The organism is Aquabacterium sp. NJ1, from assembly GCF_000768065.1.
GTDB lineage: Bacteria > Pseudomonadota > Gammaproteobacteria > Burkholderiales > Burkholderiaceae_C > Aquabacterium.
On record NZ_JRKM01000001.1, the window covers coordinates 3769731 to 3827401 of the forward strand.

Here is a 57671-nt window from a genome sequence, read left to right on the forward strand (position 1 = left end):
CAGCGTCCGGCGGCGCATGTCACGGTCCATCCATCGGAGGACGGGTTTGGTCAGAAATCGAAGAGGATTTTTGATGCCTGACTGGCTTTGTTTGGCCAGGTGTGGGCTGTAGTCCTGCGGGTAATAGTCAGCGATTTGATCTGCGTGGGGTCTCGGGGACTGGAAGACTACGTCGCAATTCAGGCAATGCTGGTATTCAAAACTGTGTTCGCTTACGTGGTGAAGTCGATCGCGACCAGTTGTCCAGTGCTCTATTTTGGTCGACTGGCAGAGAGGGCAGCGATCGAGTCGCTCCAGTTTTGATTGATCTTGTTTCATGTCGTCAATGTGGGATATTCGCTGCCGCCAGTACAGTAGAAAGCATGCTTGAAAAGGTCAGATTGTTGCGTTGCTCATTGCTTAGCGAAACAGTCCAGTTATTTTGGTGGAGTGTGTTCATGAACAGCGGGATGACCAGAGACATGGATTCTCCAATGTAAAAATGGACTCCCCTTGAGATTGCAATGCGCGCATCCAGATGCGGACATGTTTGTTCAATGAAGTCACCGCGAGGGCGAGTGCCTCGCTTCTCTGGAGCTGGGTGAGAAATGATAATAGGTTGCAGCCCTGCCTGTATGAGTTTTTCTGCGGTTCGGGCGATGTCAAGGCCTGGAGACTCAATGAGGACGTGCGCGTTGATCGGAAATGGCTCGACTTCGGAGGTCGCCTGCGTGAGAGCCAGCAAGTGTCCGACTTGACAAGTGTCTAGGCGGTCCAGCCATGTGGGTAGAGCGCTGTATTCCTTGAACGTGTAGTAGCGGGTGCGGGCAGGGATTTGATCGGAAATGAGATTTCTGGGGTTATGCCTCAGGGTGTCTAGTCCGTCGTCAATGAAGGCAACGCTGCGAGCTCGCGCAACAGCCTTGGTAAGCCTGCTCGAGTGAAGGCGCGTATGAGGCACGAATGCCCGTTGAACAAGTCGCATGGCGCCTAATGCGTAAGCAATCTGACTACTTCGCTTTGCGAGCGGCAAGTGCCACGCTTTGAAGGTCGGGCTGCGGTGGCAGCGGACAGGATCATAGATCACCAGAACGTGTTGTAACCGCTCTTTGACTGCGACACGCTCGGCTATGTGATAACTGATCGGATTAAGGCAGACAAAGAGGTGCAGCATGTCTGGCGTATTGGCTCATGCGCCCATGCCGGATTGGCTGCGTGCGTGATATTCATACCAAAGGGGCGATGAATCGGCGTTCTGGTAGTCCCTGAAGCAGGGTGTTCCCAGTGTGTAATGCAATAACTTGGCGTGCTGGTTTTCGGGATACTCGGTCACAAGCCAGTTCCACTCCAGAGGTAGATCTCCAATTTGGTGGTCTTCGAGCCATGAAAACCGATGTAGAAACGCGCCCGTCTGTTCCATCAAAAAGCCTGGCGTGAGGATTCTGTGACTTGGGTGCTCGCAGTTCCATAGCACCAGACTTGACCAGTTCTTGCGCGGGTAGTTTTGATTCTTGTTGCCCAAATATTTTTGCGTGGCTTTGGTCTGGTAATCGTGTTTTGCTACCAAGACTGCTTTTTCAGGGTCACGCAGGGCCCAGAGTTTGGCGATGTCCTCGCGACAGATCATGTCACCATCAGCAAAGATGGCCCAACCTTGAAAGCCACACAGATATGGCGTGAGGAAGCGAGAATAGATGAAAGCATTGCTGCCATCAGAATGTGTCTCGATGTACTCGGGCAGCGTCTTCAAGGCGAGTGGGGAGAAGCTCACTGGCTGGCTGGCGTTTTCCAGAACGCTCTGACAGAACGTGTGATAGGCGACGGATTCTCGACTGTCATAGCCTACAAAAATTCGAACGTGTTCCATGCCTTAACCTCAATTTGGAAGCAAAAAATCATGCCATTGGCGCGCGATGACGCCGACGGCACAGCGTTGTTCAATAATCCTCTTGGCTGCCGAGATCGTCTTCTGTCGTAGGGCAACATCATGCATCATGCGCGCCAGTCCGTGATGCCAGTCTGTTTCGATGTTTTCTGCGAAGAGTTCTGAGTAGGACGGGATCGGCGATGCGGTCACGGCCAGGTCGTTCAAGAACGACGTGACGGCGCGATTCGGGGATTTGCAGGAAGTGAATGGATTCAGTCCAACTGGGATGACCGAGATGTCATGCAGACGCGCCAATTCGGCCGTGATGCCGGGGGACCATGCGACATAGATGGATGGGAATCTCCATGCCTTTTGCAGTCGCTTGAATTTGTCTTTGTTATTGCTGACGACCGTCAGGCTCAGGGCCCGTTGTGAGTGGTGTTGTCCAAGCGCCTCGGCGATGAGGTTGATGTCAGACATGCCCCCTTCGACACCGTCCGATCCGTGGTTGCCAAACCAAATCAACCGTCGACCCGGTGGAACCTGATGGCGTATTTGGAGGTGAACCTGGACTTTGAGTAAATCGATGGCGCTTCGCCATGTTCTTGGCTCTGCACGGATGGCGTCCTCGTCTACGGCATCTCCGATCACCACAATTTTGTTTGCTTCTGCTGGCATCTTGTCGCAAAGATAGCTAGCCAAAGTGGGCGTTGACGCAACTATGGCATCTGCGTATCGCATCGCTTCGGAAAGATCCCTGCAACGTTGGAGCAACTTAGGGTCGTGTCCAATCACATGAAAGTGGTTGTCGCACAGGTCCAGTATCAGTCGGGTCCCACTCTTGTCGCGTAGGGTGCGTGCATGGGCAATTGAGGTCGCGTCATAGCGTTTTGAGAGTACTAGACAATCCGGCGGCGATTCGGATACGTTATATAAGGTTGCATTGATGCCCAGTGCTTGTAATGCAGGAAGGAGTTGCAGGCATCGAATGCGTGTACTTGCGACTCGTCTGTCAGGCATATGGGGCCAGAAGGCGACTTTCATACGTTCATGGCTCAGGCTGGCTGACTGCTTGTGGTAATCACAAGTGCTCGATGCGTTTGCATTATTTGTTTGCACCGATCACTGGTAGTTTGTGGGGTGCAGTTCGCTCGTCCAGCCATAGCTTGAGGTAACGATAGTAGGAATTTTGTGCGTCCATGGTGGCTAAAACAAATCCCAGCTTTCCATCCATGAATCCACACTTGAAAAAGTACGATCGAAAGAAGCTCCATAAGCCATGGCCGATGGCCTTGCCCAATCCGCCCTGCTTACCTTGTCGGCGCTGGTCTTTTGCTCTGCCGGTGGTGTAGCGGTTCATCTTGTCCACACCGTCATGGATGCTGATGATACTGTTGTGAAGTAGTTGACCTTGCAGTCGACCGGGTTGACTATCGAATATCAGCCGCTCGTGCACCAAGTCCTCTGAGAAATGAGCGGAACCTCTGCGGAAGAGCCGTACCCCGATGTCTGGAGACCAGCTTCCATGGCGCATCCATTGCCCGCAAAAGGCGGATAGGCGATGGATTTCGTATACGAAGGGCGCCTTGATGTTATCCGGACTGCGAAGCAGTTGCTTGATGGCGTCGGTCAACTCAGCGTCAAGCCATTCATCGGCGTCGATGCACAGGATCCATTGGCCTGTGGCTGCGTCCAGGCCGCGCTGCTTTTGTGGCCCAAAGCCTGGCCAGTCCTTCGTTTCGATGACTTTGGCGCCCGCGTGGCGAGCTAGATCCACCGTGCCGTCTGTGCTGCCGGAGTCAACCACGATCAGTTCGTCAGCAAAGGCGACTGATGCGAGGCAAGTAGGCAGGCGTTGAGCTTCGTTCTTGGTGATGATCACCACCGATAGGCGCACTGTTGTCATGTGGGTCAATTCTCTGTCAGCACGGCCTCAATCAATGCGCGCGCGGAATGCTCGGCGCGTACGTCGGCTGCGGCGGCGCATGCGCGTTGCGCGAAACCGGCGTGGTCGTCCATGATGGTTTGAATGGCCTGCAGCAGCCCGCTGGGTGACAGGTCGGACGTGGCTATGCCAGCTTTGTATTTTCCTGCAAGCCGAGCCATCCAGGTGCCATCCGTCACCACGACCGGTGAGCCCGCCTGTAGGGCATCCAGGGTGACGCCACTGACGCGGTCCTGAAAGCTGGCAGCACGATAGGGTTGGATAACAATGGCGCCTTGGAACTGGGCGCGATAGGTTTCCCGGTCCATCGCCTTATCGTTCAGTTGCAGGCCTTTGTAGTTGCAGCTTTGAAGCTTCGCCAGAGCCTCGGTCAACTCGAGGTCCTTGTCGTGACCGTGTTCCAGCGAGGTTTGAACGATGATGGGCCAGGACAAACGGCGCTTTGCCATTTCTTCGACCAGATCGACAATGTGGCCGAATCCTTTGTCCATCCTGGCTGAGCCGGGCACCAGTAGGTGTCGAAACTCACTGGCGCAGGCTTCATGCCGGGCGTCGTGGTCGGCCGAGTCGAGTGGGTAGGGCACCACTTGGGTCTTGAAGCCGCATGCCGAGAAGAAGTCGGCCACACTGGCTGTCGGGGCGAGAATCCTGAGCTCCGGTTGGCGTCGGGCGATGGTGGAGTACAGCCGTGCCTTACCTGGTTTGATATTGAGCCAGTGGACAAACAGGCACACCTTGTGGGCTGGAATGCGCCCGATGCCGCAACTGCGGGCAGCCCAGTCCAGGCTGACCAAATCGGCGCTGCCTGCGGTTGAAACGAGAATCCGGCCGGGCTCGCGCAGCAGACGCCTGTATAAGCCCAGGGCCTGCAAACGGCGCCAACGACGCACAAAATGGGCTTGCACTTGACCTGGCGCGGCCCAGGCAATCTCGGCCATTTTGCGACCGCCCCATATTCGGATGTCCTGGCAGCCAGTATGTAGCGCGGCCTCACTCAAGGCTCGGACCAAGCTCATGCAGTGACCCGCGTCGCTGTTGAGCGTGGGCTCCACGATGTGCAAGGGGGTTGAGACTACGCGTGTCATATCGCACGTCCTGATCGCTGTGCGCGTAACTGGTCTACGTGGCCAAGGAGTGCTTGCAGGTGCGCATCAACAGTCGGGTCATAGCGCAAGCCTTTGAGTGGGTCGGCAACTTGCAGTGTGCCGGTGCGCCAGCGTGACAACACTTGCTGGATGGCGTCTTGCAAGCTGGCTTGCTGTGAGTCGGATGCATCAATCTTGAACGGTATGACCGCATCGCCTTGCAGTACCTCCATGCAACCCATGCCTTCGGCACCTACGAGTGGGGTGCCACACAACACGGTCTCCACGCCGACGAGCCCGAACGGTTCGTAACGAGAGGCCATCACCGTGCAATCCACCGCGCGATATACGCCTTCAATGTCATTGCGGTAGCCGAGGTAGCGAAGGTTGGGGGCTTGCATGTCAACAGGTCTGCCAGCGACAACTAGCAAGACGGGCAGGTCGCTGTGCCCCAGCGCCTTGACCAGCAGATCCAGGCCTTTGCGGGCATGCCCGGTTGAGGCTAGCAGGAAGACGCATCGATCCGGCGGCAGCCCAAGTTGCTCCCGCAGGGCTTGCTTACGTTGCTGAGATACCGGATGAAAGCGTTGCGTGTCCACGGGTGGGTACAGCACGTTCACTTTGTCGGGGGCAATGCCGTAGAACTGCTTGACTTGTCTGGCCATCAGTTCGGAGTGGGCAATCACGATGGATGCTTGGCCGAGGTGTTTGGCTTCCAGTGAAATGGCCAGCTTGTCTTTCCAGGATGGGGCTTGATCAATCGCAGCAAGGTAGCCGGGATGTGTGCCGCCACAGATGGCAATGTCAGCTGCAGACGTTTGGCTCAGTGCGATCAAGGGAAACCATTGGTGGCGGGCCTTAAGGCGCCGCAAGCGAAGGTCGAACCAACGGTCGCGCAAAGCGCCGCCGAGCCCCCAGGTGTGGATATGGATGGGGTTCACCCAGGCATACTCGGGAATGGTTTTGTCGAACTTGTGGGCGATCACCGTCGGTCGCGTGCCGCGAGCGTGAAGGCTGTCCACCAGCGTCAGAAGGTAGCGCTCGATGCCGCCTGAGTGGCGCAGCCCGTGGTTTGACAGAACCAGAGAGGTGTCACTCATGATCCGCGTGCCTCGCGGGTGCTCGACTTGGCCATTGGGGCAGGGGAAAGGGCCATCTGTGCGTCATTCTTGTCGCATGATGTAGGCCGTTGTTGAATGGACCCGAGATTGTGCTTGAATTTTCTTCGCAAAACGCGTTGCTGCCTCAGCGAGGCCAGGGAGAGGGTGCCGGGACGCAGGTTAGGCGCTTGCGGGTCATTCACTTTGTCACGGGCGGGTTTTCCGGCGCGACACAGGTCGCGGTTGATCTGGTGCGCGCATGCGGTGCCGATCCCGAATGGGAGGCGGTGTTGGTGTTGCGGCGCAAGTCGCAGACAGAGATGGCTCGTGTCCAGCAACTGCGCGATGAGGGGTTGACCGTTGAGTTGGTGCCTGGGTGGGCCCATGTCGCAACGATTCAGGGATTGATCAGGGTTTGCGAAGCGTTTCGGCCCGATGTGTTGGTGGCCCACGGTTTCAGTGAGCACCTGTGGGGGCGTTACGCTGGCTTGTTGGCCAAGGTTCCGGTGTTGGTTCATGTTGAACATAATTCGCGTGAGCGCTATTCGGCCTGGCGGCTTGCTCAGGCGCGCTGGCTGGCCAAGCGCACTGCTTTGATCGTGGGGTGCTCTGAGGGCGTCAGGTCCAGTTTGCTGGCGCTGGGCTTTGATCAGCAGCGCACGGTGGCGATTCCCAATGGCATCCGCTTGGCGCCTTTTGCTGACGCTGTGCAGCGCCCTTTTGCGGCTCGCGTACCTGGCATCGTGATGTCTGCGCGGTTTGCGCGCCAGAAAGATCACGCCACCTTGATCAGGGCTGTCGCCTTACTCAAGGAGCGGGGGCTTGCGCCGCCTGTGAGCCTTGCGGGTGGTGGCAAGCAGCGTGATCGCGATGCCGCAGAACGTTTGGCCTCGTCGCTGGGGCTTGGTGATCAGGTGCGCTTTCTGGGACATTGTCCTACCGTGCCTGATCTGCTGATGAGTCATCAGATTTACGTGCTGGCCACGCATTTCGAGGGCATGCCGCTAGCCTTGGTCGAGGCTATGGCGGCGGGGTGTGCGGTGGTTGGGAGTGCCGTGGTGGGGGTGCGGGAGTTGCTGCGCGATGGCGTGGATGGTCGCCTGGTGCCTGAGGCTGACCCAGTGGCCTTGGCCAACGTGCTGGAGGATTTGCTGAGGCATCCAGAGCGGGCTGCGCAATTGGCTCAGAGTGCGCGAGAGCGGGCGAATGTTGAGTTTGGCGTTGACGTCATGGCTCGGCGCTATGCCGAGCACATTCGCTCAGCTTGGAAGCAGGCGCAAGGCGGTGTTGTGCACCGTTGATGCGGATGGCCATTGAGGCCACTCACGTACAACGGTGACGTTCGTTCCCCAAGGTGCCCAATGTTCAGGGTCCGTCGGGCCGAGGATACTGATCAAGGGCGTGCCGACAGCGGCTGCCAGATGGCCGGGGCCCGTGTCGTTGGCTAGAGTCAGGCTGGTGCGTGCCAGGATGGCGGCGTATACATCCAGGGGAACGCCGGGCAGGATGGTGGCTTGCTGGCCGAATTGTTCTGCCTCTGCCTCTTCTCCGGGACCGGGGCAGATAACGATTGGCAGTTCTTTGCTCAAGCTTTGGGTGAGCTCCTTGAAGTAGGGCCACTTCTTGTCGAACTTGTACATCATGCCGGTGGCAAAAGGCACCACGCATGCAAATGGCTTCCCGTCAAGCTGATGCTGAGCAAGTAGCGCTAGGGCTTTGTCTTGTGCACTCTGGCTGAGCTTGAAGCCGATGTTTGCAGGTGGCGGAACCTCATGTCGTCCCGTCAGTTCACAGGCGAGGTGCCAGAAGGTTATCAGGACATGCTTGTCCTGCAGGCGCTCTAGCCTTTTGCTGAGCAGCAGGCTTCGGCCATCCTTGCTGTAGCCGCAGACCTTATGGCCTGACAAGCGCAATTCCAATGCGCTGGAAAACGAATTTGGGAAGCTCAATGCATTGATGCGGCGATCGAAGGTCGGATCAAGGTGCAGGCTTTGCAGACGGATGGCGCGCAAATCCTTGAGTCGATCGCGCAGTGCATTGTCCTGGCGTCTGGTGAAGTGCCAGTTATACCCTGAGAGCAGGATTCGCGCCCAGCCTTTGCCGTACAGGTTCAGATTGAAACCATGTTGCTCAAGCAATTCAAGGGCGGGCAACGCCATCACGACATCGCCAATCCAATTGCATAGGCGAACCGTCAGAGGGTGCGGCGCTGAGTGCAGAGGAGCTTGGGGGGGATTGCTTGGCATGAGTTCGTGCTCGGTGCTGCCGGCTTAGATGTGGAAAGGCCCCGCGAGCCAGAAGCTTGCGGGGCCTTTGAATTTTTGGTGGCCTGGGGCGGAATCGAACCACCGACACGCGGATTTTCAATCCGCTGCTCTACCAACTGAGCTACCAGGCCATCTCTTCTGCGTCAAACTGCGTTGCAGTCATCAGCGAAGACTCTCAGTATACATCAATTTACGGCCGCTTTTTTGCTGCGACCCAAATCAACACCCAGTTGTTTGAGTTTGCGATACAGATGGGTGCGCTCCAGGCCGGTCTTCTCGGCCACGCGGGTCATGCTGCCGCCTTCACGAGCCAGGTGGAACTCGAAGTAGGCGCGTTCGAAGTCATCGCGGGCTTCACGCAGGGGGCGGTCCAGCTCGAAGCTTTGTTCGTGCGAGGGGCCGCTGGGCACATGGCCGTTCAGGGCCGGTGCCGTCTGCACAGCGCTGTAGGCCACCGGGCTGGTGTGGTGGTGGGCATCGCCGCCAACGAGTTCGCTGCGAACGGGCGAGACCACGTTGTTGATACCGGCGTACGACGAGGCCGCCGTGATGGGCGTGACCGTGGCCAGATGCACTTGAGGTGCGGGCGTGGCGGCACGAGGGGCAGGCTTGGTCAGGCCCTGTTCAACCGCACGCAGCAGCTTCTGCATGGTGATGGGCTTTTCCAGGAAGGACTGTGCGCCGAACTTGGTGGCCTCAACGGCCGTGTCGATGGTGCCGTGCCCCGACATCATGATCACGGGCATGGTCAGTTGCCCGCTGGCAGACCACTCTTTGAGCAAGGTGACGCCATCCACATCGGGCATCCAGATGTCGAGCAAGACCAGATCGGGCTTGCACTGTTCACGCAGGATGCGCGCTTTGGCGGCGCTTTCAGCGACTTCGACGGAGTGTCCTTCGTCGCTCAGGATTTCTGACAGCAGGGCACGGATGCCCAGTTCGTCGTCAACAACAAGAATGGTGGCCATGAATTTGTTTGACCCCTTAGATGGGAACTATGCCTAGTGTGACCCAGCTTGGGTGGTTTTAGATGACAGCTTTGAAAATGATAACGAAACTTGAGCCCCTCTCACAGTATGGCCCTGTGAGGGATACCCTAGTTCCGAGCCGTTTTTGGGTATCGAATCGTTGCTGTCACCGAGATTGCGCAGCCTGACCAGTGCGCCGTGTTCTTCGGCGATCTTCTTGACGACCGCCAAACCAAGCCCGGTGCCTTTGGCTTTGGTGGTCAGATAAGGCTCGAATGCGCGCTTGAGGATCTTGTCCGGGAAGCCTGGCCCGTTGTCTCGCACGAGCAGACGCACCGCGCGGATGCTGCCGTCTTCCTTGCGCGGTGCATCGGTGCGGATCAGCACGCGCGGGGGCTCGTCAGGCGAGGGGTGTTCGTTGATGGCATCGAGCGCGTTTTGCACCAGGTTGTGCACGACCTGCCGCAGCAAGGTGGCGTCGCCCAGGATCTCGGGCAGGCCTTCGCCGAGCTCAACCTGCAGCGTGCCGTGTTCCAGTGCGTGGCCATACAGGGCCATCACGTCGTGCACCAGCTCGTTGAGGTCGATGGGCACCAGCTTGGCCGTGGGCAGGCGCGCGAAGTCGCGGAACTCGTTGATCAGGGTCTTGAGCGCCTGCACCTGCGTGACGATGGTGTTGACCGATCTCACGAGCAGTTGGCGCGCGCTGGGGTCCTCGAGCTTGTCTTCCAGCTTCATCTGCATGCGCTCGGCCGACAGCTGGATGGGGGTGAGCGGGTTCTTGATTTCGTGCGCAACGCGTCGGGCCACTTCGCTCCAGGCTTCGGCGCGCTGTGCGGACACGATCTCGGTGAGGTCATCGAACACGATGAGGCGTTCGTTGGGGGGCAGCTCGGCGCCGCGCACCAGCAGGGTCAGCGGTTCGGGGATGGAGGGCAGGCTGAGCTCGTAGGACTCCTGCCATTGCTGGCGCTCACCGGGTGTCGGGTCGGTGGCATACAGCTCGAAGCGCTGGCGGATGTTTTCAGCAAAGGGCTCCAGGCCGGCGACGTCGGACAGGTAGCGGCCTTTGTAGACGGACAGGGGCAGGCGCAGGATGCGGGTGGCGCCGGGGTTGACCATGTCGATGCGGCCCGTCGAGTCGAACACGATCACGCCGGCCGTGAGGTTGTCCAGGATGGTCTGCAAGTGGGCGCGGGCACTGTCGAGTTCCTGCACGCTGCGGTCAACCAGGGTGCGGGCGTCGGCCAGTTGCTGCGTCATGGCGGCGAATGAGCGCGTCAGGCCGCCGAGTTCATCGGTGGAGGTGAAGATGGCTTTGGGGCGCAGGTCGCCACGGGCCACTTCGCCCACGCCTTCAGCCAGCAGCAGCAGTGGGCGCGCGAGTTGCTGGCCGAGGATGGCGGCCAGCAGGAAGGCGCCGAACACCGCGAGGATGAGTGCCAGCGTGAGCGTGCCGATGTACATGCGCTTGAGCCCCACGCGGCCCAGCGAGCGTTGCTGGTATTCGCGGTAGGCGGTCTGCACGTCCAGCGCATTGCGCACCAGCTCGGGCTGCAGCTTCTGCGTGACCATCAGGTAGCGCCCGCGGGCCAGCAGGCTGAAGCTGTGGTCGGGCATCCAGGCCAGGGCCACGACACGGGCCACGCTGGGCGGTGGGCCCTCGCGGGGGCGCTCGGCCTTGTCCTCGGTGCGGTCATCCAGGCCTTCGACGAGGGCCATCACGCCTTTGCTGCGGGCTTCCTGGCGCCAGCTGGCGGGCAGGCGCTCGGCAGCCAGGATGCGGGTGCCGTCACCGCCCGCGGTCATCTCGACCTGGCCGCTATCGCTCAGTACCGTGACCATCTGGGCGCCCAGTTGTTCGCGCAGGCGCTCCAGTTCCAGCACGCCCGTGGCCGGTGCCGGGCCCACCAGGCCGGCGGTGGGCTGCGGCGCACTCATGCGCTCTGCGGCCAGCCGGGTCTTGTTGGCCAGGTCGGTGGTGAGGTTATCCAGCGTGCTGCGGCCGAGGTTGAGGCCGGCCTCCAGCGCGCCTTCAACCCGCACGTCGAACCAGGTCTCGATGCTGCGCGAGACGAACTGGTAGGACACGGTGTAGATCAGCAAGCCCGGCAGCAGGCCGACCAGGCCGAAGATGCCCGCGAGCTTGAGCAGCAGCTTGCTGCCGAACTTGCGGGCGCGCAGGCGCAGGGCCAGCCGCGCCACCGCGATCAGGATGACGAGGATGAGGATGGCGGCCAGCGCCACGTTGGCCCACAGGAGCCATTGGTAGTGGGGTTCGTAGCGCTCGCTGTTCTGCGTGGCGAAGACCAGCAGGAAGGACATGATCAGGCCGGCCCCGCCAATGGCGGCCGTGGCCACGATCCAGGCCCAGCGGTTGGCTTTGATGGTGCTCATGCCGGTGCCGTGGCCGTGGGCTTAACGCGCAGGGCCGACGGCCACGCGGCGGCGCACGTCCATGTTCCAGGTCGACAGCCCCCCCAGGCCGATCTGCAGCGGGCGTGGCAATTCATCGGTGTCCAGTCGGAAGCGGAAGTCCACGTAGTGGTCCTGGTCGCTGGAGGCGGGAATGGGGTCGGCGATGCGCCAGCTGTCGGTGCTGCGCAGGGCGTTGAGCGCATCCGGCAGCGTGGTGTAGTGGCGGCTGAGGCCTTCGAGGCTGAGGCGCCAGCGGCGGGTCAGGGGCTGGTAGGCCAGGCGCCAGCGCCGCGTGGCGGAGCCCAGCAGTTCGTCCGTCCAGTACCAGCGCGTACGAAAGACCTCGGCTTCGGCCACGAAGACCACGCCCACGCCCTTGATCATGGCTTGTTCGAGGTCGCGGGGCAGATCAAAGCGGGCGCTGTAGCTCAGCAGCAGGCCTTCGTCACTGCGCTGGACCGTGAGTTTGTCCAGTTCAAGGCTGCGGTGCCCAGGGGTGTCGGCGTGCGCGAGCCGCCCTGCCGGCGCCAGTGTGGCAGCGAGCAAGGCTGAGGCACTGCGGGTGAGCAGTTCTCGGCGGCGCATCAAGGACATCACGCACCTTGGGTTGTTTTGGACAGCAGGGCGTAGAAAAAGCCATCGCCACGGTTGTGCCGGGCGGGGTCAAGGTATTCGACCACAGGGAGCAGGTGGCCGGGCGAGGGCAGGGCCCGGGCGTCCGGGTTGCGTTGCAAAAACGCGTCGATGCGGTCCTGCCCCTCTGTTTTGAAGACGGAACAGGTGCAGTACAGCAGGTGGCCGCCTGGTTTGAGCAAGGGCCACAGCGCCTGGAGGATGGCGTCCTGGGTTTTGGCCAGGGCGGTGATGTCGGATTCGCGGCGCAGCCAGCGCACGTCCGGGTGGCGGCGCACGATGCCGGAGGCGCTGCAGGGCGCGTCCAGCAAGATGGCGTCGAAGGGCTTGCCGTCCCACCAGGCGGCGGGCTGGCTGGCGTCGGCGGCCAGCGTGGTGGCTTTCAGGCCCAGGCGTTGCAGGGTCTCGTTGACGCGGCTCAGGCGCTGCGGGTCGGCATCCAGCGCGGTGACGTCCAGGTCGGCCAGCTCGAGCAGGTGGGCGGTCTTGCCGCCGGGGGCGGCGCAGGCATCCAGCACGCGGGCGCCGGCGGGCAGGGGCTGGCCACTGGCGTGGATCAGCAGCGGGGCGGCGATCTGGGCGGCGCTGTCCTGCACGGAAACGTCGCCTTGCTCGAAGCCGGGCAGTTTGCCGACGGGCACGCCGTGCGGCAGGGCGATGGGGGCGGGTTGGTTGGTGGGGGGCTGCTCGGCAGGCAAGGCGGATTCAGGCAGCAGGCCGGCCTCGACCAGGCGTTGGCGGTAGGCGGCCACCGTGCCATGGCGCTGGTTGGCGCGCAGGGTCATCGGGGGCTGTTCCTGGTTGGCCATGAGGATGGCCTGCCAGTGTTCGGGCCAGTCTTTCTTGAGCCGGGTGATCCACCAGGCGGGGTGGTTGAAGCTGGCGACCGGGTCTTGTTCGATGGCGGCCAGCAGCTCGGCGCGCTCACGCAGGAAGCGGCGCAGCACGGCGTTGACCAGGCCGCTGGCGGGCTTGGCGCGGCGCTTGGCGGCCTCCACCGCCTGGTCGACCAGGGTGTGTTCGTTGTATTCGCTGCCGCAGGCCAGGGCCAGGGCGCTCAGCAGCAGGGCGTCTACCCAGGGCTGGGGTGCTTTGGGCACCAGTTTGTGGCGCAGGGCTTGGGCCATGCCCAGGCGCCGCAACACGGCGAAGGACAGGGCCTGCACCCCCGGGCGCTCTTGCGGGCGGCGCTCGGCCAGGACGTCGGTCAGGGAGTGGCCCTGGCGCACGGCGGCCACGGCATCGGCACAGCCGGACAGCAGTTGCCACAGGGGCAGGCTGCCGGGCGGGCTGTTCGATGCGGGATCTGAAGGCGATGAAGAAGGGCGGGCTGGACGACTCATGGCGCGCAGTCTATGCGTTGCCGTGGTCGCCAGCCCGCCCTTGAGCGTTCGGGACGCTGGAAAAACGTGAAATCAAGCGCCCGATACAGCCTGGGCTCAGGCCCCGAGGAAGTGGCGGCGGTAGCGCGCCGGCAGGTCTTCAATGCGCATGAGCATGGGCAGGTCGGCCGTGTTGAAGTCGGGGTCCCAGGCGGGGGCGCCCAGGATCTTGGCGCCGCAGCGCAGGTAGCCCTTGATCAGCGCGGGCGGCTCGACTTGCAGGTGGCGGTCCAGCTCTTCGACCGGCAGGGGCAGGCGCGGGCGCACTTGCAGGTCGATCGGGGCCAGGTGGGTCTGGCGCAGCTGTTCCCACAGGCTGGCGGCCACGTGGCCACCATCGCGCATGCTGATGCTGGCGCAGCCGATCATGGTGTCCAGCTCATTGCGGACCATGAACTCGGCCAGGGCACCCCACAACGCCATGATGGCGCCGCCGTTGCGGTGATCCGGGTGCACGCAGGAGCGGCCCAGTTCCACCATCTTGCCGCGCAGGGGGCGCAGGCGGGTCAGGTCGAACTCGGTTTCGCTGTAGAGGCCGCCCACGCGCTTGGCGGCGTCGGGCGTCATCACGCGGTAGGTGCCGATGACCTCGCCGGGCTCGCCGTTGTCGGAACTCAGGCGTACCAGCAGGTGCTCGCAGTAGCTGTCGAACAGGTCGATGTCGTGGCCTTCGGGGCTGCCGGGTGGCACGCTCAGGCGGGCGCCCATTTCGCCGGCGAAGATGTCGTACCTCAGGCGTTGCGCTGCGCGAACATCTTCTTCAGTGCGAGCCCAAACGATTTCCAGGGCTTGCCGCTGCTTGGGGTGGCTGACTTGTTGAGGCTCTGAGCTCGGGTGAAGTGACCTCCGGGCGGCACGGGACTCGGCCGAAAGCGAGGACAGGTCTGCCATGGGCAGGGTGGGCAGGGGCAGGTCACGCATTGTCATCTCCAGTCGTTTCACTCCGTGGACATGAGTTCGCAGTGTTGGCTGGTGCGGTGACGCTGCCGTGAACTTGTCATGACAGTTGCATGACGCGCGGTTTGGGTGCAGTGCACCATTTGATCCGCGTTAATCCTCATGACAAATCCTGAAACACGGCTCATGCCTGCGCTGCTAGGATTGGGTGTATGAGCATCCAGATTTTCGGCTTGCCGGTCTCCCGGGGCGTGGCCATTGGCCGCGCTGTGCTGGTGGCATCCAGCCGGGTGGACGTGCCCCACGTTTTCATCGATCAATCCCTGATCGACGAGGAGGTGGCGCGCCTGATGAAAGCGCGCGACGTGGTGGCCGACGAGTTCGACAACCTCAAGCGCGACCTGCCTGCCGATGCGCCAGCCGAACTGGCTGCGCTGCTGGATGTGCACCAGATGCTGCTGCAGGACGAGGCCCTGATGGGCGCGGCGGCAGACTGGATCCGCCAGCGGCACTACAACGCCGAATGGGCGGTGTCAGCCCAGCTGGAGGTGCTGGCGCGCCAGTTCGATGAGATGGAGGACCCCTACATCCGCGAACGCAAGGCCGACCTGGAGCAGGTGGTTGAGCGCCTGCTGCGCAGTCTGAGCCGCGGTGAACCTTCTGCGGTGCCGGATGCCAGCCGTGCCAATGCGCAGGATTTTGGCGGTGACGAGCCGCTGGTGCTGGTGGCCAATGACATCGCGCCAGCCGACATGCTGTCGTTCAAGCGGAGCGTGTTCAAGGGCTTCGTGACCGATGTGGGCGGCAAGACCTCGCACACGGCCATCGTGGCCCGCAGCATGGACATCCCCGCCGTGGTGGGCGCCCGCCAGGCGAGCAACCTGATCCGTCAGGACGACTGCATCATCATCGATGGCGACGCCGGCCTGGTGATCGTGGACCCATCCCCCATCGTGCTGGAGGAGTACCGCTTCCGCCAGCGCCAGAGCGAGCTGGAGCGCAGCCGCCTGGCCCGCTTGCGCCACACGCCAGCGGTGACGCTGGACGGCGAGCGCGTGGAGCTGCTGGCCAACATCGAGATGCCGGAAGACGGCCCCGGCGCCCTGGAAGCGGGCTCGGTGGGCGTGGGCCTGTTCCGCAGCGAGTTCCTGTTCATGAACCGCGGCAGTGACCTGCCGGACGAGGAAGAGCAGTACGACGCGTATCGCCGTGCGGTCGAGGCCATGAAAGGCCTGCCGGTGGTGATCCGCACGGTGGACATCGGCGCGGACAAGCCCCTGGAGGGCATGTCGGCCAGCGAGCTGCGGCATGAGTCCGTGCTGAACCCGGCACTGGGGCTGCGCGCCATCCGCTGGAGCCTGGCAGAGCCCAGCATGTTCCGCCGGCAGTTGCGGGCCTTGTTCCGCGCGGCCGCCCACGGGCCGGTCAAGATCATGATCCCGATGCTGGCCAGCCAGCGCGAGATCCACCAGACGCTGGACAACATCACGCATGCCAAGCGCCAGTTGGCCGAATCAGGCAAGCCTTGTGGTGAGGTCGAGCTGGGCGCCATGATCGAGGTGCCGGCGGCGGCCCTGACCCTGCCGGTGTTCCTGCGCTATTTCGATTTCGTGTCGATCGGCACGAATGACCTGATCCAGTACACGCTGGCCATTGACCGCTCGGATGAGGCGGTTGCCCATCTGTACGACCCCTGGCACCCGGCCGTGCTGCAGTTGATCCAGTCCACCATCACGCAGGCGCGTGCGGCGGGCAAGGGGGTGAGCGTGTGCGGCGAAATGGCAGGTGACCCGGCCTTCACCGAGTTGCTGCTGGCCATGGGGCTGCGCAGCTTCTCGATGCACCCTTCGCAGATCGCGTCGGTCAAGCAGCGTGTGCTGCGGGCTGATACGCGCCGCCTGGCGCCGCTGGTGGCGGGCGTGCTGCAAAGCGAAGACCCCGAGACGGCCTGTGCCGAGCTGTTCCACGTCGGGGCGAGCACCCACGGCCAGCCGGTGCAGCTGCGGGCCTGATCTGTTGGGGTGCAGGCGGGTCAAAAACCGGCTTCACGCCGGATGACGGCCGCCGCGTGCCGCAGGTAGCGCCAGGCGGGCATGGACCAGCGGCCATGGAAGACGACCTTGCCACGCCAGTTGTGCTGCTGCGCCGTCGCATCTGCTGAGCGAACCCTGAGGGTCACCAGATAGACCGGGCGCTCGGGGTGCAGCTGGGCGTTTTTCTCTCGCACCACCACGCCGCCGCCGAAGAGGTTGGCCAGTTCCGGTTCGGGCAGCGTGCGGCTGGCGTCGGCTTCAATGCGGATCACCTCCAGCGGCACATCGGGCCCGGCTGGGTCGTCGGCATAAAAGTGCGCCGTGTCACCTGAGCGAATGAGCGGCAGCTCATCCTCGTCGACATAAGCCACCACGGTCTGGGGCTGGTCGGCGACCAGGCGTGCCAGCACTTCATCGTGGCTGAGCCAGTCGCCGGGGCGAAGGTCGGGCGGGACGTCACGCAGCACGCCATCAAAAGCGGCCGTGGGTGCATAGCGCTGGGCATCGGCCTGCAGGGCCATCAGATCGGCCTCGGCGGTGCGCAGTTGCTCTTGCAAGACCTGCCAGCGGGCTCGCTGATCAGCGTCGAAGGCACTGGCCGAGGCTTGCCAGCGCAGTTGCTGGACGCGGGCTTGTGCGGCCGCCATGCGGCTGGTGAGCTCGGGCGAGGCCAACTGAATGAGCGGGGTGCCGGCGCGCACGTGCTGCCCTTCGGCAATGGGCATGCCGATCACCTGTGCATGGGCGGGTGCATACACCACGTATTGACTGGCCGGGCGCATCAGCGCGCTGGCCGAGGGCCGTGTGGGCCAGGGCAGCAGCAGGCAGCTGATGAGCGCGGCCAGCAGGCTGACACGGCGCCAGGCCCGAGCTTGATGTTGCCAGACCGGCCAGGCCTTGCGCCACAGCGCCAGTTCGCGCCAGATGGGCCGCAGGATGAACCAGCCCATTTCCACCGCGAACAGCAGGATGCCCACGGCCTTGATGAAGAAGGTGTAGACCAGGGCCGCAATGCCCAGGAAGACGACCAGGCGGTACAGCCAGGTGGCATAGGCAAACAGGATCAGGCCTGTGCGGCGGGGTGGGGGGAAGGACTCTGGTGCGGGCTGCCCCAGCCCCAGCAGCCTTTCGCGCAGGTCCCAGCGTGCCAGTGCAAAGGCGCGATCATGCAGATTGGGCATGCCCAGCCAGTCGGACAGCAGGAAGTAGCCGTCAAAGCGCATGAAGGGGCTGGCATTGATCAGCAGGGTGGACAGCAGCGTCGTGGTCGACAGCATGAAGGCCAGGGACTGGGGCGTGCCCGGTGGCAGCAGGGCCCAGGCCAGCGTGGCCCAGGCTGCCACGGCCATTTCGGTGAGCACGCCGGCAGCGCCCACGGCCAGCCTGTCCTGGCGGCGCGTGAGCTTCCAGACCTCGTTGGTGTCGGTATAGGCCACGGGCCACATCACGAGGAAGGCCAGGCCCATGCTGGGCACCTTGCAGCCCAGGCGCTTGGCCGTGAAGGCATGCCCCAGTTCGTGCAGCACCTTGACCGCCGCGATGCTCAGGCCATAGCCCACGAGGCCGGGCCAGCTGAGCTTGTCCACCAAGGTGCCGGTGAAGGTGTCCCACTGGCGGTAGATCTCCAGCAGCCCCCATGACAAGGCCAGCAAGGTCAGCCACAGGAAAGTGCGTGTGTAGAAGAGGTCGAGCCGGGGCGCCCATCGGTTCAGCCAGCGGTCCGGCTTCACCAGCGGGATGCGAAAGAACAGGTAGTGGTGCAGCAACTGTGTCAGCAGGCTGCCATGGCGCGCGTGGTGGGCGGCGGCCATGTGGGTGGCCTGGCCGGGCCCGGCCTGGAGCAGTTCGTTGGCCCGAAAGAAGGCCACGATGTCATCGACATCGTCAGAGGCCAGTTGAAGTGGTGTCTGCGCGCTGACCATGTCGGCGATGGCCGATGCAGAGCCATCGCGCCAGCGTTGCAGGACTTCGAAGGTGGGCCAGTCGATCTGGAAGAAGAGGTTGCGAACCGGGTCGTGGAGCGTGTGGCTGGGCTGGCCATCGGCCAGGACTGGGCCAGGCAACAGCGCGAGCTCTTCTCGCAAGGGGGGCAGGGTGGCGTAGTGCATGGCGGGCGCGGCTCACCAGCCCAAAGTCTGGCGCACGGTGGCCAGCGGGCGGCGGATGACCCAGTAGGCCAGGGGCACGCTGTCGCCACTGATCTTGGCCGTGCCCTTGAGACCGACACGCTGGTCGGTCGAGCCGAGCAGACGTGCCCGTACGCGGTAGGCGTATTGCCCATCGGGCCGCAACACGGCGTCGTGCCCGATGTAGCGCAGTTGCGCGCTGATGGGCGCCAGCGGGCTGGCGGCCAGGTAGAGCTCGACATGGGCCTGCGTGGTCAGCGGGATGGCGTCGCCAATGGGCAGCCAGGCCTCCACCTCGACATCGTGCGGAGCGGCAATGCGCATGATCTTCTCGCCGGTCTGCACCGGCTTGCCGGCCCATTCGCTGGGGTCGTCGAACATGACCACGCCATCTTGCGGGGCGCTCACCGTTGTGCGCTGGAACTGGTCCTGCAGGTAGCCGGCCTCGGCACGCTTTTCTTCGATGCGGCCCAGCAGGGGCGAGAGCTGGGTCTTGGAGCGGTTGTCGGACACCGCCTGCTGAGCGAATTGCCGGTACTCGGCTTCGGCGGTGGCCAGCGACTGCACTGCCACCTCATGGCGAGCGGCCAGCGCGGCCTGGTCGAAGCTGAACAGGGGCTGGCCAGCCTTGACCAGTTGGTTGGGTTGCACATGGAATTGCGCCACGATGCCGTCGATCGGCGCCCGCACCATGGCAGGGTGGGCCGGAACCAGCTCGCCCGGTGCCAGCACGGAGAGCTTGACGGGCAGGCACATCACGGCGAGCAGCACGGTGGCCACGATGGCCCGGCGGCGCCAGCGGCCCTTGCCTGCCTGGGCCGGGGAGGCCAGCCGGGCCCACCAACGCCAGGGCGAGCCTTGACGGCGGGCTACCCAGGCGTGGTGCCAGGCGGCCATCCATTCGCCCACCCAGGCCTGCGCATCAGGTGCCCAGGGTTGCTCGGCGGCCAGCAGCAAGCCGCCGACCTCGGTGGCCGGTGCCCCCGCGTGGGCTGGCAATGGGATCCACAGGCCAAAAGTGGGCAGCCACTCCGACCAGGCTGATGCCAGCTCATCGGGCAAGTCATCGGCGCAGACAGGCGCCGCGGCAGGCACGGTATCACCGAGGTGGCGGCAAACCTGCAGCAGCCATTGGGCGTAAGGTGCATTGGCATCAGGCTCGACCACACCTGAGAGGGCCACGATGCCATCGGCCCGCATCCACAAGGCGGCCTGCCGGTAGGCGTGCAAGGCGTGCGTGTCGTTGACCGCGAGGAAGGCCAGCTCGGCCTCGCTACCGGCCGCCCGGGCGCGTCTGGACAGCGTCAGGATCTGCAGCAGCGGATCAATGTCGGCAATGGCGGATGGGGTGACAACAGCGTTCATCGAACAGCGCTTTCAACCATGTGTGGTGTGGCGAGCCTGCCGCTGGGCAGCCATGCGGATCTGGTCACTGAGGCTGGGGCGGCCTGTGTCTGGCGGCGAGGACAGGGCGCCTCGGGGGGCGGCCCCGATACGGACCTTGAAGACGCTCACGGCCTCGTGCCCCTGTGCGTCCCTGGCAATGAGCCGGATGGCCAGCTCGCCTCGGACGCCCGGTGGCGGCGTGCCTTCGAAGCGGCCTGTCTGGGGATTGAAGCTCAACCAAGGCGGCAGCGGCTGGCCGTTGGCCTGCACGGCTGCCAACTGGACCAGGGCGTTCGGGTTGGTCTGGGCGAAGGTGTCTGCGGGCACCGAGAAAGCGATCCGCCCGGCGCTGGGCAGGACCTGATCTGGTATCGGGCGGTTGAGGAGCAGGCTGTCGGGCGCACCCGCACGCTGGGGTATCACCATGACCTGGAACAGGCCCTCGCCACCGCGGGTGAGGGCGGGCGCCGGGTTGGGAGCCTCCAGACCGCCGAGGCCTGGTGCTGGAGACGTGGGCAGGACGATGGCGCCACGAGGGGTGATGGCATCGGGCGAGCCTGTGGGCAGGATGACGGCTTGCGTGGCGGGTGACAGGAAGGTGCTGGGGGGGGCCACCACGGGCGGCGCCAGGGGCGTCACGACGATGGTGGGCGCCGACGGAGGTGGTGGCGCGGCGGGCTCGGGCTGCGTGGGGATCACGGGCGTGGGGGCGGCCACATTGAGTGCCCCGGTGGCCGTGGCGCTGTTGCCGGCCGCATCGGTCACGGCTACCGAGACGACAAAGGTGCGGCCCACCGTGAGGGCCAGCGTGCCGCTCACAGGCGTGGCGGTGGCAAGGTCCAGTTGCCACAAGCCGCCTGAGGGTGTGACGTTGTACGTGGCGCCCCCTTCGATGGTGATGGTCATGGCCTCACCGGCCCCCAATGACGCCGAGCCGGACAGCGTGGGGGTGGTGCTGGTGGTGGAGAGGTTGTTGAAGGTGGGCAGGGTGGGGGCCGTGTTGTCGAAGGTATAGGCCTGGCTGGCCACCGGGCCATCGTTGCCGGCCGCATCGCTCACCTTGATGCGGATGGTGCTGCTGCTGGTGAGCGTGGCGCCGTCCCATTGCAATGCGGTACCTGACACCTTGGCGGTGATGTTGACCCAGGTGGCACCGTTGTCCAGCGAGCCCCAGACCACGTCGCTGCCCGCCGGTGCGGCGCTGAGCGTGGCGCTGATGGTCTGCGAGGCCACATTGGTGATGAAGTCAGAGGCGCTGGCGCCGCTGTCATTGGACAGGGTGATGCCGCTGACGGTGATGCTGGGCGCGCTGGTGTCCAGCACATAGGCCTGGCTGGTGGCGCTGCCATCGTTGCCGGCCGCGTCGCTCACCTTCAGGCGCAGCGTGTTGCTGCCCGACAGCGTGACGCCATCCCAGCTCAGCGTGGTGCCTGAGACCTTGCTGGTGATGTCCGTCCAGGTGGCGCCGTTGTCGAGCGAGCCGTAGACGATGTCATTGCCAGCTGGCGCGCTGCTGAGCGTGGCGGTGATGGTCTGTGCCGCGGTGCGCGTGATGAAGTCGCTGTTGCTGACGCCGGTGTCTGCCGACAAAGCCAGGTTGCTGAAGGTGATGGAGGGCGCCGTGGTGTCCAGCACATAGGCCTGGCTGGCCACGCTGCCGTCGTTGCCCACACTGTCGCTGACCTTGAGCTTGAGCGTGTTGCTGCCCGCCAGCGTGACGCCATCCCAGCTCAGCGTGGTGCCGGAGACCTTGCTGGTGATGTCCGTCCAGGTGGCGCCGTTGTCCAGCGAGCCATAGACGATGTCGCTGCCGGCTGGCGCACCGCTGAGCGTGGCGGTGATGGTCTGCGCGGCGGTGCTGGTGATGAAGTCGCTGCTGCTGGTGCCGGTGTCGGCCGAGAGGGCCAGGTTGCTGAAGCTGATAGCGGGGGCCGTGGTGTCGACCACGATGGCCTTGTTGGCGCCCAGCGAGTGGGTGCTGCCTGGCGTGGCCAGGGTGAGCGCGGCGCTCTGGTGGGTGCCGCCCGCATCGGTGATGCTGCCGCCGTTGAGGGCCAGGGCGCTGGTGGTGCTGTAGTCCAGGTCGGCGCTGTTGTTGCCATCGGCGATCACATGGGTGAAGGTCAGCGTGCTGCTGCCCGAGCCGCTGGCGTAGGTGGCCGTGCCGCCATCGTCAAGCGTGAGCGTGGGTATGCCGCCGGTGGTGTCCACGTTGACGGCCTTGCTGAAGTCCACCGTGATGGTGACCGTGTCGCCGGCCTTGTAGCTGCCGTTCGCGGTGCTGGCGCTCACGTCGGTGACGCTGGGCGTCAGGCCATTGACCAGCACCGAGGCCGTGCTGCCCACGCTGTTGAGCGTCAGGGTGGCGTCATTGGTGGCCGCGTCTTGCAGCGTGCCGCCATTGAGCGCCAGGCTGCCCACAGTGATGCCGTCGACATCCTGCTGGCCGGCCTGCACGGTGTAGCGGAACACCAGGCTGCTGGTGCCCGAGCCCGACAGGTAGCTGGCGTACACGGTGCTGCTGCCGATGGTCAGCGCGATGCGGGGTGTGCCGCCCCCGGTGTTCACGGTGACAGCCTCGTCGAACTGCACGCTGAAGTCCAGGTCGCTGCCATCCACATAGGTGCCATTGCCGGGCACCGAGACGGAAGCGACCGTGGGCGCCGTGGTGTCGATCAGGACGTTGCTGGTCGAGCCCACGCTGTTGAGCGTGAGCGTCATGCTGTTGCCGGCCGTGTCGGTGAGCGCGCCGCCGTTGGCCTGCAGCGTATTCACGGCGATGCCGTCGGTGTCCGTGTCACCGGCTTGCACGGTGTAGCTGAACACCAGCGCGCTGCTGCCCGAGCCCGATGCATAGCTGGCGTACACCGTGGTGCCACCCACGTTGAGTGCCAGGCGGGGCGTGCCACCACCGGTGTCCACGGTCACGGCCTCGCTGGTGTTGACGGTGAAGCTCAGGGTGTCGCCGGCCTTGTGCAGGCCGTTGCCCGGCACGGAGACGGAGGACACCGTGGGCGCGGTGGCGTCGATGGTGACACTCAGGCCCGATGAAGCCGAGGACACATTGCCCGCCGCATCGCTGGCCTTGGCCGTGAGCGTGTGGCTGCCGCTGGACAACGTCGACGTGGTGATGGACCAGTTGCCGCCCGTGGCCGTGCCGGTGCCCAGCACCGTGCTGCCATCGGTGTCGTAGAGTGTGACGGTGCTGCCTGATTCGGCCGTGCCGGTGATGGTGGGGGTCGTGGCGCTGGTGATGTTGTCGCTGCTGGATGAGCCGGAGTCCGAGCCCGTGCTGAGATCCGGGGTCGATGGGGCATTGGGGGCGGTGTGGTCCAGCGTGTAGGTCGAGCCCGAGATGTAGCCCGACAGGATGGCCACGCTGTTGCCGTTCTGGATGCCGGTGCCGCTGTTGTTGAGGTCCAGCCGCAGCGTGCCGTCACCGGCCAGCGTGTTGACCGTGACCGTGTAGGTGGTGCCGCTGCCACTGACGCTGGCAATGCTGCCTGAAGCCGTGCCGGTGGCGGTGAGCGCGAAGTCGCTGGCGTCCACGCCGGTCACCGCTTGATCGAAGGTCACCGTGTAGCTGATCGATGAAGCCGAGCCCGCCACGGTGGCGCTGGCTGCCCCGGTGCGGACGATGCTGCTCACGCTGGGGGCATCGACCACCGTGAGCGTGAAGGCCTGGTTGGCCACATTGCCAGCCGTATCGGTGGCCGCCACGTAGATCTTGTAGGTGCCGGCGCTCAATGAGGATCCCCCCACCTGCAGCGAGGTGCCGGAGATGCTGAAGCTGCCGTTGTCGGCGTCATTCGTGCCATTGCCGGCCGCCAGGCTGTATGTGATGCTCAGGCCGTCCGTGGCCGACAGCGTGGCGATGGTGGCACTCGATGTGGCGTTGGCGGACGAGACGGTCGTGCTGTCCAGCGCCAGGCCGGTGGGGGCGCTGGCGTCGATGGTGATGGCCAGGCCGGTCGAAGCCGAAGAGGTGTTGCCTGCCGTATCGCTGGCCTTGGCCGTGAGCGTGTGGCTGCCCGCTGACAGACCCGATGAGGTGATGGACCAGTTGCCGCCGGTGGCCGTGGCGGTGCCCAGGACCGTGCTGCCATCGGTGTCGTAGAGGGTGACGGTGCTGCCTGATTCGGCCGTGCCGGTGAAGGTGGGGGTGGTGTTGCTGGTGAGGTTGTCCGAGTTGGATGTGCCGCTGTCGGTGCCGGTGCTCATGTCCGGCGTGGAGGGCGCGCTGGGCGCGCTGGTGTCCAGCGTATAAGCCTGTGATGACACCGTGCCGTCGTTGCCCGCCCCATCTTGCACCTTGACCTTGAGCGTGTTGCTGCCGCTCAGCGTCTGGCCAGGCAGCGACCAGGTGCTCTGGCCGACGGTGGCCGTGGCAGCCGTCCAGGTGCTGCCGTTGTCCAGCGAGACCAGGACGGTCTCGCCTGTCGCCAGGTTGGCAGACAGCGTGCCCGAGATGGTTTGCGAGGCGCTCGAGGTGATGAAGTCGGTGCTGCTGCCCGTGTCGTTGGAAAAAGCCTTGGTCGCGATGGTGGTTGTGGGGGCCACGTTGTCGACCGTGACATTGCTCGTGTCGGCCGTAGTGGTGGCGTTGCCGGCGTTGTCCGTGGTGGTGACCGACACATTGCGGTTGGCCGTGCCATTGATGGCGCCAGCCACGATGGTGTAGGTGGCCGTCCACGTGCCACTGGAGTTGGATGCCGACACGGCCGAGCCGCCGCCGAAGGCGCTGAAGTCCACCGTGACGCTGGAGAGGGTGTCGCTGTTGTTGTCGCCCCCGGCGGTGTTGTTCCAGGTGGCGGTGACCGTGTCGCCGATCTTGTAGGCGCCGCCGGTGCCGCTGGCCCCGCTGATGCTGATGTTGGCGTCCGTCACCGTGGGCGCGATGTTGTCCACCGTGGCGTTGGTGGTGTCGGCGCTCGTCGTGGCGTTGCCTGCGTTGTCGGTGACCGTGACCGAGATGTTCTTGTTCGCACCGTCGATGGCACCGGACACGATGGTATAGGTGGCTGTCCAGGTACCCGACGAGTTGGATGCCGACACGGCCGAGCCGCCGCCGAAGGCGCTGAAGTCCATGGTGACACTGGAGAGGGTGTCGCTGTTGTTGTCGCCACCCGCCGTGTTGTTCCAGGTGGCGGTGACCGTGTCACCGATCTTGAAGGCGCCGCCGGTGCCGCTGGCACCGCTGATGCTGACGTTGGCGTCGGTCACGGTCGGGGCGACGTTGTCCACGGTGGCGTTCGTGGTGTCGGCTGTGGTGGTGGTGTTGCCCGCGTTGTCGGTGGCGGTGACCGACACGTTCTTGTTGCTGCCATCGATGGCGCCAGCCAGGATGGTGTAGGTGGCGGTCCACGTGCCGCTGGCGTTGATCGCGGCCACGGCCGCGCCGCCGCCGAAGGCGCTGAAGTCCACCGTGACGCTGGAGAGGGTGTCGCTGTTGTTGTCGCCCCCGGCGGTGTTGTTCCAGGTGGCGGTGACCGTGTCGCCGATCTTGTAGGCGCCGCCGGTGCCGCTGGCCCCGCTGATGCTGATGTTGGCGTCCGTCACCGTGGGCGCAATGTTGTCCACCGTGGCGTTGGTGGTGTCGGCGCTTGTCGTGGTGTTGCCTGCGTTGTCGGTGACCGTGACCGAGATGTTCTTGTTCGCGCCGTCGATGGCACCGGACACGATGGTATAGGTGGCTGTCCAGGTGCCCGACGAGTTGGATGCCGATATGGCCGAGCCGCCGCCGAAGGCGCTGAAGTCCATGGTGATACTGGAGAGGGTGTCGCTGTTGTTGTCGCCACCCGCCGTGTTGTTCCAGGTGGCGGTGACCGTGTCACCGATCTTGAAGGCGCCGCCGGTGCCGCTGGCACCGCTGATGCTGACGTTGGCGTCGGTCACTGTGGGCGCGACGTTGTCCACGGTGGCGTTCGTGGTGTCGGCCGTGGTGGCCGAGTTGCCGGCGTTGGAGGCCGTGACCGACACATTGCGGTTGGTGGCGTCGATCGCACCGGACACGATGGTGTAGGTGGCCGTCCAGGTGCCGCTGGAGTTGGATGCCGCCACCGCGGCGGCGCCACCGAACTGGCTGAAATCCATCGTGACACCCGTGACGCCGGCGTTGTTGTCGCCGCCTGCCGTGTTGTTCCAGGTGGCGGTGACGGTGTCACCGATCTTGTAGGCCCCACCCGTGCCGCTGGCACCACTGATGCTGATGCGGGCATCGGTGACCGTGGGCGGTGGCACGTAGGCCTTCACGTCGGTGATGTCGAAGTCGTTCAGCAGCGCGAAGTTCGACGAAGTGATGACAACCTGCTTCACATCATTGATCGCGGTGTTGAAGCCGCTCAGCGAGGTGTAGCTCCCACCCGTGCTGATGCTGCTTTGCGTGAACGATGTCGTGCTGTCGTTGCCATATGTCAGCGCAAACGACAGGCTGCCGGATACCGCGCCCGCCTTGAGGGCGGAAATATCGAAGGTATAACCACTCTCGATGGAAATGGTCAGCTTGATGTCGTTGCCACCCGAGGTGCCCTCGTAGGCATACAAGCCTTCGGCACCTCCGAAAAAGCTGCTGTCGACGCCCAAGCCTCCCGAACCTGTGCCACCCGCGAAGGTGAAATTGCGACTGCTGGAGGTGCGCAGGACCGATAAGTGGGTGTAGTCCATGTCCGCATCTGCCGATGAAAACGAGACCAGGGCCAGCAGCCTGTCGTAGCCCGTCAGCTTCAAGGCTTGCGTTTCAATGCTCCCCGACTGGGCTTCCAGGGCCCAGTTGCCGCCCAGGCGAGCCGCGCCGGTCGCATCAACTGATGCGGCCACATCGGCCCCCGTCAGCTGAGCCAGCCCGCTCAGCAGCGCTTGGCCGTCCGCGCCCGCCCCAATGTCACAGCCATAGAACAGCAGGTCGCCATCTTGCTGAAGGGCCGAGCCGATGATCGCCAGCTCGTCGCGGGTGCTGCTGCTCTTGAGCGAGTCGAGCGTCAAGGCGGCACTGCCCAGTCGCACCGAACCTTCCGTGCCGTGCGAGAGGATGTGGATGGCGTCGTAACCCGCATGGCTGGCGGCCCAGCCCGCGATCTGTGCGAGCCCATCTTTCAAGCCGTCAAACTCGATGACGGCCTTGCCGTCCGCCACAGCGGCTTCCAGGGTTTTGTAGTCGCCCAGGGATGTGTCGATGAACACGGCCTCCTTGCGGCCCTGGTCACGGGCTGGGTCCGCCGCGCGCACCTCCACGGCGCCGGGTGGCAGGGCCAAAGCCTTGATGCCGGCCGCATCCGCCGCAGAGGCCTGTGCAGCATGGCTGGCGTCCACCACCGCGGCACCATCGAACATGTAGCGCTGCTCCAGGCTGCGCAGGTGCACAGCACGCTTGAGCGGTTTGCGGCGGGCGAGATGGTTGCTCATGACAAATCCCTTGGGTGCGTGTGGCGTGCGTGCGTGTGGCGTGCGCGTGACGGACGAGGCTCATGGCGGCGCGAAGCGGGCCAGATGCGCGGCCAGCTTGCGGTCCAGTTCGGGGCGCCAGGACGCCGGCATCACGGCCAGCACCTGGTTTTCAATGGTGGCGGCCAGTGCCTGCTGCGGCGGGGGCAGTTTGCTGGCCCTGGCTGCTTCAATCCACAGGTAGACCTTGGCCAGGTGAGCGGGGGCCAAAGCGCCCGTCTCGGCCTGGACATCGGCGTTGCCATAGAGCACGGCCGTTGGCAGATAGGCCTCCGCGTAGCCGGCGCTGGCAGCGCTTTCCAGCCAGGTCAGCGCGGCGTCTGGTTCGGCTGGGCCGCCTTGCCCCTGAGCCAGCATGAGGCCCAGCCTGTATTGGGCTTCGGGCTGTTGTCGCCGGGCCGCCTGCCCATACCAATAGCGCGCTCTGGCCAGGTCCTGCGGTACATCGGCATCTTGTTCGTAGTAGTGCGCCAGCTGCAGCATGGCCGGTGGCGATTCGGCTTGCGCGGCCTGCGTGCACATGCTCAGTCCGCGTTGAACATCCTGGGCGACACCCTGCCCACGGATGAAGTAGTGCGCGGCCGAGCACAGCGACAGCCAGTGCCCATCGTTGGCGGCCCGCTCGTACCAATGGAGGGCACGGGCGATGTCCTGCTCGCGCCCGATGCCCTGCGCCAGGCAGTCTGCCCACAGATGCTCGGCATACGGCACGTGCTGCCCGGCAGCCTTGCTGAACCAGTTGCAGGCTGCGACCTGGTCAACGGGCCTGCCCCAGCCCTGCTGCAGGAACTGGCCAACCACGAACTGGGCCAAGGGGTTGCCACGTTCGGCCAGATGGTGATAGCGCTGCCAGGCTTCGCCATGGTGGCCTGCGGTCAGCGCTGCCTGGGCGGCTTGCAGTTCCTGCTGTGCCGAATGCCGGCCTTGCGCCTGGAGCGCACTGGGCGTCATCAGCACACAGGCCGTCGTCATGCCGAGCAGGAGAAGGCGTTTCATGATCTCGGGCCCGTGCTCAGTTCCGGCTGGGGTACAAGCCTTGCACGGCGATGAACACATTCATCGGCAGGTAAGGCGGCATGGCGTTGAGCGGCGTGGTGGCGGGCTGGGAGGCCACCTCGGTGCTGCCCGAGAGTGCCACGGTGGGCAGGCCCGACAGGGTGGTCGTCAGGTTGCCGGTGACCGTGGTCGTCGGGTTGCCGGTGAAGGTCACAGGGGCGGTTCCGCTGATGCTGCCTGATGCCATCGAGACGTCCGGTGTGCTGCTGGCGTAAATCCTGTTGGCCGGGCCTTGTGGCGTGGCCAGAGCACCGCCGCTGGCCGAGGCCGAGCCCGCATTGCCGCTGTAGCCTTTGAGCGTCAGGCTGGACGCGTTGGCGGAGGCAGTGACGCCGCTCAGCGTGGTGGTGGCCGTCAAGCCGGTTGTGGTGGTGGTCGCAGCCAGGTTGCCCAGCGTGACCGTGGTCCTGCCCAAGGCGCCCAGCGCATGAACGTGCGGGGCAACCGGCACATTGGCTGGCTGCAAGGTGATGCTGTAGTTGCCACCCGCTACGCCCACGGCGAAGTTGGCCTGGCCGGGGGGCTGCCCTGCGCCCACGATGACACGGCCGCGCAGGTCAGGCAGGAGGAAGTTGGTGCGGCCGTCTCCGCCAAAGGTGGTGCCCAGCAGCGAGAACAAGGCCTGATTGGTGTTGACGGGCATCGACGTGCCGACTGCGGGCATGAAGCCTTGCAGATTGGTCCACGGGATGGCCATCACGCAGATCGATGCCAGCAAAGGTTCGGAAGAGCAGGCCTGGCAACTGGTGACGGCGCCCAGACAGGCCCCGCCGATCGCTGTGACATGCAAGACCGTACGGCGCAGAGTGGTTGAACACAACATGAGACGCTCCTGACACATGGTGGACCAGGTCATGGTCATGCTCGAACCACTGAGCATGTGGCCCGGCGCGGCCTGGTTCGCGCGCGGGTGATGCTGATGAGGTCTGATTCAGGGGCCGCTCGGCGGTGTCACCAACACCCTTCCGCTCATGCCCGCGATGAGTTCCTGAAAGCGGCCATCCACGACGGCCGACAGCTTGATCGACTGGCTCACCGGGTCGACTCGGGCACCGATGCGCTGTACCTTGGCGGGGTAGGTCTTGCCGGTTTCGTCGATGAGCACCTGAAAGCGCTGCTGGGGCTTGAGCCACACCAGCCACTTGCTGGGCACGATGAACTCGAGCTCCAGCGCGCTGTCATCGATGATGTCCAGCAAGGGCTGGCCCGCTTGCACGAACTGTTGCTCGCGCACCTTCTGCTCGGCCACGCGGCCCGAGAAGGGCGCCGTGATGCTGCACTTCGACAGCATCACCATGTAGGACGCCACCTCGGCGCGCGCCTTGGCCAGCTCGGCCTGAGACACATCCAGCTCGACCTTGCCGACCGCGTTGAGATCGGCCAGGCGCTGATTGGCCTTCCAGGTCTTGTCTGCCGCATCTTGCGCGGCCTGGGCCTTGCTCAGCTGGGTCTGCTGCAAGGCGCAGTCGAAGCCAACGAGCTTGTCGCCAGCCTTGAAGCGGGCGCCTTCCACCACGGGCAGCTGCTTGACCTTGGCCCCGATCTCGGCGGCCAGCGTGGTGTAGCGGCGCGGCATCAACTGGGCCCGGATCTCGCGCTTGTCCAGCGCATTGGCCGACATGGCCGAGGAGGGTGGCACGCTGGCCTTGATGACTTGGCCCCATGCACCGGCGGGTGCTGTCACCACGCATGCCAGGACTACAGGGCCGCACCATGCGGTCAACAGGCGATGGGGGGGGCGACTTGAGAACATGGCGTTGGCCTGTGGCATGGGTGAGGCCCGCGTTCAATGTGCATCCGCACCGGAGGCGTGGAGCTGGTCTGGCTCGGCCGGTGGGGTGAGCGCCGCCGATACCTTGAGGGTCAGCTCGTCCAGCGACAGTTGCCGCCCATCTGGCACTTGTGGTTCCAGGCCCAAGGTGGCCTGCAGGCGACCGGCGGCTGCTTGCATCTGGGCCAGGGCCTGGTAGCGGCGCAACTGGCTCACGATGGCGGCCGTGTTGTTGCTCACCCGGTCCAGCTTGGTCTGGGTTTGCGCTTGTTCACGCAGGGCCACCTGGCTGGCGATCTCCTTGTCCACCTTCCAGATGGCGTCTGCCCGTTCGAATTGCAGTACGGCGTTGCCGTACTGCAGCCTGGCCACATGCAACTGGGTCATCAAAGCCATCTGCGTGGCCATGCGCTGCTGCTCGGCGAGTGCCACACCGGCGTCCGCCAGGCGCATCTGCGAGGGGGCCGCAAACAGGCCCAGCAGGTTGAAGGAGATCTGCGCGCCGGCCTCGTTCCAGTTCTGGTTGATCAGGTAGCTGTCGTTGCTGTTGTTGACGCTGTAGCTGAAGGAGATGCCCGGGAACATCTTGAGCATGGCGCGGCGTGTCTCCAGGCGGGCGATGCGGGCGTTGTAGAGCGACATGCGCAGGTCCGCGTTGTGGACGATGGCTTGTTCTTCCATCTGCTCCACGGGCATGTCCAGCAGGGCGCGGTCGGCATTTTCATCCGGCTCGGTCACCGTGATGGCTTGGCCCAGGGGCAGGTTCACCAGCGAGGCCAGCTCGATCTGCGCGGTCGACAACTCCTGCTCGATGGTTTCCAGCAGGCGCAGGTTCTCCAGCAATTGGCGCTGGTAGCGCAGCGGCTCCTGTGGGTTGCGCACCCGTTCATTGCTGACCTTGCGCGCATCGTTGAGGGCATCTTCGCTATCGGCAATGGTGCTGCGCACGCTGTCACGCAGCTTCTGGGCACCGGCCGTGCGCCAGAAAGCGGTGCGCACGTCCTGGATCAGGGTGTGCATGGCCTTGCGGCGCTGTTCGGTGGCCACCAGCACGCGGTCGGCGTTCTGTCTGCTGGCGTAATAGCTTTGCCCGAAGTCCAGCAGGCTCCATGTGAAGGTCAGGCCCGTGGTGGTGGCCGATCGGTCACTGGAGATGAAGGGGTTGGCCAGCGAGGGCTGCCCGGTCACGGAGTCCGTGCTGCGGGTGATGAGGTCCTTGTTGCGGTCGCGGTAACCCGCAGAGGCCACCAGCTTGGGCAGCATGTCGTACTGGCCGGCATCGAACTGCCCTTGGGCGACCGCCTCGGCCATCATCTGCACGCGCCGGTTCAGGTTGTACTTCAGCGCACGCGCAATGGCTTCGTCCAGCGTCAGCGGGCCTTTCAAGGGCTCGATGCCTTGCTGCATCTGCTGACGGTCCGCGGCGGCCGCTTGCTTGATCTCAGCGGTGGTCAGTGGTTCGGGCTTGAGCGAGGCGCAACCGCCGAGCAGCGCAATGGCGCAGGCAGTGGCCAAGACCCATGACAGGCGTTGAAATGGGGCCAACATGAGGGCGTTCCTCTCTGGCTTGGGCACCCACTCCTACACAGGAGAGGAGGCCACTTTGAGGGCCACGCATACACCCTGATTGCGCGGTATGGAGGCCCTCATCATGGCGTTTTTTGGGTGAGCTCGACACCCTAGGGGAAACACGTAGTTGACACTTTGCGAGTGTGCCAACCGGGTTGAGGCCTCAAGCCGACAGCCGTTCCCAGCGCTCCAGCAGCGTCATCAGTTCTTCGTCGATGACCTCCACGCGTGCATGCATGGCGGCCACGTTGGCGCCTTCCTTGCGGTAGATGTCCGGGTCGGCCAGTTGCTTGTTGAGCTCGGCCTGTTCGGTCTCCAGGGCCTCAATGCGTGCGGGCAGTTCCTCAAGCTCGCGCTGCTCCTTGTAGCTGAGCTTGCGCTTGGGCTGGGCCACCACGGGTGCTGCGGGTGCCACAGGCGCTGCCGTGTCTGCTGCCACGGCCACCGGCGTGCGCGTGTTCGCTTCCGGTGCTTGTTTGCTGGAGGTGGCAATGGTGGCCGCACCCGGCTTGCCGGCCGAGATGGCCTTGGCGCGGCGTGACTGGATCAGCCAGTCTTCCACGCCGCCTTCGTATTCGCGCCAGGCGCCATCGCCCTCGGCCACCAGCGTGCTGGTGACCACGTTGTCCAGGAAGCGCCGGTCATGGCTGACCAGGAACACTGTGCCGGGGTACTCGTCCAGCAGGTCTTCCAGCAGGTCGAGCGTGTCGATGTCCAGGTCGTTGGTGGGCTCGTCGAGCACCAGCACATTGGAGGGCTTGGCGAACAGGCGCGCCAGCAGCAGGCGGTTGCGCTCACCGCCGCTCAAGGTGCGCACGGGCGAATTGGCGCGGGCCGGCGAGAACAGGAAGTCCTGCAGGTAGCCCATCACATGCTTGCGCGAGCCGTTGATCTCGATCCACTCGCTGCCCGGGCTGATGAAGTCGGCCAGGGTGGCGTCCAGGTTGAGGTTGTCGCGCATCTGGTCGAAGTAGGCGACGTTCAGGTTGGCGCCTTGTTTGACGGTGCCGCTGTCAGGCGCCAGCTCGCCCAGGATCATCTTGAGCAGCGTGGTCTTGCCCGCACCATTGGGGCCGACCAGGCCGACCTTGTCACCACGCAGGATGGTGCCCGTGAAGCCCTTGACCACGGCGCGGCCGTTGTAGCTCTTGCTGACGTTGTCGAGCTCGGCCACGATCTTGCCGCTGCGGTCGCCTTGCGAGACTTCCATCCTGGCGCGGCCCACCACATCTCGGCGGGATGCGCGGGCACTGCGCAGGTCTTCCAGGCGCTTGATGCGGGCCACCGAGCGCGTGCGGCGGGCTTCCACACCCTTGCGGATCCAGACTTCCTCTTGCGCCAGCAGCTTGTCGAAGCGTGCGTTGGCCAGGGCCTCGTCGGCCAGTTGCTGCTCTTTGAGTGTGACGTAGGCCGCGAAGTTGCCGGGATACGAGCGCAGGATGCCGCGGTCCAGCTCCACGATGCGGGTGCAGACGTTGTCCAGGAAGGCTCGGTCGTGCGAGATCAGCACGATGCTGCCTTTGAAGGCCACCAGCAGTTCTTCCAGCCAGGTGATGGCGTCCAGGTCCAGGTGGTTGGTGGGTTCGTCCAGCAGCAGCACATCGGGGCTGGCCACCAGCGAGCGGGCCAGGGCCACGCGTTTCTTGGTGCCGCCCGACAGGCCATCGATCGGCAGGTTGGCGTCCAGGTGCAGGCGCTGCAGGGTCTCGTCGACGCGTTGCTCCCAGTTCCAGCCATTTCGCGCTTCGATGAAGGTCATCAGCGCATCCAGGTCATCGCCTTCGGCGTGGGCCTCGAAACGTTCGCGTGCGGCCTTGACGTCGGCCAGGCCTTCACTGACGGTGCTGAACACCGTTGCGCCCTCTGAAAAGCTGGGCTCCTGCGGCACGTAGGACACCTCGATGCCGCTCTGAATCTGCAACTGCCCGTCATCGGGCTTTTCCAGGCCGGCCATGATCTTGAGCAGCGAGGACTTGCCCGTGCCATTGCGGCCGATCAGGCCGACACGCTCGCCGGTTTCCAGCGAGAACGCAGTGTGGTCAAGCAGGGCGACGTGGCCAAAAGCCAGGCAGGCGTCGCTCAGGGTCAAAACAGCCATGTGAAATCCAGTCAGGGGGCAACCCGCTATTGTCGCCGCTCGGGTGACAATGCGCGCATGTTGGTTTGGAAGTACCTGCGTTGGGCGCTGCGCTCGGCATTGTGGCTATGGCTGGCGAGCGTGTGGTTCTGGCCGGGCCTGGCTGCTGCCGCCCCGCTGGCCTTGCCCGGTCATGCACCGCAGGACGCCCAAGCCTGGCCACCGGTGAGGGTGGCGGACGGGCAGATCACCACACTGCGTGAGGCCGGCGTGCTGCCCGGCAGCGAAGTGGCGCCAGGGCCCCAGGCGGCCTGGCGCACGGTGACCTTGCCACACATCTGGCGCGAGACGCACGCGGCTTACCAGGGCACCATGTGGTACCGCTTTCGCGTGAACATGGTGCGTGCGCCCGATACGTTGTGGGCCGTCTACCTGCCTCGTGCCGTGATGAACGCGCAAGTCTGGGTCAATGGGGTGCCCATGGCCTATACCGGGTCCATGAGCCCACCGGTGACGCGCAACTGGTATGTGCCTTTGCTGGTGCAGGTGCCGGCTTCGGTCTGGCACGAGGGTGACAACGTCATCCATGTCAAGGTGGTCGGCGGGTTCATGAGCCGCGATGGCCTGGCGCCCGTGAAGGTCGGCCCCTTGTCCCTGCTGGAGCCACCCTACAAGACGCGCCTGTTTCTGCAGGTCGACGGCGCTTACTTTGCCAACACCGCGGTGCTGGCCCTGGGGGCCTTCATGATGATCGCCTGGATGCGTGATCGTGGGCAGGTCGCGATCGGCTTTCAGGGGGCCTCCGCCGTGTTGTGGGGCGTGGGCAATGGCGCTTACCTGGCGGCGCACCCATTTTTGAGCGACGTGTTCTGGGCACCGTTGTCGATCACGTGCATGGTGTGGTCGGCGCTGGCCATGTCGCTGTTCTTTCGGCGCTTTGTCGGCCGGCGCTCGCGTGCGGTCGAGCAGGGCATCCTGGCTTTGATGCTGGTGACGCCTTTGTGGGCGTGGGCCAGCACGTCCACCCATGCGGTCGCATTGGGTTATGGCCTGGCTTACCTTGTCTTCATGGTCTGCATGGTCCAGGCCATCCATGGCGTGATCAAGTCCAGGCGCCGTGATGGGGGCTGGCTGCTGGGCGGTTGTGTGCTGCTCGTGCCCGCCGCGGCGCACGATGTGGCCTTTCAGGTCAACCTGCTGCCGTTTGATGCCATCTACACGCTGCCCTTCGTGAGCCCGATCATGATGTCGTGCATCTTCTACGTGCTGGCGGGTGACTACGCCCGCTCGCGTCGTGCGCTCAACCGGCTCAATGGCAGCCTGGCGGAGACGCTGGTCCAGCGTGAGTCGGCCTTGCGCGAGAGCTTTGCGCGCCTGGCCGAGCTGGAGCGCGCGCAGGCGGTGTCGGCCGAGCGCAGCCGCATCCTGCGTGACATGCACGATGGCGTGGGGGCGCACCTGACCTCGGCCTTGAGGCAGTTGCAGTCACCCCGAGAAAACCAGGTGGACCTGGGCCTGGTGACCCAGACGCTGCGCGACTCGCTGGACCAGCTCAAACTGTCCATCGATGCCTTGTCTCTGCAAGCCGGTGATGTGGTCGGCTTGCTGGCCAGCTTGCGCTTTCGCATCACGCCACGCCTGAAGGCCTCCGGGCTGGAACTGGTGTGGGACGTGGCCGACCTGCCGCCCTGGCCGCAAGGCCACGCACCGGCCTTGCGCCAACTCCAGTACATCCTGTTCGAAGGCTTGTCCAACGTGCTGCAGCACTCCGGGGCCACGCGCCTGACCTTGTCGGCCCGTGCCATGCCGGATGGCCTGGAAGTCAGCCTGATCGACAACGGGCGAGGCTGGAGCGGCGAGGGCGAGGGCCATGGCCTGCAGGCCATGCGGGCCAGGGCCAGCGTGATCGGGGCTCGCATCGCTTTTCTGGCGCGCCCGGAAGGTGGTGCGGAGTTGCGCGTGAGCCTGCCGCTGCAGCCTGATCCCGCGCTTGATTTATCCTCATCACCATGAGTTCATTGGCAGCACAAGAAGTCTGGCGCGTGGTGCTGGTTGAAGACAACCAGGCCACACGGACCTTCCTCGAAACTTGCGTGAAAGGGCATGCCCAGTTGCGTCTGGCCGCGTCTTTTGCCACCTTGGCGCCGGCGCTTGCCTGGTTTGCCGAACAAGGCGCAGACCTGTTGCTGGTCGATCTGGGCCTGCCCGATGGCAGCGGCCTGGACTTGATGCGCGATGTGCGCCAGCAATGGCCGCAGTGCGACATGCTGGTGGTCTCGATGTTCGGCGACGAGGAAAACGTGCTGGCCAGCATCGAAGCCGGCGCCGTGGGCTATGTGCACAAGGACGACGAGGCCGCCGACATTGCCGACACGCTGCTGGCGGTCAAGCGTGGTGCGTCGCCCATCTCGCCCATGATCGCGCGGCATCTCTTGCGGCGCATGCAGCCGGCTGCGCAGGAGGCCAGGCGTGCCGAGCCTGCCGTGGCGGCACCGGAACCTGTCAGCACCGAGCCGGATTCACCCATCGTGCTCAGCCGCCGCGAGCAGGAGGTGCTGGAGTTCATCGCGCGTGGCTTCTCGTACGCCGAGATCGCCCGCCAGCAAGGCATCACCGTGCACACGGTGCAGACCTACATCAAGAAGCTCTACGGCAAGCTGGCCGTGCACTCGCGCAGCGAGGCGGTGTACGAGGCCAATCGTCTCGGCCTGCTCAACAACTTCGGCAGCCAGTTCAAGTCACAGGTTTGAGGCCCCGGCGGCCTCGCATCACGCCTGCACGCGTGCCTCCAGCGCGTCGATGAAGCGCTTGGCCACATCCCAACCTGTTTGCTGCGTGATCTCCTGAAAGCAGGTCGGGCTGGTCACGTTGATCTCGGTGAGCTGCTCGCCAATGATGTCCAGGCCCACCAGCATCAGGCCGCGTGCCGCCAGGATGGGCCCCAGGTGGCGAGCAATGGCCCAATCCGACTCGCTCAGCGGCTGGGCCACGCCCTTGCCACCGGCCGCCAGGTTGCCGCGCACTTCACCGCCTTGCGGGATGCGGGCCAGCGCGTAAGGCACCGGCTCGCCGTCGATCACCAGCACGCGCTTGTCGCCCTGTGCGATGGCGGGCAGGAACTTCTGCACCATGATGGTCTGCTGGCCGTCCTTGGTCAGGGTCTCGGCGATGCTGCCCAGGTTCAGGCCGTCGTCCTTCACGCGGAAGATGCCCATGCCGCCCATGCCGTCCAGAGGCTTGAGGATGATGTCCTGGTGCGTGGCATGAAAGGCTCGCACCGCCTCGATACTGCGCGTGACCAGCGTGGGCGCGATGTAAAGCGGAAATTCGAGGATGGCCAGCTTCTCCGGGTGCTCACGCAGGGCCTGCGGCTTGTTGAACACCTTGGCGCCTTCTCGCTCAGCTTGCGTGAGCAGGTGGGTGGTGTAGAGGTATTCCGCGTCGAACGGCGGGTCCTTGCGCATCAGCACCGCGTCCATGCTGGTCAGCGTGATCTCGGCGGCTTCCAGCTCTTCGAACCAGTCGTGTTCGTCGCCCGTCAGGCTGATGCGGCGGGATTGCGCCTGCACCTGGCCACCACGTTGCCACACGATGTCCTGGGGCTCGCAAGCCCACAGCTCGTGGCCGCGGGAGGCCGCCTCGCGCATCATCGCGAAGGTGCTGTCCTTGTAGGTCTTGAAGGTGTGCAGCGGGTCGGCGACGAAGAGGAGCTTCATGGTGAGTCGGTGTCGTTGGCAGGGCGATGGTGGAAGTTTTCCACGAACAGCGTGAGCGTGCCAGCCACCAGCCCCCAGAAGGCCGAGCCCACGCCCAATATGGTCACGCCCGACAGCGTCACCAGAAACGTGATAAGCGCCGCTTCACGGAAACGGTCTTCGCGCAGGGCGGCGGCCAGCCCGTTGGCAATGGTGCCTAGCAAGGCCAGGCCCGCCACGCCCATGATCAAGGCGGCCGGGAAGGCATTGAGCAGGCCGGCCACCGCCCCGCCCAGCAAACCCATCACGATGTAGAACAGCCCGCCCATCACGGCCGCGGTATACCGCTTGGTTTTGTCCGCGTGGGCATGTGGGTTGAGCACGATGGCCGCGGTGATGGCGGCCAGGTTGAAGGTGTAGCCCCCGAACGGTGCCAGCAGGATGGTGGCCACGCCGGACCAGCTCATCAACGGCGACACCGGTGCCGCGTAACCCGATACCCGGATCGCCGAGATACCCGGCACCGCCTGCGAGGCCATGGTCACGATGAACAAAGGCAGCCCCATGCCGATCACGGCATGCCAGGACCACTGCGGCGTGACCCACACCGGCTTGGCCCAGCTCAGCGTGAGCACCTGGGTGTTGAGCAGGCCCTGCGCTGCAGCCAGGCCCGAACCCAGCAGCAACACGCCCAGCACGGCATAACGTGGCCACCAGCGCTTGCCCACCAGATAGGTGAGCAGCATGGCCACCACCAGCGTGGGATGGGTGGTGGCACCCGCAAACGCCATCAAGGCGAACTTGGCCAGGATGCCCGCCAGCAGGGCCGATGCCAGCGCCACGGGGATGCGGTCCATGATGCGCTCGAACCAGCGCGTCACGCCGCACAGCAGCATCAGCACGCCGCACACCAGGAAGGCCCCGGTGGCCTCACCCAGCGAGACGCCGGTTGCCGCACTGGCGATCACGGCCGCACCGGGCGTAGACCAGGTGATCAGGATGGGCGCGCGCGTCCACAGCGACAGGCCAATGGTGGTCAGGCCCATGCCGAGCCCAAGGGCCAGCACCCAGGAACTCACCTGGTCCGGCGTGGCACCCAGCGAGCGGGCCGCGTGGAAGATCAGCGCGATGGTGCTGGTGAAACCCACCAGCGTGGCCACAAAGCCCGCCGACACGGCTGCGGGAGACAGGTCACGCAGCACGTGGGGGCGGTGGGCGGCCGGCTGGTTCAGATCTCCACCTTGGAGCCCAGTTCAACCACGCGGTTGGTCGGCAGGCTCAGGAAGTCAGCGGCCCCGGCGGCATTGCGGTGCATGCTGGCAAACAGCTTTTCACGCCATGGCGCCATGCCGCTGCCAATGGTCGGGATCACGATGTCGCGCGACAGGAAGTAGCTGGTTTCCATGTCATCGAGGATCACGCCATGTTCCTTGAGGTGCGTGAGCGCCGCGGGCACATCGGGTTCGTTCTTGAAGCCCAGGTGCAGCATCACCTGCCAGCAGTCATTGCCCAGGGGTTCGATCTCGAGCTGCTCGCTTTGCTTGATCCAGGGCACCTCATGCGACTTGACCGTGACAAACAGGTTCTGCTGGTGCAGCACCTTGTTGTGCTTGAGGTTGTGCAGCAGCGCATTGGGCGTGGTGCCCGCGTCGGCGTTCAGGAACACGGCCGTGCCGGCGACGCGCAGCGGTGGGCTGGAGAACACGGCCTCCAGGAAGGGGTGCAGGTCGATGGCGTCCGAGCGCAGGCGTTCGCTGAGCAGGTTGCGGCCATCCTTCCAGGTCATCATCAGGCCGAACATGGTGAAGCCGATCAGCAGGGGGAACCAGCCGCCATCGATCACCTTGATCACGTTGGCGCTGAAGTACGCCACGTCGATCGTGAAGAAAAAGCCCGTGGCGAAGATGCACAGCGGCAGCGACAGCTTCCACGCAAAGCGGATCACGAAGAAGGTCATCACGGTCGTGATCAGCATGTCGATCGTCACGGTGATGCCGTAGGCCGCGGCCAGCTTGCCGCTGGAGCCAAAGAAAATCACGGCCATCACGATGCAGCCATACAGCGCCCAGTTCACGAAGGGGATGTAGATCTGGCCGGTTTCATGCTCGGACGTATGCAGGATGCGCAAGCGCGGCAGGTAGCCCAGCTGAATGATCTGCTTGGTGACCGAAAACGCCGCCGAGATCAGGGCCTGCGAGGCGATCACCGTGGCGCAGGTGGCCAGGCCCACCAGCGGGTACAGCGCCCATTGCGGCGCCATCTCGAAGAAGGGGTTCGCGACGTTCTCGGGGTGCTCCAGCAACATCGCTCCCTGGCCGAAGTAGTTCAGCAGCAGCGAGGGCATGACCAGCCCGAACCAGGCCAGGCGGATGGGCCGCTTGCCGAAGTGACCCATGTCGGCATACAGCGCTTCGGCCCCGGTGGCACACAGGATGACCGCACCCAGCGCCACGAAGGCCAGGTGAGGATGGTTGAAGATGAAGCCCAGCGCATAGTGCGGGCTCATCGCGGCCAGCACGGCCGGGTTCTCGATGATGTGCTGCAGGCCGAGCACGGCGAGCACGCCAAACCACAGCATGGTGATCGGGCCGAAGAACTTGCCGATGCCGCCCGTGCCATGTTTCTGCACCATGAACAGCAGGGTCAGCACGATCAGGGTCACCGGGACGATGGCCTTTTCCAGCCCCGGTGCGGCCACCTCCATACCCTCGACAGCCGAGAGCACGGAAATGGCCGGGGTGATCACCCCGTCACCAAAGAAGATGGCCGTGCCGAAGATGCCGATGGCCAGCAGGCGGCCGCGAAGCAGCGGCCGGTCCTTCACCGCGGTGGACGCCAGCGCCAGCATGGCAATCAGCCCGCCTTCGCCGTTGTTGTCCGCCCGCAGGATCAGCGTGACGTACTTCAGGGTCACCACCACGGTCAGCGTCCAGAACATCATCGACAAGATGCCGTAGATGTTTTCTGGCGTGAGCTTCAGGTGCCCGTGGGCGAAGACTTCCTTGAGGGCATACAGCGGGCTGGTGCCGATGTCGCCATAGACGATGCCGATGGCACCCAGGGTCAGGGCTGCCAGCTGGGAAGCGCTGAGCTTGGCGTTGGAGCTGTGTGGCACGGAAAGTGGGCACGAATCAACAGAGCGCCCATTTTGCCTTTCTTCACACCGTTTTTGCTGCGCCGCAGTAGCGTTGGCGTGACGCCTGTCGCTGTGCGGCGCTTGACAGAACGCTCAGTTGTAGACCTCGGCGTTGGGATCGGTGGCTTCCAGCTCGTAACTGGCTGCCAACATCGCCAAACGTCCGATAACCCCATACATGTAGAAGCGGTTGGGGGCGCTGGCCCCCGGTTTGAGGCCGGGGCGCGGCAGCTGGGTGGGTTCGGCAAACGCCAGGGGGACGAAGCTCGAACCGGGCGCATTGAGGTTTTCGTCGATGCCCCGCTCGGCGTGCACGCGGTAGAAACCCCCCACCACATAGCGGTCGATCATGTAAACCACGGGCTCGGCCACGGCATCGTTGATCTGCTCGTAGGTGGGCACGCCCTCCTGGATGATCACGCGGTTGACCTCCTGGCCGTCCTTCACCACCGACATCTTGTTGCGCGTGCGGCGATTGAGGTCGGCCAGCTCCTTGGCGTCGCGCACCGTCATGATGCCCATGCCATAGGTGCCGTTGTCGGCCTTGACGATGACGAAGGGCTTCTCGTTGATGCCGTATTCCTTGTACTTGCGGCGGATCTTGTTGAGCAGCGCGTCCACCTGGGACTGCAGGCACTCGGCGCCCGTGCCTTCCTGGAAGTTGACCTCGTCGCACACCGCGTACATCGGGTTGATCAGCCAGGGGTCCATGCCCAGCAGCTTGGCGAACTTCTTGGCGACCTCTTCATAGGCTTCGAAGTGCTGGCTCTTGCGGCGCACGGCCCAGCCCGCATGCAGCGGGGGCAGCAGGTACTGCTCGTGCAGGTCCTTCAGCACATCCGGGATGCCGGCCGACAGGTCGTTGTTGAGCAGGATGGTGCAGGGGTCGAAGTGCTTGAGCCCCAGGCGGCGCTTGGTGCGCACCAGGGGCTCGAGCGTCAAGGTGGAGCCATCGGCCAGCGTGAGGTCGGTGGGTTCGGTGATGCTGTCGTCCAGCGTACCCAGGCGGACATTCAGCCCGGCGGTGGTGAAGATCTGGACCAGGCGCTGCACATTGGACAGGTAGAAGCTGTTGCGCGTGTGCTTCTCGGGGATGAGCAGCAGGTTCTTGGCCTCGGGGCAGATCTTTTCGATCGCGGCCATGGCCGCCTGCACAGCCAGCGGCAGCATCTCCGGGGTCAGGTTGTTGAAGCCGCCGGGGTAGAGGTTGGTGTCCACCGGGGCGAGCTTGAAACCCGCATTGCGCAAATCCACCGAGGTGTAGAACGGCGGCGTGTGCTCCATCCATTCCAGGCGAAACCAGCGCTCGATGGCGGGCACGGACTCGAGCATGCGCTGCTCCAGTTCATTGATGGGGCCGGTGAGCGCAGTGATCAGGTGAGGGACCATGGTGGAGCGGGGTATCGTGGTTGTGTTTATGAGGAATCGTAGCAAGTTCGGGGCGGATCCGTCTTTATTCAAGCCCTTGGCCTTTTGATTCGGGCAGAAAAAAAGGCTGCCCGAAGGCAGCCTTGGTGTGCATCGCCGAAAGCGGCCCTGTCGGGCCACCTCCGAGCTTGATCACTTGTGGTACGCGGTTTCACCGTGCGAGGTGATGTCCAGACCTTCGCGCTCTTCCTCTTCAGGCACGCGCAGGCCGATCACCAGGTCAACGATCTTGTAGGCAATCAGCGAGACCACGGCAGACCAGACGATGGTCAGGCCGACAGCCTTGGCTTGCACCAGCAACTGGCTGGAGATCGAGAACTCGGTGGGCGTGGTCATGGTCACCGTGACCCAGTCAGCCACCGTGGAGGGGCCACCCAGGTTGGGCGAGTTGAACACACCGGTGGCCAGCGCACCGAAGATACCGCCCACGCCGTGCACGCCGAACACGTCCAGCGAGTCGTCGGCGCCCAGCAGCTTCTTCAGGCCGGTCACACCCCACAGGCAGATCAGGCCGGCCAGCAGGCCGATGATCACGGCACCGCCGATACCGACGTTACCAGCGGCAGGGGTGATGGCGACCAGACCGGCCACAGCACCCGAAGCAGCACCCAGCATCGAAGCCTTGCCCTTGAGCAGGCTTTCACCCAGGCACCAGCCCAGCACGGCAGCAGCCGTGGCCACGAAGGTGTTGATGAAGGCCAGGGCGGCAAAGCCGTTGGCTTCCAGGGCAGAGCCGGCGTTGAAACCGAACCAGCCCACCCACAGCAGCGAGGCACCCACCATGGTCAGCGTCAGCGAGTGAGGGGTGAAGGATTCCTTGCCGTAGCCGATGCGCTTGCCGACCATGTAGGCACCCACCAGGCCAGCGACAGCGGCGTTGATGTGCACCACGGTACCGCCGGCGAAGTCCAGCGCACCCCACTGCCAGATCAGGCCGGCCTTGCCGTTCATGGCGTCAACCACGTCCTTGGAGCTGTAAGCATCAGGGCCCATCCAGAACCAGACCATGTGGGCGATCGGCGCGTAGCTGAAGGTGAACCACAGCACCATGAACAACAGCACGGCCGAGAACTTGATGCGTTCGGCAAAGGCGCCCACGATCAGACAGCAGGTGATGCCGGCGAACGTGGCCTGGAAGGCGGCGAACACGATTTCGTACATCGGCACACCCTTGGAGAAGGTGGCGCCGTTGACGAAGGTGCCAGCGACGTTGTCCCAGATGCCCTTCATGAACAGACGGTCCATGCCACCGACGAAGGCGTTCCCTTCGGTGAAAGCCAGGCTGTAGCCGTAAACGAACCACAACACGACGATCAGCGAGAAGGTCACCATGACCTGCATCAGCACGGACAGCATGTTCTTGCTGCGCACCAGGCCACCGTAGAACAGGGCCAGGCCAGGCACCGTCATCAGGATCACCAGCATCGTGGAGACCATCATCCAGGTGGTGTCGCCCTTGTTGGGGGCGGGTGCCGGCGCGGCGGCAGCCGAAGCGGCTTCAGGTGCCGCAGGGGCCGCGGCAGGGGCAGCCGCGGGGGCCGATGCAGGTGCTTCAGCAACGGCCGAAGCAGCGGCGACAGGCGCGGACGCGGCGGTGGTGTCCTCGGCGTGCGAAACGCCCAGTAGACCGAAGCCGGCCAGCCCCAGCGCGATGGACGCAATGAGCTTTCTCATGAAGATGCCTCTTGGAATCAGATAGGTGAGCACAGCACACACACCTATCAGGTGTGGGCCACAAAAAGGGGAATGGGGGTCAGGCGTGAGACCTGGGGATCACAGCGCGTCCTGCCCGGTTTCACCGGTACGGATGCGGATCACCTGCTCCAGCGACGTCACGAAGATCTTGCCGTCGCCGATCTTGCCGGTACGGGCAGACGACTCGATGGCTTCGATCACGCGGTCGAGAATGGCTTCGTCGACAGCGGCTTCGATCTTGACTTTGGGCAGGAAGTCGACCACGTATTCCGCGCCACGGTACAGCTCGGTGTGGCCCTTCTGGCGGCCGAAGCCTTTGACTTCGGTCACGGTGATGCCTTGCACGCCAATGGCAGACAAGGCCTCACGCACTTCATCAAGCTTGAAGGGCTTGACGATGGCGGTCACCATTTTCATGGTTGGTTCTCCGGTGAGGTTGGCAAAAAATTCAGACAAGGCATGGACTGCACGATCTGTGCCAGCGCTCCAAATCGGGGAGTGGCGTGCGGCGCATCGGCTGCCGTGCACCGTTATGGCTTGGTAAGCCACGATTTGCACGAATGTTGTGCGGCAACGTGCGCATTCCACATCTGCTTAAAAATGGTGCACAACATTGGTGCCAAGACGGGTGTCCGGTTTCCGCTCCATCGCTCTTCGGTGGGGCCCATCAGAGGGGCATGGCGCCAAGCCGGGCTCGGGACAATTCGGCGGTTCACCGAAATGACGCACCCACCCCATGTCACTGGCAATCGTTCACAGTCGCGCGCTTGACGGCCTGAAAGCCCCCGAAGTCACCGTCGAGGTGCATCTGGCCAATGGGCTGCCCTCGTTCACCCTGGTTGGCCTGGCTGATACCGAGGTCAAGGAGGCGCGCGAGCGGGTTCGGGCGGCGCTGAGCAATTCAGGGCTGGACTTCCCGTTCAATAAACGGATCACGGTCAACCTGGCCCCGGCGGATCTGCCCAAGGAGTCCGGGCGCTTCGATCTCCCGATTGCGCTGGGCATTCTGGCCGCCATGGGGCATGTGGATGCCAGCAAGCTGGCCGAGCTGGAGTTCGCGGGCGAGTTGTCGCTGGGCGGCGAGTTGCGCCCGGTGCGAGGCGCCTTGCCCATGGCGCTGGCCTTGCGTCGTACTGCCGGGGGCGCAAGGCCCCGCGGCCTGGTGTTACCTCAAGCCAGCGCGGCCGAGGCCGCATTGGTGGACGGCGTGAGGTTGTACGGCGCGGCGCACCTGATGGAGGTGGTGGAGGCCTTGCGACCGACAGGCCAGGGCACTGGCGCTGATCTGGTGCGCGCTTGCGCCATGGCGTCTGCCGTGCCCGATGTGGGCGGGCCCGATCTGAAAGAGGTCAAGGGCCAGACCGCGGCCAAACGGGCGCTGGAGGTGGCAGCCGCTGGTGGTCACAGCCTGCTGATGGTCGGGCCACCTGGCACGGGCAAGTCCATGCTGGCCCAGCGCTTTGCCGGTTTGTTGCCACCCTTGACGGACGACGAGGCGCTGGAATCTGCCGCCGTGTTGAGCCTGGCTGGATGCTTTGACGCACAGCGCTGGCGCCAGCGCCTGATGCGCAGCCCGCACCACACGGCATCCTCCGTGGCGCTGGTGGGTGGGGGCTCGCCGCCGCGCCCCGGCGAAATCTCGCTGGCGCACCACGGCATCCTCTTTCTGGACGAGCTGCCTGAATTCCCTCGCGCGGCCCTGGAGGCCCTGCGCGAACCGCTGGAAACCGGGCACATCACGATTGCCCGTGCCGCGCGCCGGCATGATTTCCCGGCACGTTTCCAGCTGGTTGGCGCCATGAACCCGTGCCCTTGCGGCCATTTTGGCAACCCGCTCAAGGCTTGTCGTTGCACGCCGGACCAGGTGACGCGTTATCAGTCGCGGCTGAGCGGCCCCTTGCTCGATCGCGTGGACGTGCAGATCGAGGTGCCCGCCGTGGCGCCCGAGGTGCTGGCCCACTGTGCCGATGGTGAACCCAGCGCTGCGGTGGCGGCCCGCGTGATGCAGGCGCGAGAGCGCCAGCGTGCCCGCCAGGGCGTGCTCAACGCAGACCTGACGGGTGGCTTGCTGGACGAGCACACACAGGCGGTGCCAGCCGCCTCCGCGTTTCTGCAAACGGCTTGCGCCCGCCTGGGGTGGTCGGGCCGCGCTTTCCATCGCGTGCTCAAGCTGGCGCGCACCATTGCGGATCTGGCCGGCTCGGATGTCATCCTGCAGGCACACATGGCCGAAGCCATCCAGTACCGGCGCGTTTTGCAGGCCGCCTGAGTTGGGTCAACTCAGGCGGCCTGCAGGGGGATGCGGCAGAGGCTAGACTGCGCCCATCACATTGTTGGAGATGAAATCCATGAAGCGAACCCGACATCCATTCGCCCTGTTGTCTGCCTGCCTGTTGGCGCTGGCGTGCGGGGGGCTGACCTCTGTGGCTCACGCGGCGGACAAGGTACCGGCCAAGGTTGGGAGCAAGGTTGAAGCATCCCTGGTCAAGGTCGAAGGGGCCTGGATCCGCGCCACAGTCAAAGGCCAGAGCGGCACGGGTGGTTTCATGAACCTGACGGCCTCTCAGCCGTTGACCCTGGTGGGCTTCAACTCCAGCGTGGCGACCGAAAGCGAGCTGCACGAAATGGCCATGGACGGCAACGTGATGCGCATGCATGCCGTGCCTTCGCTGCCTCTGCCGGCAGGCCAGACCGTCGAGTTGCGCCCTGGCATGGACGGCCATCACCTCATGCTGATGGGCCTCAAGCAGCAACTCAAGGAAGGTGATGAAGTGGCGCTCACGCTCAAGCTGCGCACCGCCGACGGCAAGACGCTGACGCAGGACATCAAGGTGCCCGTCAAATCGGGCTCGATGACGATGGCCCCGGCCACCAGTGCCGCATCAGCGGCTCAGCCAGACGGCATGAAGCACAACCACATGCATCAAGGCCCGATGCACGAGGCTCACTGATCTTCCAGGCGCCGGGGTGGGTAAGTGTCCCAGCCCTGGCAGCCCGGGCATTGCCAGAAGTAATGCTGGCTTTCGAAGCCGCAGGCCGCGCAGCGATAACGCTGCAAGGGCTTGGCGGCGGTGGCCATCGCCGCCTGCATGCGCTCGATCTCGGGCTCATCCAGCGCCACATGCGTGCTCAGGCGCTCGCGGATGAGGCCTTGCGCTGCTGACAGCGAGGGCTGTGCACTCATGTGGGCCATCAGGGCCTTGCGGCGCGCAACCGGGTCAGGTTGCAGGCTGTTGAGTGCGAGCAGCACGTCCACCGACGGCACCTGGGCATACAGGCTCTGCAGCTTGTCCAGGGCGGCCTTGTCTTCACCGCAGGCTTGCGCCGATTTGGCGTAGTCCATGGCAACCAATGAGAAGGCCTGCGGTTGCTTGGCCATCAATTCGTCCCAGGCGCGCAAGGCTTGCTCATGCTGACCCTGGCGCACCATGCGTTGGCCCTGGATGACCAAGGGGCGTGCAGATTGCGGCGCAGCCTCCCTGGCTCGTTGTAAAGCCTGATCAGCTTCCTCGTCACGGCCGCGTGCATCGGCTTCCTGCGCGATTTCGCACCAGTGGTGCGCCATGCGTTGCGAGAACGAGCCGGTACCGGCCGCTTCCAGTTGGCGGGCGACCTCAATGGCCGGGTGCCAGTTGCGCGAGCGCTCGTTGAGCGACAGCAGCGCCAGTCGCGCATCTGTGGAGAACGCCGTGCCCTCCAGGGCCTTGAAGGCCTCTTCGGCACGATCGAACAGGCCCGCCTTCATGAAGTCATGAGCCAGGGCGTGCTGCGCGCGCTCACGTTCGTCGCGTTTGAGATCGGCCCGTGCCAGCAGGTGCTGGTGCACGCGGATGGCGCGTTCGTATTCACCACGCCGACGGAACAGGTTGCCCAGCGCGAAGTGCAGGTCGGAGGTGTCCGGGTCGTGCTGGACAGCTTCGATGAAAGCATCGATCGCCTTGTCCTGTTGCTCGTTGAGCAGCAGGTTCAGCCCTTTGAAATAGGCTTGGGGCGAGGCGCGGTCTTCACGCTTGAGCTGCCGCAGGTCCAGGCGCGAGGCGGTCCAGCCCAGCAGGAAGACGATAGGGAAGGCCAGCAGCAGCCAGTAGAGGTCAAATTCCATCGGGGGTCGCTTTGCCGATCACTGGGCCGGTCACTTGGCCGGTTTGCGCGGTGCGGGCATGTCGGGCGGGAAGGGCAGTTCTGCCGGCAGGGTGGCGGGGCCAGGGCGTGTCGTCGGGCCGCTGTCAAACGGCGTGGGGGCCGCCTGTTTGCTGACCGGCTCGGGCAAGAGCAGCTGGCGGTTGCGCGCGTCGCGGCGATGTCGCCACCAGCTGGGCAGCATGGCCAGCACGCCGGTGACGCAACCCAGCGCGAACACGCCCAGCACCACGAACACCATCGGTGCCTGCCAGCTGTAGCCCAGCAGCCATTTCAGCTCCACCACGTGCTGATTGTTCAGCGCGAACGCGAACAGAATGAAGAACAACAGGCCGCGCCACAACCAGTTCAATGCTCGCATGGGGTGTTCAGCTCTTGAGTGGGTCTTGTTGGACGAGAGTATCCACCTTATCCACGCCCTCGCGCAGGGCCTTGCCGGGTTTGAAGTGCGGCACCAGCTTTTCCGGGATCAGCACCTGCTCGCCCGAACGCGGGTTGCGGCCCATGCGGGGTGGGCGGCGGTTGATCGAGAAACTGCCGAAACCACGGATCTCGATGCGGTGGCCCTTGGCCAGCGCTTCGGACATCGCGTCGAGGATGGTCTTGACGGCGAACTCGGCATCACGCTGGGTGAGCTGGCCGAATCGTTCGGCCAGTCGGGCCACGAGGTCGGATCGGGTCATACAAGAGGACGGCGTGAATCTTTTGAAAGGCTGTGATGAGCATCAGCAAAAAGCCCCTTCAACCTGGCAGGACCAGGGATCCAGGGCTTTTTCAACACCGTGAGGTGTTGCCACGCTCATCACAACCTCCGTTGAACCAGGCCGAAGCCTGGTCAACAGAAGCAGTGTGAGAACAGACGGGATTAACCGTTGTTCTGGTCCAGCTTGGCCTTCAGCAGAGCGCCCAGGCTGGTGGTGCCGGCGCCTTCCTTGGTGGTTTCGCTGCGCAGGGACTGCATGGCTTCTTGCTGCTCGACGTTGTCCTTGGCCTTGATCGACAGCTGGATGCCGCGGGTCTTGCGGTCCACGTTGATGATCAGGGCGGTGACTTCGTCGCCTTCCTTCAGCACGTTGCGAGCGTCTTCCACGCGGTCACGGCTGATTTCCGAAGCGCGCAGGTAGCCGACGATGTCGTCACCCAGGGTGATTTCGGCACCCTTGGCATCCACGGACTTGACGGTGCCAGTGACGGTGGCGCCACGGTCGTTCAGGGTCGTGAAGTTGGTGAACGGGTCGCTGTCCAGCTGCTTGATGCCCAGGCTGATGCGCTCGCGCTCGACGTCGATGGCCAGCACGATGGCTTCAACTTCCTGGCCCTTCTTGTAGTTGCGCACGGCGGCTTCGCCAGGCTCGTTCCAGGACAGGTCGGACAGGTGCACCAGACCGTCGATGCCAGCGGCCAGACCCACGAACACGCCGAAGTCGGTGATCGACTTGACGGGGCCCTTGACCTTGTCACCGCGGTTGAAGTTCTGAGCGAAGTCGTCCCATGGGTTCGGCTTGCACTGCTTCATGCCCAGGGAGATACGACGCTTGTCTTCGTCGATTTCCAGGACCATGACTTCCACTTCGTCGCCCAGGTTGACGATCTTGTTGGGAGCGATGTTCTTGTTGGTCCAGTCCATTTCAGAGACGTGCACCAGGCCTTCGATGCCGGGTTCGATCTCGACGAATGCACCGTAGTCAGCGATGTTGGTGACCTTGCCGAACAGACGGGTGCCGGCAGGGTAACGGCGAGCCACGCCAACCCAGGGGTCGTCGCCCATTTGCTTCAGACCCAGCGAAACGCGGTTCTTCTCGGCGTCGAACTTCAGGACCTTGGCGGTCAGCTCTTGACCAACCGTCACCACTTCGGAGGGGTGACGGACACGGCGCCATGCCATGTCGGTGATGTGCAGCAGGCCGTCGATGCCGCCCAGGTCCACGAACGCACCGTATTCGGTGATGTTCTTGACCACGCCTTGGACGATCGCGCCTTCGCGCAGCGTTTCCATCAGCTTGGCGCGCTCTTCGCCCATCGAAGCTTCAACCACAGCACGGCGCGACAGCACGACGTTGTTGCGCTTGCGGTCCAGCTTGATGACCTTGAATTCCATGGTCTTGCCTTCGAACGGCGACATGTCCTTGACAGGGCGCGTATCGAGCAGCGAACCAGGCAGGAAGGCACGGATGCCGTTGACCAGAACGGTCAGGCCGCCCTTGACCTTGCCATTGACGGTACCGGTCACGAAGTCGCCAGACTCCAGTGCGGTTTCCAGAGACAGCCACGAGGCCAGACGCTTGGCCTTGTCGCGCGACAGGATGGTGTCGCCGTAGCCGTTTTCGATGGCGTCCACGGCCACCGACACGAAGTCGCCCACTTGGACTTCGATCTCGCCCTGGTCGTTGCGGAACTCGTCGATGGGCACATAGGCCTCGGACTTCAGGCCGGCGTTGACGACCACGAAGTTGTGTTCGACGGCCACCACCTCAGCGGTGATGACTTCGCCCGTGCGCATGTTGGCACGTTGCAGCGACTCTTCAAAAAGGGCGGCAAAAGATTCAGACATGGAGTTTCCTGTGCCGGCGGGTGCCAGCGGTAACGCCCAGATCGACAGGAACGACCTGAACGGGTTGGGTTGAAGAACATGACCTCCGGGCTGCCTTGCAGCAGCCCTGATCACTCAAACGCCTGCCTGGCAGCATGCGCCGGAAGTCACAGCCTTTTGGTAAAGACCCCCGCGACGTGTCAATGACATCAGTCAGTGACGAACGATCACGTGAGGCCAGCCCGCGACCCACATCCCGAGCACAGTTTCCACCGATTGTTCGATGGTCCAGGCCGAGTTGTCGATCTTCTGGGCGTCTGGGGCAGGCACCAGGGGCGATACGGCGCGGGTACGGTCCCGCAGGTCGCGCGCTTCTAGGTCTGCACAGATCTCGTCGAGATTAGCAGAAATCCCTTTTGAAATCAATTGGTTATATCGGCGTTCGGCCCGTTCTTTGACGGATGCCGTCAAAAACACCTTCAGCGCGGCGTCGGGAAAGATCACCGTGCCCATGTCGCGGCCGTCGGCCACCAGGCCGGGCAGGCCCCGGAAAGCCTTCTGCAGCTCGACCAGCGCCTGGCGCACGCCCGGGAAAACCGACACGCGGGAGGCGGCCTGGCCGATGTCCTCGCGACGGACCAGCTCGCCCACATCGCGTTGGTCGACCCAGATGTGTTCCCGATCAAAACGCAGGGAGATGGCGTAGCCCAGCTGACGGGCCAGGGCTTCGAGTGCCTCGGCATCGTCCAGGCTGATGCCGCGTTCAGTGGCCAGCAGGCCGGTGACACGGTACAGCGAGCCGGAGTCCAGGAACTGGTAACCCAGGCGGGTGGCCAGGGCGCTGGCCAGCGTGCCCTTGCCGGAGGCGGTCGGGCCGTCGACCGTGATCACGGGGATCAGATCCGGGTTGGTCTGGGCGACCTGGAACAGGGATTCGAAGTAGTCCGGGAAGGTCTTGCCGACGCAGCGTGGGTCTTCAATACGGACAGAGACAGGTTTGCCGTCCGTGGCCGTGGGCGCCAGCGGGTTGAAGGCCGCTAGCGAGAAGCACATCGCCATGCGGTGGTCGTCGTAGGTGTGGATGCTGGCGTGCTGCCACTGGCCGGCGGCCGGCGGCGTGATCTCGATGAAGTCCTGGCCCTCGACCACGGTGGCGCCGAGCTTGCGCAGCTCGCAGGCCATGGCGGCGATGCGGTCGGTTTCCTTGACGCGCCAGCTGGCGATGTTGCGCAGGCGGGTGGTACCTTGGGCGTACAGCGCCATCACGGCCAGGGTCATGGCCGCGTCCGGGATGTGGTTGCAGTCCATGTCCACGGCCTGCAGGGGCCAGTCGCCACGGCGCACTTCCAGCCAGTTCGGGCCGCTGGTGACCTGGGCTCCCATGGCCTGGGCAGCCTCGATGAAGCGGATGTCGCCCTGGATGGACGCTTCGCCCACGCCTTCGATGCGCACCGGTGTGGCACGGCCCGCGATGGCGCCCGCCGCGATGAAGTAGGACGCGGAGGAGGCGTCGGCCTCGACGTGGATTTCGCCCGGCGACTGGTAGCGGCTGCCTTGCGGGATGACAAAACGTTCCCAGCCCTGGCGCTCCACCTTGATGCCAAAGCGCGCCAGCAGGTTCAGCGTGATCTCGATGTAGGGCTTGGAAATCAGCTCGCCCACGACCTCGATCGTCAGGGCCTGATCCTGTGACACCAGGGGCAGGGCCAGCAACAGGGCGGTGAGGAACTGGCTGGAGACATCACCACGCACCTTGATCGGTGCCGACAGCTTGAGCTGGCCGCCCGCCAGGCGCAGCGGGGGGTAGCCTTCCTTGCCGGTGCATTCGATGTGGCAGCCTAATGGGCGCAGGGCATCGACCAGGTCACCGATGGGGCGCTCGTGCATGCGCGGCACGCCCGAGAGCGTGAACACGCCGCCTTGCGTGGCCGACAGCAGGGCCAGTGCCGCGGTCAGCGGGCGCATGGCGGTGCCGGCATTGCCCAGGAACAGATCCGCCTGCAGCACGGACAGCTTGCCGGCCAGACCGGTGATGCGCACGGTGTCGCCGTCCTGGTCCAGGTCGCAACCCAGCGCGCGCAGGCTTTCCAGCATCACGCGGGTGTCGTCGGAGGCCAGCAGGTCGTGAACGACCGTGGTGCCCTCGCTCAGGCCCGCCAGCAGCAGCACGCGGTTGGAGATGCTTTTGGAGCCCGGCAGGCGCACGGTGCCGCCTGCAGACAGCAGCGGGGGAAGGTCAAGGAAAGCGGTGGTGTACATGCGTGGCGGTTCGCGAGACGGGCCGAGTTGGGCTTATTGGCGCGTGACAGAGGGCTTGGTGCCCAGTTGCCATTGGCTGCGGGCGTCGGACGCAGTCTGAATCTGTTCTTCGAGCGCAGGGCCGTTCCAGTCGCGCATCTGGCGCTCCATCTGTTCCAGCGCGTGGCGGAAGGCCTCGGATTGCTTGAGCACCTCTTCGCGGTTGGACAAGAGGATGTCGCGCCAGATCGTGGGGTCACCTGCGGCAATGCGGGTGAAGTCGCGGAAGCCGGGTCCGGCCAGCGACAGGTATTCCTGGCCCAGCGGCTGCTCGGCCATGGCATTCATGTAGGCAAAGGCCAGCAGGTGGGGCAGGTGGCTCACGGCGGCAAAGGCCGCATCGTGGTTCTCCGGCGTCATCTTGAGCACCTGGCAGCCCACGGCGGCCCACACATCGGTGGCCTTCTGGATGAGCACGGGGTCGGTTTGCTGCAGGGGCGTCAGGATGACCTTGCGGCCCTGGTACAGCGCCGCATCGGCGTGCTCGATGCCTGCGACTTCACGGCCTGCGATCGGGTGCGCCGGCACGAAGGAGGGCAGGCGCTCTTTCAGCACGCGACGGGCAGCATCCACCACATCACGTTTGGTCGAGCCTACGTCCATGAACAGCACGCCCGGGTCCACCAGGTGGCGGATGGCCTTGAAGGTGCCTTCGCTGGCCGCCACGGGCACGGCGATCAACACGATGTCGGAGCCGGACACCGCCAGCAGTGCTGATTCGGCGGCCACGTCGATCACGCCCAACCGGCGGGCCTTTTCTACGGTGGACGGCGATTTGCTGTAGCCCACGACCCGCTTGACCAAGCCGGCCTTCTTGAGCGCCAGCGCGAACGAGCCGCCCATGAGGCCGCAACCGATCAGGCCGAGTTGGTTGAACATGATGCGAAATCCTGAAGAAGCGATCAGTGCACGTCCAGCGGGAAGCTGCCGAGCACTTTGAAGAGAGAGCATTGGGCGCGCAGCGCATCCAGCGCGGCCGCCACATTGTCCTGCGCGGGGTGGCCGGCCAGGTCGATGAAGAACACATACTCCCACTGGCCAGAGCGCGCCGGGCGCGACTCGAAACGGGTCATGGACACGCCGTACTGCTTCAAGGGCACCAGCAGATCGTGCACGGCGCCGGGGCGGTTGTCCACCGATACGGCCAGGCTGGTGCAGTCGTGCCCGGTGGGGGCCGCCGGCGTGTGCGCGTCGGCATGCGTGACCACCACGAAGCGTGTGCGGTTATGGGCCTCATCCTGCACGGCGCGTTGCACCACGTGCAGGCCGTACTGCGAGGCCGCGCGCTCGCTGGCCAGGGCGGCGATGCCATCGTCCTCGCCGGCCATGCGGGCACCCTCGGCATTGCTGGACACGGCACGGCGCTCGACGCCAGGCAGGTTCTGGCTCAACCAGCCCTGGCACTGCGCCAGCGCTTGCGGATGCGCCGCGACCACTTTGATGCCGTCGCGGTTGGGCTCCTTGCGCAGCAGGTTGTGCGTGACCAGCAAGCTGGTTTCACCCACGATGGTCAGGGGCGATTGCAGCAGCAGGTCCAGCGAGCGGGCCACCACGCCTTCGGTGGAGTTTTCAATGGGCACCACGCCGAAGTCGGCCGAGCGGGCCGAGGTGGCACGGAAGACCTCGTCGATCGACGGGCAGGCCATGGGCTCGATGGAGGAGCCGAAATAATTCAGGGTCGCCTGTTCGCTGAAGGTGCCGACGGGGCCCAGGAAGGCCACGCGCTGGCGCGCTTCGAGTGAGCGGCAGGCCGACATGATCTCGCGCCAGATGGGGGCGATGCTGTTGGCCAGGATGGGGCCGGGGTTGCGGTTCTTGACACGGTCGATGACCTGGGCCTCGCGGTCCGGGCGGAACACGGGCGAGCCGTCGATCTTCTTGACCTCGCCCACGGCCTGGGCCAGCTTGGCGCGCTCGTTGAGCAGCTTGAGCAACTGCTGATCGACCACGTCGATGCGCACGCGCAGATCGGCCAGTTGCTCGTCAACCGGCCGGCCATCGGGCTTGAAATGATCGGGCGCTTGATCAGCCATGGCTTGCGGCGAAGTCCTTCATGTAGGCGACGAGGGCCTGCACGCCGGCAACCGGCATGGGGTTGTAGATCGAGGCGCGCATGCCGCCCACGCTCTTGTGGCCCTTGAGTTGAACCAGGCCGGCCGCCTTGGCGCCCGCCAGGAATGCGTCGTTGAGCTCATCCTTGGGCAGGAAGAAGGGCACGTTCATGCGCGAGCGGCAATTGGCGGCCACCTTGTTCACATAGAAGCCGGACGCATCGATGTAGTCGTACAGCAGTTTGGCCTTGGTGATGTTGCGCGCCTCGATGGCGGCCAGACCAGTCAAGTCACCTTCACGCTGGCGCTTGATCCACTGGAACACCAGGCCAGCCAGGTACCAGGGGTAGGTGGGCGGCGTGTTGTACATGGAGCCGTTGTCGGCCACGATCTTGTAGTCGAAAGCAGAAGGCGTGATGGGCAGGGCGTGGCCGATCAGGTCCTCACGCACGATCACCAACGTCAGGCCGGAGGGGCCGATGTTCTTCTGGGCGCCGGCATAGGCCAGGCCCACACGCGACCAGTCCACCGTGCGCGAACAGATGTGCGAAGACGCGTCGATCACCAGCGGGGCCTTGCTGCCTAAAGCGGCCAGGTCAGGCAACTCGTGCATCTCGACACCGTGGATGGTTTCGTTGCTGCACACGTGCACGTAGGCGGCGTTGTCGCTGAGCTTCCAGCTGCCGTACGCGGGCAGCGTGGTGTGGTGGTCGGCCTCGTTGGTGGCCGACACATGCACTTCGCAGTACTTGCGCGCTTCCTTGGCCGACTTGACCGACCAGGAGCCGGTGACGACGTAATCGGCCCGGCCACCACGCGACAGGTTCATCGGCACGATGGCGTTCTCGGCAATCGCGCCGCCCTGCATGAACAGGACCTTGTAGTTGGCGGGGATGGCCAGGATCTCGCGCAGATCGGCTTCGGCCTGCTCGGCAATCGAGATGAACTCCTTGCCGCGGTGGCTCATCTCCATGACGCTCATGCCCGAGCCATGCCAATCCAGCATCTCGCTGGCGGCCTGTTGCAGGACTTCGTCCGGCAGGACGGCCGGACCGGGGGAGAAATTGAATGGGCGGGTCATGAGCGACTCAGAGACGGAAACCGAAATTACTTCTTGGCAGCAGGTTTGGCGGCTGGGGCAGGTGCTGGAGCGGGGGCAGAAGCGCCGCCGCTGAGCTTGCCACCCGTTGCAGCGTCCAGGATCTTGCGCACATTGGCATCCAACTGCTGCAGCTTGGGCGTGATCTGCGGGCGGGCGTCGTTGACGACCTTTTCCATCAGACCCTGGGTGGCCTCGGGCATCAGGCTCTGGTACTTCTTGAACGCGGGGGATTCCAGCAGGGCAGCCAGTTGCTTGAGCTCGTCTTCGGAGAACTTCTCCTCCAGAACGGGGCCGACCACGCTGGGTGCCAGCTTGGTGGCCGAAGCGCGGAAGATGGGGGCGGCCGATTCGATGTACTTCTTGATCTCGGCGTCGATCTGCTTGGCGGTGGCGTCGCGTTTGTCCTCGGGCACAGCCTGGGCCATGATCGGGCGCACGCCGGCCACCAACTGACGGGCGGGCTGTTCGGCGATCGAGCGCGACACATCGTCAAACACGCTTTGCTGCGCCGCCAGCACCTTCTGGACCAATTCCTTCTTGTCGGCATGTGCAGACAGGGTGGTCAGCGCCAATGTCGCGGCCACTGCCGTCGCCCATACCGTTTTGCTCAATTTCATCGTCAGTCCTTTGGTGTGCTCGACCCTGATGGGCCGAGTTGTCGGGGTCAGTTGTCGGTGCCGCCTTCAGTATCGGCGGAGCCTGCATCAGTGCTGTCACCAGGGGTTTCTTCGCTGTCGCCTTCGCTGGCGGCGTTGGCGTCGTTTTCCACGATGCGTTGCAGGCCGATCAGCTTGGCGCCTTCGTCCAGCGAGATCAAGGTCACGCCCTGTGTGGCACGGCCCAGCTCACGGATCTCGCTGACACGGGTGCGCACGAGCACGCCCTTGTCGGTGATCAGCATGATTTCGTCTTCCGGGCGCACCAGGGTGGCCGCGACCACCTTGCCGTTGCGCTCTGATTGCTGGATGGCGATCATGCCCTTGGTGCCACGACCATGGCGGGTGTACTCGACGATGCTGGTGCGCTTGCCGTAGCCGTTTTCGGTGGCGGTCAGCACGGATTGCGTTTCGTCTTCGGCCACCAGCATGGCGATGACCGACTGGCCTTCTTCCAGCATCATGCCGCGCACGCCGCGAGCCGAGCGGCCCATCGGGCGCACGTCTTCTTCGTCGAAGCGCACGGCCTTGCCGCCATCGCTGAACAGCATCACGTCGTGCTTGCCGTCAGTCAGCGCAGCGCCCACCAGCACATCGCCCTCGTCCAGGCCCACGGCGATGATGCCGGCCTTGCGGGGGTTGCTGAAGTCCGTCAGCGGTGTCTTCTTGACCGTGCCCAGGCGCGTGGACATGAACACATAGTGGTCTTCAGGGAAGGTGCGGAACTCGCCGGTCAGCGGCAACACCACATTGACCTTCTCGTCCTTTTCCAGCGGGAACATGTTCACGATGGGGCGGCCGCGCGAGTTGCGCGAGCCCTGCGGCACTTCCCAGACCTTGAGCCAGTACACGCGGCCACGGTTGCTGAAGCACAGGATGTAGTCGTGTGTGTTGGCGATGAAGAGCTGGTCGATCCAGTCGTCTTCCTTCGTGGCTGCAGC

Annotated in this window: 43 protein-coding genes and 1 tRNA gene (2 of these 44 cut by a window edge); 6 read left to right on the forward strand and 38 right to left on the reverse strand. The window is 64.5% G+C overall.

Going from position 1 to position 57671, the window contains the following annotated elements:
- The 7 genes from JY96_RS16160 to JY96_RS16195 all read right to left on the reverse strand — a co-directional run.
- On the reverse strand, positions 1-318 hold the 5' end (the start) of the coding sequence (locus tag JY96_RS16160; protein WP_081961332.1) for a class I SAM-dependent methyltransferase. 681 nt of this gene lie to the left of the window's left edge; the window shows 318 of its 999 coding nt (coding positions 1-318); its start codon is at positions 316-318; its stop codon lies beyond the left edge, outside the window.
- A gap of 4 nt (positions 319-322) precedes the next feature.
- Positions 323-1153: a hypothetical protein gene (locus tag JY96_RS23325; RefSeq protein WP_152606544.1), complete on the reverse strand. Its 831-nt coding sequence runs from the start codon at positions 1151-1153 to the stop codon at positions 323-325.
- A 15-nt stretch (positions 1154-1168) separates the two neighbouring features.
- A complete protein-coding gene (locus tag JY96_RS16175) occupies positions 1169-1846 on the reverse strand; it encodes a hypothetical protein (RefSeq protein ID WP_035039025.1) in 678 nt (225 codons plus the stop codon).
- Between the two features lie 9 nt (positions 1847-1855).
- Complete coding sequence (locus JY96_RS23330) at positions 1856-2890, reverse strand: hypothetical protein (protein WP_152606545.1); 1035 nt, start codon at positions 2888-2890, stop codon at positions 1856-1858.
- Between the two features lie 61 nt (positions 2891-2951).
- Entirely contained in the window at positions 2952-3752 is an 801-nt protein-coding gene (locus tag JY96_RS16185) for a glycosyltransferase family 2 protein (protein WP_035039029.1), read from the reverse strand.
- Between the two features lie 5 nt (positions 3753-3757).
- Positions 3758-4729: a glycosyltransferase gene (locus JY96_RS16190; protein ID WP_152606546.1), complete on the reverse strand. Its 972-nt coding sequence runs from the start codon at positions 4727-4729 to the stop codon at positions 3758-3760.
- A 143-nt stretch (positions 4730-4872) separates the two neighbouring features.
- Entirely contained in the window at positions 4873-5976 is a 1104-nt protein-coding gene (locus JY96_RS16195) for a glycosyltransferase family 4 protein (protein ID WP_035039033.1), read from the reverse strand.
- Positions 5977-6164: 188 nt separating this feature from the next.
- On the opposite strand from JY96_RS16195, the gene JY96_RS16200 reads away from it, so the two are divergent.
- Positions 6165-7277 carry a glycosyltransferase gene (locus JY96_RS16200; protein ID WP_081961658.1) on the forward strand — a complete coding sequence of 371 codons (1113 nt, stop codon included), beginning with the start codon at positions 6165-6167 and terminating at the stop codon, positions 7275-7277.
- Here the strand turns inward: JY96_RS16200 and JY96_RS16205 are convergent.
- The 7 genes from JY96_RS16205 to JY96_RS16235 all read right to left on the reverse strand — a co-directional run bounded on the left by JY96_RS16205 (position 7236) and on the right by JY96_RS16235 (position 14565).
- Entirely contained in the window at positions 7236-8135 is a 900-nt protein-coding gene (locus tag JY96_RS16205) for a glycosyltransferase family 9 protein (RefSeq protein ID WP_035039036.1), read from the reverse strand. The genes JY96_RS16200 and JY96_RS16205 overlap by 42 nt on opposite strands.
- A 163-nt stretch (positions 8136-8298) precedes the next feature.
- Positions 8299-8374 (reverse strand) — tRNA-Phe (locus JY96_RS16210).
- 54 nt (positions 8375-8428) lie between these two features.
- Positions 8429-9211: a response regulator gene (locus JY96_RS16215; RefSeq protein WP_035039038.1), complete on the reverse strand. Its 783-nt coding sequence runs from the start codon at positions 9209-9211 to the stop codon at positions 8429-8431.
- Positions 9212-9244: 33 nt separating this feature from the next.
- Entirely contained in the window at positions 9245-11608 is a 2364-nt protein-coding gene (locus tag JY96_RS16220; protein WP_035039041.1) for a PAS domain-containing sensor histidine kinase, read from the reverse strand.
- Positions 11609-11629: 21 nt separating this feature from the next.
- The gene (locus tag JY96_RS16225) at positions 11630-12223 is read right to left on the reverse strand and encodes a DUF4390 domain-containing protein (RefSeq protein ID WP_052162626.1); all 594 of its coding nucleotides are present in this window, start codon (positions 12221-12223) and stop codon (positions 11630-11632) included.
- Positions 12223-13605: a 16S rRNA (cytosine(967)-C(5))-methyltransferase RsmB gene (gene rsmB / locus JY96_RS16230; protein WP_052162627.1), complete on the reverse strand. Its 1383-nt coding sequence runs from the start codon at positions 13603-13605 to the stop codon at positions 12223-12225. Before rsmB ends, JY96_RS16225 begins: the two co-directional genes overlap by 1 nt.
- A 96-nt stretch (positions 13606-13701) precedes the next feature.
- The gene (locus JY96_RS16235; RefSeq protein ID WP_035039043.1) at positions 13702-14565 is read right to left on the reverse strand and encodes a GNAT family N-acetyltransferase; all 864 of its coding nucleotides are present in this window, start codon (positions 14563-14565) and stop codon (positions 13702-13704) included.
- A 188-nt stretch (positions 14566-14753) separates the two neighbouring features.
- Here JY96_RS16235 and ptsP point away from each other — a divergent pair, with 188 nt between their 5' ends.
- The gene (gene ptsP / locus JY96_RS16240) at positions 14754-16553 is read left to right on the forward strand and encodes a phosphoenolpyruvate--protein phosphotransferase (RefSeq protein ID WP_035039046.1); all 1800 of its coding nucleotides are present in this window, start codon (positions 14754-14756) and stop codon (positions 16551-16553) included.
- 20 nt (positions 16554-16573) lie between these two features.
- Here the strand turns inward: ptsP and JY96_RS16245 are convergent, their stop codons facing one another.
- From JY96_RS16245 to JY96_RS16280, 8 genes are all read right to left on the reverse strand, one after another.
- Positions 16574-18682 carry an HlyD family efflux transporter periplasmic adaptor subunit gene (locus tag JY96_RS16245; RefSeq protein WP_081961334.1) on the reverse strand — a complete coding sequence of 703 codons (2109 nt, stop codon included), beginning with the start codon at positions 18680-18682 and terminating at the stop codon, positions 16574-16576.
- A gap of 12 nt (positions 18683-18694) precedes the next feature.
- Complete coding sequence (locus JY96_RS16250) at positions 18695-20065, reverse strand: efflux RND transporter periplasmic adaptor subunit (RefSeq protein ID WP_052162628.1); 1371 nt, start codon at positions 20063-20065, stop codon at positions 18695-18697.
- 12 nt (positions 20066-20077) lie between these two features.
- Positions 20078-27487, reverse strand: coding sequence for an Ig-like domain-containing protein (locus JY96_RS22460; protein WP_052162629.1), 7410 nt, complete (start codon positions 27485-27487; stop codon positions 20078-20080).
- A gap of 60 nt (positions 27488-27547) precedes the next feature.
- Entirely contained in the window at positions 27548-28522 is a 975-nt protein-coding gene (locus JY96_RS16260) for a tetratricopeptide repeat protein (protein WP_235333955.1), read from the reverse strand.
- A 16-nt stretch (positions 28523-28538) separates the two neighbouring features.
- Positions 28539-29405, reverse strand: coding sequence for a phage tail protein (locus JY96_RS16265; RefSeq protein ID WP_161784351.1), 867 nt, complete (start codon positions 29403-29405; stop codon positions 28539-28541).
- 108 nt (positions 29406-29513) lie between these two features.
- A complete protein-coding gene (locus JY96_RS16270; protein ID WP_235333956.1) occupies positions 29514-30266 on the reverse strand; it encodes an efflux RND transporter periplasmic adaptor subunit in 753 nt (250 codons plus the stop codon).
- 102 nt (positions 30267-30368) lie between these two features.
- On the reverse strand, positions 30369-31901 hold the full coding sequence (locus JY96_RS16275) for a TolC family protein (protein WP_052162631.1): 1533 nt from the start codon (positions 31899-31901) through the stop codon (positions 30369-30371).
- A gap of 184 nt (positions 31902-32085) precedes the next feature.
- Complete coding sequence (locus JY96_RS16280; protein WP_035039048.1) at positions 32086-34020, reverse strand: ATP-binding cassette domain-containing protein; 1935 nt, start codon at positions 34018-34020, stop codon at positions 32086-32088.
- Between the two features lie 57 nt (positions 34021-34077).
- Here JY96_RS16280 and JY96_RS16285 point away from each other — a divergent pair, with 57 nt between their 5' ends.
- Positions 34078-36012 (forward strand): sensor histidine kinase, encoded by a 1935-nt coding sequence (locus tag JY96_RS16285; protein ID WP_035039051.1) that lies wholly within the window; start codon positions 34078-34080, stop codon positions 36010-36012.
- Positions 36009-36749 carry a response regulator transcription factor gene (locus JY96_RS16290; protein WP_035039054.1) on the forward strand — a complete coding sequence of 247 codons (741 nt, stop codon included), beginning with the start codon at positions 36009-36011 and terminating at the stop codon, positions 36747-36749. Before JY96_RS16285 ends, JY96_RS16290 begins: the two co-directional genes overlap by 4 nt.
- 18 nt (positions 36750-36767) lie before the next feature.
- Here the strand turns inward: JY96_RS16290 and gshB are convergent, their stop codons facing one another.
- The 6 genes from gshB to JY96_RS16320 all read right to left on the reverse strand — a co-directional run bounded on the left by gshB (position 36768) and on the right by JY96_RS16320 (position 44370).
- Positions 36768-37715: a glutathione synthase gene (gene gshB / locus JY96_RS16295; RefSeq protein WP_035039066.1), complete on the reverse strand. Its 948-nt coding sequence runs from the start codon at positions 37713-37715 to the stop codon at positions 36768-36770.
- Positions 37712-38896, reverse strand: a complete 1185-nt coding sequence (locus tag JY96_RS16300) for a benzoate/H(+) symporter BenE family transporter (protein ID WP_035039070.1) — start codon at positions 38894-38896, stop codon at positions 37712-37714. Before JY96_RS16300 ends, gshB begins: the two co-directional genes overlap by 4 nt.
- Positions 38897-38922: 26 nt before the next feature.
- Positions 38923-40809, reverse strand: coding sequence for a potassium transporter Kup (locus tag JY96_RS16305; protein ID WP_081961336.1), 1887 nt, complete (start codon positions 40807-40809; stop codon positions 38923-38925).
- A 114-nt stretch (positions 40810-40923) separates the two neighbouring features.
- Positions 40924-42219 (reverse strand): glutamate--cysteine ligase, encoded by a 1296-nt coding sequence (gshA, locus tag JY96_RS16310; protein ID WP_035039072.1) that lies wholly within the window; start codon positions 42217-42219, stop codon positions 40924-40926.
- A 171-nt stretch (positions 42220-42390) separates the two neighbouring features.
- Positions 42391-43932 carry an ammonium transporter gene (locus JY96_RS16315; RefSeq protein WP_035039075.1) on the reverse strand — a complete coding sequence of 514 codons (1542 nt, stop codon included), beginning with the start codon at positions 43930-43932 and terminating at the stop codon, positions 42391-42393.
- A 99-nt stretch (positions 43933-44031) separates the two neighbouring features.
- The gene (locus JY96_RS16320) at positions 44032-44370 is read right to left on the reverse strand and encodes a P-II family nitrogen regulator (protein WP_035039077.1); all 339 of its coding nucleotides are present in this window, start codon (positions 44368-44370) and stop codon (positions 44032-44034) included.
- Positions 44371-44689: 319 nt separating this feature from the next.
- Between JY96_RS16320 and JY96_RS16325 the strand changes: the two genes are divergently transcribed.
- Both JY96_RS16325 and JY96_RS16330 read left to right on the forward strand, forming a co-directional pair.
- The gene (locus JY96_RS16325; RefSeq protein WP_035039080.1) at positions 44690-46222 is read left to right on the forward strand and encodes a YifB family Mg chelatase-like AAA ATPase; all 1533 of its coding nucleotides are present in this window, start codon (positions 44690-44692) and stop codon (positions 46220-46222) included.
- A 79-nt stretch (positions 46223-46301) separates the two neighbouring features.
- The gene (locus tag JY96_RS16330) at positions 46302-46904 is read left to right on the forward strand and encodes a copper chaperone PCu(A)C (protein WP_081961660.1); all 603 of its coding nucleotides are present in this window, start codon (positions 46302-46304) and stop codon (positions 46902-46904) included.
- Here JY96_RS16330 and lapB read toward each other — a convergent pair.
- From lapB to gyrA, 10 genes are all read right to left on the reverse strand, one after another.
- The gene (lapB, locus tag JY96_RS16335) at positions 46898-48055 is read right to left on the reverse strand and encodes a lipopolysaccharide assembly protein LapB (RefSeq protein ID WP_035039082.1); all 1158 of its coding nucleotides are present in this window, start codon (positions 48053-48055) and stop codon (positions 46898-46900) included. The genes JY96_RS16330 and lapB overlap by 7 nt on opposite strands.
- 30 nt (positions 48056-48085) lie before the next feature.
- Positions 48086-48454 (reverse strand): lipopolysaccharide assembly LapA domain-containing protein, encoded by a 369-nt coding sequence (locus JY96_RS16340; protein ID WP_035039085.1) that lies wholly within the window; start codon positions 48452-48454, stop codon positions 48086-48088.
- Between the two features lie 7 nt (positions 48455-48461).
- Positions 48462-48776 carry an integration host factor subunit beta gene (locus tag JY96_RS16345; RefSeq protein ID WP_035039088.1) on the reverse strand — a complete coding sequence of 105 codons (315 nt, stop codon included), beginning with the start codon at positions 48774-48776 and terminating at the stop codon, positions 48462-48464.
- Between the two features lie 182 nt (positions 48777-48958).
- The gene (gene rpsA / locus JY96_RS16350; RefSeq protein WP_035039090.1) at positions 48959-50644 is read right to left on the reverse strand and encodes a 30S ribosomal protein S1; all 1686 of its coding nucleotides are present in this window, start codon (positions 50642-50644) and stop codon (positions 48959-48961) included.
- A 192-nt stretch (positions 50645-50836) separates the two neighbouring features.
- On the reverse strand, positions 50837-52882 hold the full coding sequence (locus JY96_RS16355; protein ID WP_035039092.1) for a bifunctional 3-phosphoshikimate 1-carboxyvinyltransferase/cytidylate kinase: 2046 nt from the start codon (positions 52880-52882) through the stop codon (positions 50837-50839).
- Between the two features lie 33 nt (positions 52883-52915).
- Positions 52916-53800 (reverse strand): prephenate dehydrogenase/arogenate dehydrogenase family protein, encoded by an 885-nt coding sequence (locus tag JY96_RS16360; protein WP_035039096.1) that lies wholly within the window; start codon positions 53798-53800, stop codon positions 52916-52918.
- A gap of 23 nt (positions 53801-53823) precedes the next feature.
- Positions 53824-54954: a prephenate dehydratase gene (pheA, locus tag JY96_RS16365; RefSeq protein ID WP_052162632.1), complete on the reverse strand. Its 1131-nt coding sequence runs from the start codon at positions 54952-54954 to the stop codon at positions 53824-53826.
- On the reverse strand, positions 54947-56053 hold the full coding sequence (serC, locus tag JY96_RS16370; RefSeq protein WP_035039098.1) for a 3-phosphoserine/phosphohydroxythreonine transaminase: 1107 nt from the start codon (positions 56051-56053) through the stop codon (positions 54947-54949). Before serC ends, pheA begins: the two co-directional genes overlap by 8 nt.
- A gap of 26 nt (positions 56054-56079) precedes the next feature.
- Positions 56080-56691 (reverse strand): DUF2059 domain-containing protein, encoded by a 612-nt coding sequence (locus tag JY96_RS16375; protein ID WP_081961337.1) that lies wholly within the window; start codon positions 56689-56691, stop codon positions 56080-56082.
- A 47-nt stretch (positions 56692-56738) separates the two neighbouring features.
- Positions 56739-57671, reverse strand: partial view of a DNA gyrase subunit A gene (gene gyrA, locus JY96_RS16380; protein ID WP_035039103.1) — the 3' end only. Its footprint extends 1737 nt past the window's final position; 933 of the gene's 2670 nt are visible here — the last part of the coding sequence; the start codon falls outside the window, past its right edge — the gene reads right to left on this strand; it ends in the stop codon at positions 56739-56741.

What these genes read in the sequence shown, in the direction of transcription:
- JY96_RS16245 (WP_081961334.1), bottom strand. Translation starts at nt 18,682, where the DNA reads ATGCACTACGCCACCCTGCCCCCCTTGCGAGAAGAGCTCGCGCTGTTG.
- JY96_RS16260 (WP_235333955.1), bottom strand. Translation starts at nt 28,522, where the DNA reads ATGAAACGCCTTCTCCTGCTCGGCATGACGACGGCCTGTGTGCTGATG.
- serC (WP_035039098.1), bottom strand. Translation starts at nt 56,053, where the DNA reads ATGACCCGCCCATTCAATTTCTCCCCCGGTCCGGCCGTCCTGCCGGAC.
- lapB (WP_035039082.1), bottom strand. Translation starts at nt 48,055, where the DNA reads ATGGAATTTGACCTCTACTGGCTGCTGCTGGCCTTCCCTATCGTCTTC.
- JY96_RS16265 (WP_161784351.1), bottom strand. Translation starts at nt 29,405, where the DNA reads ATGTTGTGTTCAACCACTCTGCGCCGTACGGTCTTGCATGTCACAGCG.
- JY96_RS16325 (WP_035039080.1), top strand. Translation starts at nt 44,690, where the DNA reads ATGTCACTGGCAATCGTTCACAGTCGCGCGCTTGACGGCCTGAAAGCC.
- JY96_RS16285 (WP_035039051.1), top strand. Translation starts at nt 34,078, where the DNA reads ATGTTGGTTTGGAAGTACCTGCGTTGGGCGCTGCGCTCGGCATTGTGG.
- rpsA (WP_035039090.1), bottom strand. Translation starts at nt 50,644, where the DNA reads ATGTCTGAATCTTTTGCCGCCCTTTTTGAAGAGTCGCTGCAACGTGCC.
- JY96_RS16345 (WP_035039088.1), bottom strand. Translation starts at nt 48,776, where the DNA reads ATGACCCGATCCGACCTCGTGGCCCGACTGGCCGAACGATTCGGCCAG.
- JY96_RS16330 (WP_081961660.1), top strand. Translation starts at nt 46,302, where the DNA reads ATGAAGCGAACCCGACATCCATTCGCCCTGTTGTCTGCCTGCCTGTTG.
- JY96_RS16320 (WP_035039077.1), bottom strand. Translation starts at nt 44,370, where the DNA reads ATGAAAATGGTGACCGCCATCGTCAAGCCCTTCAAGCTTGATGAAGTG.
- gshB (WP_035039066.1), bottom strand. Translation starts at nt 37,715, where the DNA reads ATGAAGCTCCTCTTCGTCGCCGACCCGCTGCACACCTTCAAGACCTAC.
- JY96_RS16375 (WP_081961337.1), bottom strand. Translation starts at nt 56,691, where the DNA reads ATGAAATTGAGCAAAACGGTATGGGCGACGGCAGTGGCCGCGACATTG.
- JY96_RS16175 (WP_035039025.1), bottom strand. Translation starts at nt 1,846, where the DNA reads ATGGAACACGTTCGAATTTTTGTAGGCTATGACAGTCGAGAATCCGTC.
- JY96_RS16195 (WP_035039033.1), bottom strand. Translation starts at nt 5,976, where the DNA reads ATGAGTGACACCTCTCTGGTTCTGTCAAACCACGGGCTGCGCCACTCA.
- JY96_RS16355 (WP_035039092.1), bottom strand. Translation starts at nt 52,882, where the DNA reads ATGTACACCACCGCTTTCCTTGACCTTCCCCCGCTGCTGTCTGCAGGC.
- pheA (WP_052162632.1), bottom strand. Translation starts at nt 54,954, where the DNA reads ATGGCTGATCAAGCGCCCGATCATTTCAAGCCCGATGGCCGGCCGGTT.
- ptsP (WP_035039046.1), top strand. Translation starts at nt 14,754, where the DNA reads ATGAGCATCCAGATTTTCGGCTTGCCGGTCTCCCGGGGCGTGGCCATT.
- JY96_RS16290 (WP_035039054.1), top strand. Translation starts at nt 36,009, where the DNA reads ATGAGTTCATTGGCAGCACAAGAAGTCTGGCGCGTGGTGCTGGTTGAA.
- JY96_RS16235 (WP_035039043.1), bottom strand. Translation starts at nt 14,565, where the DNA reads ATGCGTGACCTGCCCCTGCCCACCCTGCCCATGGCAGACCTGTCCTCG.
- JY96_RS16205 (WP_035039036.1), bottom strand. Translation starts at nt 8,135, where the DNA reads ATGGCGTTGCCCGCCCTTGAATTGCTTGAGCAACATGGTTTCAATCTG.
- JY96_RS16225 (WP_052162626.1), bottom strand. Translation starts at nt 12,223, where the DNA reads ATGTCCTTGATGCGCCGCCGAGAACTGCTCACCCGCAGTGCCTCAGCC.
- JY96_RS23325 (WP_152606544.1), bottom strand. Translation starts at nt 1,153, where the DNA reads ATGCTGCACCTCTTTGTCTGCCTTAATCCGATCAGTTATCACATAGCC.
- JY96_RS16280 (WP_035039048.1), bottom strand. Translation starts at nt 34,020, where the DNA reads ATGGCTGTTTTGACCCTGAGCGACGCCTGCCTGGCTTTTGGCCACGTC.
- JY96_RS23330 (WP_152606545.1), bottom strand. Translation starts at nt 2,890, where the DNA reads ATGAAAGTCGCCTTCTGGCCCCATATGCCTGACAGACGAGTCGCAAGT.
- gshA (WP_035039072.1), bottom strand. Translation starts at nt 42,219, where the DNA reads ATGGTCCCTCACCTGATCACTGCGCTCACCGGCCCCATCAATGAACTG.
- JY96_RS22460 (WP_052162629.1), bottom strand. Translation starts at nt 27,487, where the DNA reads ATGAGCAACCATCTCGCCCGCCGCAAACCGCTCAAGCGTGCTGTGCAC.
- JY96_RS16215 (WP_035039038.1), bottom strand. Translation starts at nt 9,211, where the DNA reads ATGGCCACCATTCTTGTTGTTGACGACGAACTGGGCATCCGTGCCCTG.
- JY96_RS16250 (WP_052162628.1), bottom strand. Translation starts at nt 20,065, where the DNA reads ATGAACGCTGTTGTCACCCCATCCGCCATTGCCGACATTGATCCGCTG.
- JY96_RS16275 (WP_052162631.1), bottom strand. Translation starts at nt 31,901, where the DNA reads ATGTTGGCCCCATTTCAACGCCTGTCATGGGTCTTGGCCACTGCCTGC.
- JY96_RS16220 (WP_035039041.1), bottom strand. Translation starts at nt 11,608, where the DNA reads ATGAGCACCATCAAAGCCAACCGCTGGGCCTGGATCGTGGCCACGGCC.
- JY96_RS16190 (WP_152606546.1), bottom strand. Translation starts at nt 4,729, where the DNA reads ATGGCCGAGATTGCCTGGGCCGCGCCAGGTCAAGTGCAAGCCCATTTT.
- JY96_RS16185 (WP_035039029.1), bottom strand. Translation starts at nt 3,752, where the DNA reads ATGACAACAGTGCGCCTATCGGTGGTGATCATCACCAAGAACGAAGCT.
- rsmB (WP_052162627.1), bottom strand. Translation starts at nt 13,605, where the DNA reads ATGAGTCGTCCAGCCCGCCCTTCTTCATCGCCTTCAGATCCCGCATCG.
- JY96_RS16360 (WP_035039096.1), bottom strand. Translation starts at nt 53,800, where the DNA reads ATGTTCAACCAACTCGGCCTGATCGGTTGCGGCCTCATGGGCGGCTCG.
- JY96_RS16340 (WP_035039085.1), bottom strand. Translation starts at nt 48,454, where the DNA reads ATGCGAGCATTGAACTGGTTGTGGCGCGGCCTGTTGTTCTTCATTCTG.
- JY96_RS16315 (WP_035039075.1), bottom strand. Translation starts at nt 43,932, where the DNA reads ATGAGAAAGCTCATTGCGTCCATCGCGCTGGGGCTGGCCGGCTTCGGT.